Genomic DNA, 57,671 nt, shown 5'->3' with positions numbered 1-57,671 from the left:
ACCTGAAGCTCGCGCCTCACTTTGAGCGGCGGCTGATCACGTGATTGCCCGGGCCACGGGCACTCGCGTCACCTCAGCAGGCAAGTGGGTGTGGTGGGGCTGCGCCTGGCCGCCCTCCCTCGTCGAGAGCGGCGAACTCATCCTCGATGACACCGACCTCGGTATTTGGGAGTCGTGCGCCCACATCGACGACTAGGGCGTCCTCCTCCGCTACCGCTGGCGTGTACTGCGGAGCGTGCGCCGACCTCGATGGATGGGCGTGCGACTGCGAGTCCTGTCAAGACGGTCGGGAGAAGGACCTGGGGGAGTAGTGCCGTTTGGTCAGGCCGCCGCAGGCGGCTCTTCAAGTCGGGCCGATGCGGGTCAGCCATCCGGCGCTCAGGCCACAGCCGGCACACTCACGTCAGTCATCGTCCTCGGCCTGTTGGGTCGCCGCTGCCTCCCGCCGCTCGCTGCCCCGCCGGGCGCGCACCTCGAGTTCAGTCCGGCTGATCGCCCGGTCCAGCACCGCCAGCATGTCATCAAGGTCTGAGCCCTCATCCCACTCCTCCTCGACGATGCTGCGCGCCCGCTGCATCCCTTCAACGACCCCATCCTCGAATGCGGCGAGCCCACTCATGCGCCTGAGTCTGCGAGCCGGCTCCGGCGGTCGGAAGCTGACGCGCCGGGCTCCCGCCTCATGTGAGCGACTCCGCAAGGGTGCTCCGCTGGAGTTCCAGTACCTCGCAGACCACGCCGACTGGTGCACGATGGCGTCAGAGGGCTTCGGCGCCGCCACCCGACGCCGCCGGCTGGCCGTGGTAGGACGGCATTCGGTCATCGGGAAGCACGGGGGCAGGCGCACATGGCGGTCAGCTGTCGGCACGGGTCTGGGCATGCTCGCTGAGCTCCACGGCAAGTTCGATCCCGACCGGCCCGAGACGGCCGACCGCAGCGAAGACCTGCTCACTTCCGCCGTGTTCGGTGCCGTGCGGCACCTGCCACGGGCGGCGCTCGCGGCGCTCTGTGCGGCGATCGGCCTGCCCGCCGATGCGAAGGCGGCTCGGGCAGCACGCATCCTGCTGTGGCCACAGGTGCCAATGCCGAAGTGGCCCGGAAAGGTCATCGAGCCCGATGTGATCGTCGTCGTTGGGCGTCAGCCGGTGGTCTTCGAGGCGAAGCTGCACTCGCCGTTCGGGCTGTACTTGGATCCGAACGAGCCGAGCGGGCAGCCGTTGCACCAGCTTGCGGTCCAGTACGCCGCGGTCAGCGCGTGGGCCGCCGGTGAGCGCCTGCTGCCGCCGGTGGTCGCCGCAGTCACCGCACCTCCACAGCGGCCGTCGATCGACTTGGCGCGCGCTTCGCACGACGTGACCCGTCTGTCTCGGGGCACGAGCGCGGATGTGTTCCGTTGGCTGCCGTGGTGGCGGATCGCCGAGGTACTCGACGGTCTGCCCGAGTTGCGCGTCCATGAGCGCACGCTCGTCGACGACCTGCTCAGATACATGGAGAAGAAGGGGGTACGCCGGGTGTTCACCGGATTCCAGGCCGAGGACTACTGGCTCATCTCGGCAGCGCAGCGCGTCGCCGGCGACCGGGTCTATCCGCAGGTCCGCACGTTCGTCGAGGACCTCGCCGCAGTCCTGGACAGCGACCAAATCGGCTGGTCCCAGCCGGGCTGCCGATCCATGTGGCTGCCCCTGGGCGCCTCCACCAGCAAGCCGACCGACTGCACGCGTGGCTGGCTGGGCGCGCAGTTCTGGCCGAAGGCGTGGCCGCAGCGGCATGGTCGGCTCGGCAGCAACCTCGCCCTCTACGTGCTTTTCGACTTCCTGAATCCCGCTTTGGAGGTCGGTTTGTCCATCCCGGGTCCGGGTGTCGCCGCCGTGCAGCCCGGATGGCCCGACCACCTCCCGAACCTCGTAAATGCCATCCACTAGGTGAAGCGGGACTACGAGCTCGTCATCGACTCCGGCGACGTCGCCCGACCGACGCGAGCCCACGATGCAGCGACCGTCGAAGAGGACTGGTTCAACGGCGCGATGGCGGCGCTGACCACCACCGCCCACCTGCGCGTACGGCGCCGGGTTGACCCGCTGCAGGCGACGGTGCAGCAGGCGCGTGAACTGCTGCTCGCCGTGCGCGACGACCTCGAAGGGATGGGGGAGTCGTGGTGGAACTTGGCGCGCGCGGTCGGGTACCTCACCCCTGACGACGCCCCCGCGACGTGACGGTGGCCGCGGCGCTGCCCGGGACACCGGTCCCGGACGCCGAGCTGTGCGCACTCGGGTTCGTCCCGCTCGAGCTGCGGTTCGCGGTCGACCCGGTTCCACTCGCGACCGGCATGGGGTGCTCCTGGACGACGCTCAGCGACGTCCCGGACGATCCAGGGCTGTACGCCTTCACGATGTCTGACGGTGCTGTCCAGCACGTCGCCTACGTCGGGCTCACCAGCCACCTGTGGATGGTGACGAAGGGGTACCTGCCTCGCTCGGGCGGCGCCCGCGGCGGCCAGCGATACGGCCGCCCGAAGCACGCTGGTGTCACCCGCCAGCGCGTCAACATCTCATCGCGGCCGAGCATGCGCTCGGCCGCCGGGTCCGTCATTGGGTCCGCCCACTGCCCCAGGCGGAGCTCGTCACCGCGGAGGAGGCGCTCATCACTAGCTGGCGCCTGCGTACTACCGGATGGAACCGCGGATAGTCCCGTTCTGGCCTACAGCCGCGGCACGTCCATCGACGCGGTGCCGCTGTCGACCGCCGCACTGGACCTCGGTCCGGAGTCGCGGAAGCGATGCCAGCGCTTCGGGTCTCCGGCCCACCAGGCCACGACGTCGACCGCCCGGAGCAGCGAGATCGGCGGATCGACTGCGAGCGCGGCGACGTCCTCGAAGAACCCCGGGTCCGCCTCGATGTCTGCCCGGACAGCGTCGGAGAAGACGAGGTGGAACTCACCCCAGGAGCGGCCATTCACCGGCGGGATCCGTGGCGTCTCGCCGTACTGGTAGACCTTCTCGACGTTGCCGTCCCACAGCGGGATGAGGTCCGGCCGCTTGCGATGCAGAACCTTCGACAGGATCGTACCCTTCGCGCCGGGGATCCCGCGGCGGTCGATCAGCGCGAACATGCGGCGCACGTGCTCGCGCTCGTTGTCAGTCGCATCGAAGACCGACGCCGCAGGCCGGATCTGGTCGAGCGACTCCTGTAGTTGCGGCCGGACCGCCTGCAGGCTCTCGTAGACGCCCAGGTCGAAGGGCTGGACGTTGAGCAGAGGTGGCGCCAGCAGGTCGGCGTCCGTCAGCGGCCCGAGCGCCCGACGGGCCTCGTACCGCTCATAGGCCGGGTGCCCCCATCCGGACCCGTCCGTGAGGTACTGCCGGGTGTGGTCGCAAGCCTCGACCCGAGGCACCCGGATCCCGCCCACACGCACTGCCTCCACGGCCCCGCAGGCTACTTGCGCTGCGCTGGCTCGCCCGCACAGTCCCAGGGGCAGGGGCGGGCGGTTGGGCTCCGACCGCTCGAAGGGCCCCCGGGGTGGTAGCCGGGGGCTCTTCCCTGGCGCTGATCACTCCTTCGGGTGGGCCCCATGCGTTCCCGCGGATTGTTCGAACGGTCTCGGTCGCCGCCTGCTGGCTACCACTTGGACCGGCTCTTCTGGTCCCCCGGTTCGCGGCAGAACTGGAGCTGCTGTGAGCACCCCTGACGACATGTGGGCCGGCTGGGATGCCCGCGACAAGGACGGCGGGCTCACTCAACTCCATCAGACACGCGCTGCTCAGCACGTTGAGCCGCGCCGACTGGCCCGTGACCCACTGGACTTCGACTGGATGCTCGCCGAGGCGCTCGTCCGGGAGAAGGCGAATCGTGAGGCTCGCCGTCTGCTCGACCAGGAGGAGACCGCAGCCGGTAGCGACCCGTACGCCCGGATGGTCGAGACCGAGGAGCGGAGGCTAAAGGCACGCCTGGAGGCCCAGGCACGAGTCGCCGAGCAGACGCAGGCTCGCCGGGAAGGCGGCGGCCTGGACGGGTTGGACCTCAGCCGGGCTGTGCAGGGGGGCGAGTTCCTGTTCGGCGCGGACGCGGAGCTCGAGCCCATCTGGGGTTCGACCGACCAGACGCTGTGGGCGGCGGGCGAGGCCGTGATGATTCACGGCCCGCAGGGCACCGGGAAGACGACGCTGGCGCAGCAGCTGGTGAAGGCGCTCCTCGGCCTGCAGCCCGAGGTGCTCGGGTTCGCGGTCGCGCCGACCCGCAAGAAGGTGCTGTATCTCGCTATGGACCGTCCGCGGCAGGCGGCGCGGGCCATGAAGCGGCTCTACGCGACCTGCACCGAGAAGGAGCGCGCCGTCGTCGACGAGCGTTTGGTCGTCTGGAAGGGGCCTCTACCGGCGCCACTCCTGAGCCATCCCGCATTGCTGCGGGACCTGGCACGCCACTTCAGCTGCGACGTCATCGTCGTCGACTCGCTGAAGGACGCCGTCGCGAAGCTGTCTGATGACGAGCACGGGTCGAACTACAACACCGCCATCCAGATGTGCCTGGTCGCCGGTATCCAGGTCTGCGACCTGCACCATCCGCGGAAAGCGAATGCGGACAACGCGAACAAGGCCAAGAGCGTCGACGACATCTACGGGTCGACGTGGCTGACCGCCGGCCACGGCAGCATCGTCAACCTCTGGGGCAAGACCGGTGACCTTGTCGTCGAACTGTCCATGCTCAAGCTCGTGAACGACGACGTCGGTCTGCTGAATGTCGTGCATGACCACGAGGCGGGTGTCTCTCAGGTGCAGGAGCAGTTCGACATGCTCGAAGCGCTTGTGCAGAAGGGAGCGCTGACGGCGGCGGCCGCGGCGGCTTTGACGGTGGACGCTCCGAAGGCGAATGACGTGGAGAAGGCGCGGCGGAGGCTTCGCCAGCTGGTGAAGGCCGGCCTCGCCGACGAAGAGGCCGGCACGCGTGGCGGCGCTCCCGGGGTGGGCGCCGCGGTCTGGCGCCCCACAGAGGACGGCCGCAAGGTCGCCGGTACGCAGAAGCCAACGACAACAATGAGTTCGGGTCGCGGGTTCGGGGGCGGTGCAGCCGCGGGCAGTTGGGCCTCGACAGACCCGTTCTGAGGCCCGGATGCCGGGGGCGCCGGAAGCTGCGCCCGGGTTGGAAGCCTCGCGAGTGTCCGTTAGGACGGGCCATCTCGCTGACCAACCTGGGCGCGCCCTGGTCCGCCGCTGCGGGCGTACGCGTCGAGTCAGCCGCGGTGGGGATGAAGAGGGCCTTCGCGACGAGGGGCGAGGCAGCGACGCGGGAACGCAAGGAGACCACGCTGCAACGTCGCGTGACGATGACGGGTGAAGATGGTTCTTCAGCTCATCCGCCTGCGAGGCCAGGCGCAACCGTTGGGAGGGCCCGTGGAGGGGTTTGCGGACAAGGTCGGCTTCATCTGGTCGATCGCTGATCTGCTCCGCGGCGACTACAAGCAGTCCGAGTACGGCAAGGTGATCCTGCCGCTGACCGTGCTGCGCCGGCTCGACTGCGTGCTGGAGCCGACGAAGGACGCCGTCGTCGCGAAGGCTGCCGCGCTCGCCGGAAGGATTGACAACGTCGACCCGGTACTGCGGCGGACGTCCGGGCAGAGCTTCTACAACGTCTCCCCGCTCACCTTCGGCAAGCTCCGCGACGACTCGGAGAACGTCGCCGCGAACCTCACGGCCTACATCGCCGGGTTCTCCCTGGGCTCCCTCGAGGCGATCACCCGCTTCGGCTTCGACGACCAGATCAAGCGCTTGGACGAGGCTGGCCTGCTGTACCAGGTCGTCGCCCGGTTCGCCGACGTCGACCTGCACCCGGACGCAGTCAGCAACCTGGCGATGGGCTACCTCTTCGAGGAGCTCATCCGGCGGTTCTCAGAGCAGTCGAACGAGACCGCCGGTGAGCACTTCACCCCCCGCGAGGTCATCCGGCTCATGGTCAACCTCGTCTTCGCCGAGGACTCAGATGCCCTTGCCGTGCCCGGGGCCGTGCGCACCCTCTACGACCCAGCGTGCGGCACCGGCGGCATGCTCTCGGTCGCCGAGGCATACCTGCGGGAACTGAATCCGGACGCCCGCCTGGAGGTGTTCGGTCAGGAGCTCAACGCCGAGACCTGGGCGATCTGCCGCTCGGACATGATGCTCAAGGGCCAGGACCCGACCCACATTCACTTCGGCAACAGCTTCACCGCAGACGGCGAGCCCGACGGCCGGTTCGACTACATGCTCGCCAACCCGCCCTTCGGTGTGGAGTGGAAGAAGATCGAGAAGGCCGTCCGCGACGAGCACGAGACCAAGATGTTGCGCGGTCGATTCGGCGCTGGCCTTCCGCGCATCAACGACGGCTCGCTGCTGTTCTTGCAGCACATGATCAGCAAGATGAAGCCGGTCGAGGCCGGCGGCTCGCGGCTGGCCATCGTCTTCAACGGCAGCCCGCTGTTCACCGGCGCCGCCGGCTCCGGCGAGAGCGACATTCGCCGCTGGATCCTCGAGAACGACTGGCTGGAGGCCATCGTCGGCCTGCCCGACCAGCTGTTCTACAACACCCCCATCACCACTTACGTGTGGGTGCTGAGCAATCGCAAACCCGACGACCGTGTCGGCAAGGTCGTCCTCATCGACGCCCGTGACCAGTGGGTGAAGATGCCCAAGAGCCTCGGCGAGAAGCGCAAGGCAATCAGCGAGGAACAGGTCGCCACCATCACCCGCTGGTTCACCGACGCGCTGCCGCTCGCTGACGGCGACCCGCACGTCAAGGTCTTCGAAGCCACCGACTTCGGCTACCAGCGCATCACCGTCGACCAGCCACTCCGACTGCGCTACGAGGTGAGCGAGGTCACCGTCGCTGCGGCACTGGCGAGCCGACCGGTCACGAAGCTCCCTGTCGACGACGCCAACGCGCCGGTCGACCAGACGCGGTTGCAGCGTGCTCTCGAGTCCCTCAGCGGGCTCGCCGGTATCGACAGGGCCGACGTGGAGAAGCAGCTGAAGAAGGCAGCTGCCGCCCAGGCTGTCGGCCTGAGTCCAGCGCTGACGAAGACGGTCGTGGACTCCCTCGCGGTCAGCGATCCCGACGCCCCAATCGTCACCGACCGCAAGGGCAACCCGCTGGCGGATCCAGACGCCCGTGACTACGAGAACGTGCCGCTATCCGACTCCATCGCCGGCTACCTGCAGCGCGAGGTCACCCCTCACGCACCCGACGCCTGGGCTGACCTCAGCAAGACCAAGATCGGCTATGAGATCCCGTTCACGCGCCACTTCTTCAGGTACGTGGAGCCGCGTCCTGTGACCGAGATCGACGCCGACCTTCGCCTGGCCGAGGAGAAAATCCAGCGCCTACTCAGCAGAGTCGCTCGATGACAGCCGTACGGCTCAAGGACATCGTCGCCATCAACCAGCGAGCGCTGCCTGACAGCTCTGCGTCGGACTTTGCGTTCCGCTACATCGACATCTCCTGCGTCAACCCGGACGGCAAGATCAGCCTGCCGGACAACAAGGTCACCTTCGACGCGGCTCCAAGCCGGGCGCGTCGCCTCGCTGCGCCCGGTGACGTCATCGTCTCGACGGTGCGCACGTATCTGCGCGCCATCGCCCGCGTGCCGACTGTGGAGGACCCCGTCGTCTTCTCTACCGGCTTCGCCGTGCTGACGCCGACCGCTCGCGTGGATCCCGGCTACCTGTTCTACCTCTGCCGCTCTGAACCGTTCGTGCAGGAGGTAGTGGCGCGTTCAGTGGGGGTCAGCTACCCCGCGATCAACGCCTCCGAGCTGGGTGACTTCCACGTCGATCTGCCGCAGCTGCCGCAGCAGCGCGCGATCGCGGCTGCGCTCGACGCGGAGACTGCGGTGCTTGACGAGATGCGAGACCAGCTGCTGGGGCTGGCCCGGCTGATCGGCGAGCGCAGGCAGGCGACGGTCACCGAGGCCCTGGAACGTCTGCACCCGACTGCCACCATGCGCCCGCTGAAGTACCTCGCCCGGGTGACCGTCGGGATCGTCGTGACCCCCAGCGCCTACTACGTGCAGAGCGGGGGCGTGCCCGCGCTCCGCAGCGCGAACGTCCGGCCGGGACGACTCGTCGATGACGAGGTGATCCAGATCAGTACCGAGGGACACGGGCTGCACGCCAAGTCCGCGCTGCGGGAGGGCGACGTCGTTGTGGTGCGCACGGGCGCGGGAACTGGTGCTGCGGCGGTCGTCCCCGAGCGATACGACGGAGCCAACTGCATCGACCTTGTCCTCATCCGGCCCGGTCGTCAGCTCTCGCCGGACTACTTGCAGCTCGTCATCAACGCAGACATCACGCGCCAGCACATCGCCAGGCACTCGGTCGGGTCAGGGCAGGCCCACTTCAACGTTGAGGCGATGAAGCAGATCGTCATCCCTATGCCGCCGCGCGCTGAGCAGGAGGCGGCGGTGCGGGCCGTGCAGCAGCAGCACGCCCTGCTCGACGAACTCCGCGAAGCCGTCAATGACCAACTGCAGCTGCTAGAAGAGCGTCGGCAAGCACTGATCACCACGGCCGTGACCGGCCGGATGGATGTCACGAGGGAGGCAGCATGAGTGCCGGGGTGCACACCGAGCGTCGGTTCGAGGACGCCGTCGAGGACCATCTCCTCAAAGTCGGCTGGGGCCGCGGGGATGTCGGCAACTACGACCGCAAGCTCGCGCTGGACACCGCGGAGCTGTTCGTGTTCATCGGGGCCACCCAAGTCAAGACCTGGAACGCGGTGGTGGCCCGCTATGGCGGCGACCCGAACCTGGCGCAGCGCGAGTTCGCCCGGCTGGTCGCCGACGAGCTGGACCACCGCGGCACCGTCGACGTGCTGCGCCGCGGGGTCAAGGTCAAGGGGCAGACCATCTGGTTAGCGTTCTTCGCGCCGGCGCACGCGCTGACCGAGGCCACGACCACGGCCTACGCCGCCAACCGGCTCACCGTCACCCGCCAGCTGCCCTACAGTCCCGACCATCACAACACCCTCGACGTGACGCTGTTCGTCAACGGCGTCCCCACCGCGACCGCGGAGCTGAAGAACCCACTGACCGGGCAGGACGTCGAGGACGCGAAGGAGCAGTACCGCCGCGACCGAGACCCGCACGATCGGCTGCTTAGCAGGCGGGCGGTCGCGCACTTCGCCGTCGACCCGGACCTGGTCTTCCTCACCACTCGGCTGGCCGGACCGAAAACCCGGTTCCTGCCGTTCAACCAGGGCAGCGGCGGGCCGGCCCTGCCCGGCGGCGCCGGCAACCCTCAGCCGGCCGACGGGTACGCCACGGCTTACCTGTGGGAGCGGGTGTGGGCCCGCGCCGCATGGATGGACCTGCTGGCCCGGTTCGTGCACGCCGCACCCGCAAAGGGCGGGGCCAAGCGCGCGGCGAAGGCCAAGCCGTCCCAGCGGGAGATCATCTTCCCCCGCTACCACCAGTGGGACGCCGTCCTGGCACTGATCGCGCACGCCCGCGAGCACGGCGCCGGGCACAACTACTTGGTCGAGCACTCCGCCGGGTCGGGCAAGTCGAACACCATTGCCTGGCTGGCGCACCGGCTGATGAGCCTGCACACCGCGGATAATCGCAAGGTGTTCAGCAAGGTCATCGTCATCACCGACCGGGTGGTGCTGGACAAGCAGCTGCAGGACACGATCTTCCAGTTCGACCACACCCCCGGCGTGGTTGCCCGGATCGACAAGCGCTCTTCGCAGCTGGCCGAGGCGCTGGCTGGTGGCACCGCGCAGATCATCATCACCACGCTGCAGAAGTTCCCGTTCGTCCTCGACCAGGTCGCCGGACTCACCGACGCAAACTACGCGATCCTCGTCGACGAGGCCCACTCCTCGCAGACCGGCGAGACGGCGAAGGCGCTCAAGGCCGTCCTCGGCGCCGGCGCGGTTGGCGCCGCCGACGACGAGCTGAGCGACGTGGTCCTGTCGGCGGCGGAGGCATTCGACGCCGCACTCGAGAAGGCTAACGACCCGCAGGAGGCCCTGGTTGCGTCGCTGAGCGCCCGCGGCCGGCAAGCCAATCTGTCGTACTTCGCGTTCACCGCCACCCCGAAGGGCAAGACGCTGGAGTTGTTCGGCACCCGCGTCGACGGCCCCGGCGGTGCGCAGCTGCGGCCGTTCCACCTGTACTCGATGCGCCAGGCGATCGAGGAGGGCTTCATCCTCGACGTTCTCCGCAACTACATGACCTACAAGACATACTGGAAGCTGGCCAACGCCGCGGTCGACGACCCCGAGGTCGACAAGGGGAAGGCCGCCGCCGCGCTGGCGAGGTTCGTCTCGCTACACCCGACGAACCTCGCGCAGAAGGCCGAGATCATCGTCGAGCACTTCCGCCGGCACACCGCGGCCAAGATCGGTGGCAAGGCGAAGGCGATGGTCGTCACCCGCTCCCGGTTGCACGCCGTTCGGTACAAGCAGGCGATCGACGCCTACCTGGCTCGTAAGGGCTACGCCGACCTGCACGCGCTGGTCGCGTTCTCCGGAAAGGTCATAGACGCGGAGACCGTCGGCGCCGACGTCGTCTACACCGAGGCCGGGATGAATGGCTTCTCCGAGAGGGAGCTGCCCGAGCGGTTAGACTCCGACGACTATCAAGTGCTCGTCGTGGCCGAGAAGTACCAGACGGGCTATGACCAGCCACTTCTGCACACGATGTACGTCGACCGCAAGCTCGATGGCGTCAAGGCGGTGCAGACGCTGTCCCGGCTCAACCGCACCGCGCCGGGCAAGGTCGACACGTTCGTGCTCGACTTCGTCAACACTGCCGAGGACATCGGTGAGCAGTTCAAGCCGTTCTACGAGACGACCATCGCCGAGCCCACCGACGACCACCTGCTGTACGCCTACGCCGATGAGATCGACGGCTACGCCGTAATCGCCGAGGCCGACGCCGACGCGTTCGTCGCGGCGCTGACCGGGACCGGCACCGGCACCGGCACCGGCACGCACGCATCCCTGTATGCCCACCTGGGCCCAGCCGTGGCGCGGTTCAAGGAGCTGTCGGTCGACGACCAGGACGAGTTCCGGCGACTGCTGACCGGCTACACGCGTGCCTACGCCTTCTTGGCCCAGGTGCTGTCCTACGGCGACCCGGACCTCGAACGGCTCTACCTCTACGCCCGCTACCTGCTGCTGCGCCTGCCCGGCCGACCGGAACCCACCGTCGACCTCGGCGACGACGTCCGCCTGTCTCACCTGCGGATCGAGGCCACCGGCCTGCATGACGTGTCCCTCGGCGGGGGCAGCGGCGACCAGATGCTCCCCGGGTTCACCGGTGAGGGCACCGGCCGGCAGCACGAGGCCGAGAAGGCGCGCCTGTCCAAGATCATTGACACCCTGAACGAGCGGTTCGGCACCAACCTGACCCAGGCTGACCAGCTGTACTTCGACCAACTGGAGCAGGCCCTCACCGAAGACAGCGAGCTGGCGGCGCAGGCCCAAGCCAACACGGAGGAGAACTTCTCCTACGGCTTCGAGAAGACCTTCGAGGGCGCAATCATCGATCGACAGACCGCCAACGAAGACCTCTTCCGTCGCCTGATGGACGATCAGGATTTCAACGGGCTGATCAAGAACTACCTGCGTCGACGCGTCTACCGACGCCTCACCGGGGAGGCAGAAACCGCCTGATGCACGCGGGCGCGCACCAGCGGCACCGCGGATAACCGTTGCAGTTCGAGCGAGAAGACAGTCGGTGGCTCGTCTACTTCGAAAGCCTCCGGGAACCGGTAGAGCCCGGGGGCTGAGCAGGTCGGTGGCCGCCAGCCGTGGGCGCCTCGGGGAGTGTGAAACCGGTTGTGCCCGCGAGGCTGGTTGGGGCGGGTCGTGCCACCGACGTCTGTGAACGTCCGGAGTCCCGAGTCCTCAACGACCGTCAAGGGGCTGTCGGTCGAGAGTCGGACGTCGGTGGAGGGCGTGAGGAGTGTCAGTCCAGGAAGGCCCAGGACTGTTCGCTGGTCACCACGGACTGGGTATGCCGCTGTAGCCGACGAGCGAACGCTCGATGACCGAAGCCCGCACGGGGGAGTCGGCCTGCAGCATGACTGCGCCCTCGAATCCGGAGCGGCGCAGGGTCTTCACGACGGCGCAGTCGATGTGTGCCCGTGCCTCTTCGTCGGACAGACGGAACGAATCGGCCGGCGGCAGGTCGGCCTGAGCCATGAGCGCATCCACCGGTGGCTCGTTCATGAAGTCGACCAGGTGGTCGACGACCAGGCCGCCCCATTCGGCCTCCTGCGCCAGGTCCGGCTGCTGACCCCACTCGAGGCCGTAGGAGGTGATGTCCAGCGCAGACACCCGCGGGTCGACCCGGTAGGGGAGGACCGCGCCGAGCACGTCGCCGGCGCGATTGACGACGTTGGTCGTCAGGGCCTCGGTAATCCAGCCGGCCTCGAGCGCGCCTTCTTCCTCGACTGCGCGCTGCATCTCCCCGGGTCCCCAGAGCTTCCCGGTTGTCGGGTTGCGCTCAGGGTCGGCGGCCTGCCAGCCCTCGACGGTGAACGACAGGATGTCGCAACCGAAGCCGACGGCGGCCAGTCGCGCGGCGTACAGAGCGTCGTCGCGGTTCACCCGTGCCGGCGCCAGCAGGACGACGGGCTGCGCCCCCCGCCAGCCCTGAATCACCGGCGAGATGTCGGTAGCCCCACGCGTGGGGTCGTGGGTGTCTCGAACTTGCGCCTCCTTCAGGCGCCGGGCTCCACGGACGGCGTGCTCGAGGGCGGCGGACAGGGCACTCACTGGACGGCCGCCTCATCGCCGGTGGTGACTTCGGCGACCGCGGGCAGGGGGCCCCGGTCCGTTTCACGCATCTTCATGTGTCCTCCACTCGTGGGTTGGGCTTGACGAGCGGGGACCGTGCGAGGCCCGGCAGGGGCGACATGGGGATTGCCCACGTCCTGACCCGAACGAGTGAAGGTCGCGTTGACACAGCTGCAGATGGGCTGGGGGGAGGAGCGTGATGCTCCTCCCCCCAGCGGTGTTCATGCCTCGGTCGTTCCGGGTCGCAGCGCCCGGGTCGCCTCCTGCATTTGGGTCAGGAGGGAGGCCCGGAGGCCATCGGCCGTGCTCCTCACCTTCGCGAGGGCGCCTTCCGCGGTTGACACGTGCTTGGTGACGTCATCGAACCGGGACAACAGGTCGAGCGCGTGACCAACTGCGGTCTTCGCCTGGCCAGCGTTCACGGCGCTCTCGCCGTCGTCAGCCGCAGCCGAGAGGAGCGCCAGCTCCCGGACGACCGCCAGCACGAGGTTGAGCAGGCCGTAGTCGTCGGCGGCCACCACCCACGAGTTCGCGTCGACGCGGGCCCAGCGCCCAGGCCCCGGTACGCCCTCCGGCGTAGGGACGACGGCCAAGGCCGCATGGGCACGGCGGATCCGTCGTGCTTCGGCGAGCTCGTCGCGGTACTGCCGCATCGTCAGGGCCTTCTGCCGCCGTTTGGCCTCCACGATCACTACCGGGTGGGTGCCGGTCATGACGCGAATGAGGACGTCCCCGGTCTTGCGGGTGCTGGACCCGGGAGCAGGCCGGGTCCCGACATGCTCGACGACGTCGCCGCTGGCCTGGCTCCATCCGGCCACCGCCTCGGCGACGGCGTCCTCCCAGTCCTTGCCGACGGTGTTCGAGTTCTTCTGGGCGGCGGCGTGTCCGGCCTGTTGGGCCTGGACGAGAGCGCGCACCGTGGCGAGTCCCTCGGTGAGTTCGCGTCTTGTGCCCTCCATCGTGGCGGTGAGGTCACGGCGAAGGGCGGCGATCGGTGAACCGGGGTTCTCCGTGGAGACGACCGCGCGCACCTGCTCGCTGTGCAGGGCCACCACCCGTTCCAGGGCGGTGACGGCCTCGGCCTGAGCCGTGGCGGCGGCCTTACGGACGGCCTCTTGGACGTCGTTCGCCCCGCCAGCCAGTGCGGTGGTCAACCCGCGTTCGATCTGGAGGGGGAGCCCGGCCAGAGCTGCGGTGGCCGCCTCACGGGTGGCCTGCTCGGTGGTGTCGATCCGCCCGAGCAGCCCGTCCAGCTGGGCAACGGTGCTCGCCGCGCGCGCCTGCATAGCCTCGTCGAAGCCGGCGAGGACTCGCTGCATTGCGGCGGTGGTGTCACCGGTGCTGCGCTGCAGTCCGGTGGCGACCATGCCGACGACGACGGCGGTGGCGACGGTGTCGGCCAGTGCGGACGGCCCGTGCTCGGCGAGTTCGCGCCGGGCGATCGCGACCGTTTCCGGGTGGGTGACCCGGATCCGCGAGATCTCGACAGCGTCATCGGTGACGCTGACGGGGTCGACCCGATGGTCGCGCTGTGCGGGGATGGCGGTCATCGCGCCATCCCCAGGCCGACCAGCTGCCTGATCGAGTTCGGCAGGCCGTCGGCGAGCCGCCGGCAGACCAGGCAGTCGGCTGTCGGTGTGGACCGGTCACCGGGGTGCTCGGCGTCCAGCAGCGCCAGATGCAGATCCGCCTCGATGGCGTGCCACATCAGCGGATGCCTGGAGTCCAGAGCGTCCTCGAGGGCGGCGACAGTGTCGGCCAGCTCGGCGTGGTCGTCGGCCCCGCCGTGCGCCTGTGCGGTGATCAGCCGACCGCCCAGTGCCCACCGAAGGGTGAGCAGGCGGTGCAGGTCACGGCGGCGGTGCGCCAGATCGGCGGTGCGCCGCCCAGGCAGCGGGCGCAGGTTGATGGGTTGTGATGACACGTGACCCCCATGGGTCGCGCGGCGCGGAGGACAGCCCCCCGCAAGTCCCGCGGGGTGGCTCTCGTCCACCACGGGGCACAGTTGCGGCGCCGATGGCTGACGCAAGGGCAGTCACTGACCCGCGTCAGGCTGGTGTTCGCGCGCCCACAGCAGGCCCACCAGGCCGCCGTTCCACACCTCCTCGGCCCAACCGAGCAGCTGCTGCCAGTCGGCATCGGTGAGGGTCGTCGGGCCGCAGGTTTCGTAAATCGTGTCCAACGCAGTCCGGGCCTGGGTGCAGAGCAGCCACGACGGCCTCGAGCAACTGACCTCCAGCCGGCTGCACGGACAGTGGGTGCCCTCGACGGTGAGCGAGCAGGCGAGGCAAGTCGCACACACCACGGTCGTCGTCAGTGCCAGCGGGCCCTCGGCGGGCAGCTGATCACGCACGGCGTTCAGGCACACGTCGTCGCAGACCATGACGTGCGCGCCCCGGGCGTCGATGGGAATGAAGAGCACAGGGAGCCCCCACGGGCGCGGCCGACGACCCGCCGGCGGGGACGGGGCTCACCAGCACCGCGGGAGGACACTGCCGTCGCGGTCCCTTGCTGCATTCGTCATGGGGATTGCGTATGCGGGTGGTTCCCGAAGCCGAGAGCCTCCACAGGCGGCAGCGCCAGCGGAGGCTTCGGGAAGCGACATACCTCAGTGCACGTGCCAGCCCTCGAGAGTCTCGAGGCCGCACTCCGTGCCGGGGATGGGGTTGTCCTCGTCGTCCAACTCGAGCAGGTCGATGACGATGCGCCCGTTGCGGGCGTTCAGGTACAGGCCGCCCACGTGGAAAACAGCACCGTTATCGTTGACGACGGTTCGGTGCAGCAGTTCGAGGGCGTTCATCCTCTGGATGCGCACGCCTCGCGGCCGGCCGAGGATGTCCTCGGCGATGCGGCGTAGCTCGGAACCCATCGTCCAAGCGTCACTGTGGGCAGTCACCCGGGACTGGCCGTCCCCATCGCGAGAGATGACGGCGAAGAGGGCCCGACCTCCCTCGAGTCGCTCGTGTCGGCTCTCCACCCAGCGGTTTCCGCGGCGGATGGTCTCGGGGTCGGGGGCCATGCTCGTGAGCACGCCGACCCAGAGCGGGTCGTCGACGACGAGTGTGCCGCCGAGAGCGGCGTCGGCCAGCCGCGTGTGGATGGCCTCGAGGATGGTGATTCGGTCTGTCACGGGTCTCTCCTGGGGTGTGGGGTGCGGACGGCCCGGACAGTGCGCTCGTCGGAGGACGACGCCAGTAGGTCTCGAGTGACGTAGAACACCGCCTTCCGCGGGGCGCTGCCCCGGAGGATGCCGTCCGCTGCCGTGGCATTGACGCCCACGACGGCCCGGCGACGTCCGCTGGCGGCTACCCCTTCAGAGGGACCCGTGGTTTACCTGCTTGACGGGAGTCCGCACGGCCGGACCGGTCCCCGCATGACGCAAACCACCGTGACCTCGCGCCCACCCCGTTCGCCTCGCCCGGGGCGCATTCACTCCGTCCGAGCAGGCTCGGCCACTCTGGTCAACACACTGACCGCCCAAGCGGCGCGCTATGAGGGGCAGCGGTCCCCGCGCCAGCGATTCGCCAGTCTCGAATCGGTGGTCCTGGCCTACGGCCGCCGCTTCACCAAGGTGCGCATTCCCGTCGGCCACGAGCTCGGCCCGATGAGGCAGTGCTACAACAACGCGTTCCACGCGGTCGTGGAGAGCCTGGGAACAGCGGACCAGCTGACCTACTGCGAGGGATTCGCTCTCCCAGCGTCCCTGGAACTCGCAGTCGAGCACGCCTGGGCGGTCGACGCTGCCGGACGGGTGATTGACCCGACGTGGGATGACGCTCCGCGGTGCGGCTACGTCGGCGTACCCCTCACCCTGGCCCACCTGATGAACCGAGACCAGTTGGACTTTCGCGACCCGCTCGGAGTGACGTTGGCCGACCTCAAGCGCGACGGACTTCCAGCGTCCGCGCTGGCCTGACCTCATCGCCCTCCTGCCCACCGCCCTGTCCTGGTGCAGCCTGGACTGGGCGCGACGGGTTTCAGCCTGCGGTCGAGGCGATCGCCAGGGGAACCGCCGGTGCCGCCAGCACCGTCTGCGCGACCGACCGGAGCGACCCCCTCGCCGCCACCCGGGTGACCGGGGCGGCGTAGGCCGGCGGGAAGACGATCGCCGCCCACTTCGTGTCGGTGACGTTGGGAGCGCGCCAGCAGGTGCTGCAGAGGACGCCGTAGCCGCTGGTGGCGACCTCGGGCAGCAGGACGACGACGTCGCACCGGCCGCGCCGGCACCCGTGGGGACAGGCGATGATCCGGACGCGCTTCTTGCGACGGTCCGCGTAGGCCAGGTACTGCGGCCGGTCGAAGCTGAGCCCCTGGCGCTTGGTGGGCACGACGAACTCGCGGATGGCGTCGGGGGAGACGGCGCAGTGCCGCGTGATCGCCGCGATGTCCAGCCCCATGCCGCAGGTGTAGGGGGCCGGCTGCCCGAGGGTGGCGACGAGCTGCCGGACGAGGGTGGTGTCGTCGGGACAGGCAGCGTTGTGCCACTGCAGCCCGGCGTCGAGGTAGGTCGCCGCCACGTGGGCCCGCCAGCCGGCGGAGTAGGCAGCCAGCTGGGGGAGGGTTGTCCCGGTCAGCTGGGCGTACAGCACCTGGCGGACCGCGGGGAGCGGGTGATCGACGAGCGAGCACTTGGCGCCGCGGGCAGTCACGCCGTGCTCGGTCAGCCAGGGCATGACGTGCTTGGTGAACAACGTCTTGCGACTGAGGTCGTCGGTGACCAGGTCATCGACCGGCATTCCCTTCGCGAAGACGGCCTCGGCGGTGCCGGCCCGACCGCCGGACTTGCCGGCGCGACGATTGCCGGCGCTGTCGCCACGGGGCCGCACGTCGCGTACCCGCCCGCGGACCGGCAACTCGACGTGCCCCTGGGGTAGCACCGGCACCCGGAGCGTCACCTCGTAGTCGATCCAGCGGCCCTGGTTGTCCTGCTCGGGCCACGCACGCCAGCCGTGAAGCTGCTTGTCGGCGAGCTCGCCGAGGACGGCGAGGCCGATGCCGTTGTTGGTGGCCGCGCGCCGCAGACCCGCGACGAGATAGGCGATTGTGGACAGGTTTGTCTCGACGTTCCGCTCGTCGTCGGGCAGCTGCTCGTGGAGGGCGGCCGCCTGCTCCCGCAGCCTCTCGGCCTCCTGGCGAGACCTGCGTGCCCGCTCGGTGTGGCGGGCCGCGTCCCGGCGGTACGCCCGGGCCTCCTCCATGTCACCGTCCTCCGCCGCAAGCGAAGCGGTGGTCCGGGCACCGCGGGCGGCCTTCTCCGCCTTCTCCGCCGCGTCGTCGGCCGCCTGCGCCCGGGCCAGCAGTCCAGACCGCAGCCGCTGGGTCTGCTCGGCCAGGTCGACGTGCAGCACAGCACGCACCGGGGCGAGGATCGCCGGGTCGATCTGCGCGGCAACGGCCTCGGTGATGCGATGTGCGACGTCGCCGCACAGGATGTCGAGGTTCAGGGTCCCGGCGACGGACTTCTTTGGGTCGCTGAGCTGCTCGGTCCACCCACGCCGGTGCGTCGCGCCGGGCCGGGGCCGTCCGTCCCCCTCGGCCCGGACGAGGAGCACGAGGTTGGCGCGGCCGTTGTTGTTCGCTCGGGCGATGAGAGTCGCCTCCGCATCGTCCGACAGCAGCCAGGCGCCGAAGCCCTGCAGTACCCGCCGCTCCGGGCGACTGACGTGTGCCTGGCCACCGGTGCGCTTCCGGGGCGCACGCAGCGAGCGCAGCAGCCGCCCTCCGGCCAGACGCAACGTCTCGTCCGGGATACCGAAGCGGATCAGCTCCGCGCCGGTGCTCGGGTCGACCGGCCAGGGCCAGCGAGCCTCGACGTAGAAGACGCCGGTCTCGTCGTAGTCATCGGCGTAGCGAGGGGTCAGTCCGGCGAGTTCGAGCCCCCGTTCGCGTATGTCGTTGACGATCGCGCGCAGCAGCACGCCGGTGCGCACCAGCTCCGGCCGGGCGATGACCAGCCGCTGCTCGTAGGTGAACAGCTGCGCCGGGTCGGTACCGGCCTCGTACGCCAGCACCTGCTCCTCGCTCGGTGCCGTCGGCCGTGGCACGCCGGTGGGCCAGTGGCCCTGGAAGACGGTGAGTGCCGCGTCGTACATCCGGATGCGATCGCCCAGGGCGTCGGTGAAGGTCAGGTCGTAGCGCTGGCCGCTGCGCCGGCGGATGCCGCCGTCCTTCTCGAGCTCCGCGAGCTTGGTGCAGATCGACTCATAGGTAGCCCCCTCGGCGTGCAGGCTGTAGACCTCGGCCAGCGCCGTCGCATCGGCGACCGCCGCGACCGGGACCAGGCCCTGCCCCTTGACCCGGCGGGGACGGCCGCGGCCGTCTTTGTCGAGGGTCCAGCCATAGGGCATCTGGTCCTCCGCCAGCGCCGCGCCGCCGGCCAGCATGGCCGTCAACCGGGCGCCGAGCAGTTTCTTGCGGCGCTCGGGGTCGTCCTCAGAACCCACCGCGCCCAGCAGCTTGAGGCTGGTCCGGTCGCCCTTCTTCGCGAGGTTGTAGACGACCCCACCCAGGCGCATGGAGATTCCGCGCTCGTGGTGTCGGCGCATGATGAGACCCCAGTTGACGTTCTCGCGCGCCGCTCGCGTGACGTCGTCGGCCCACCGGCTCACCCGCAGCCCGCGCAGGTGGTTGGTCACCGCCAGGACCAGCGCCGTGAAAGCATTTTCCGAGTCGCCGTCGGCACGCTGGATCTGTCGCTCCACCGCCGACAGCTCGACCCGGAAGAACACCGTCCTGCCGATCACCACGACGGCGACGACCGGCCGACGGTCGGTCAGGCTGTGATGGATGTCGGCCAGGCTCAGCCAGCGGATGCCGTAGGCGATCCCGGCGGAGGGGCTGTCGAATGCCGTGGAAGGCAGTTCGCGGTAGGCGGCGACGTCCGGGTCGTCCGGGTACAGGGCGCAGTGTCGCGCGACCTGGCTCTCGATCCCGCTGCCGTCCTGCACGCTGTACCGGTCGTAGTGCACTTCCTCAGCGTCACGCGCGACGTCCAGTACATCGGCCAACGGCCGGTAGACCTTCTGCGGCGTGTACAGCGACTCCAGTCCTGCCATCGTTCCTCCTTCGTCGAGACGGCGGGCTGCACAGTGCGCGCGAGGTCCAGCAAGGCAATCGGTTTGCTGAAGAAGTTGGCGATGGTCGAAACCAGCGCCGAGTCCTACGAGAGGGAGACTTCACTGGGGGTCGCCCGGACTTTCGCGACGAGCGGCGTCAGAGCGTCTGGGGACAGCACGGCGAAGGCTTCCTCACTCAGGGACATCAGGTGGGCAAGCTCGGCGTGAAAGGCAGAGAGCGCATCGTCGTCGTTGGCGGGAAGTCGAGTCGGGCAGCCAGCAGTCATGCCCGGCAACCGTGAAAGCGCCGTGAGACAGCGCAATGCCGGTTAGGGGAAGGGACGTCTGACCAGGACTGTCGGACCCATGTGATCGGCTGACTGCGCACCGCCACCGACCTGTAGTCGCCATCGGAACCAAGGAGAGCCATGCTTCCGCCGGTGCAGGCTCGCCAGCCCGGCACGTCCGCACAGCTGCGCGTTCAGCTGGCGCGACTGCGCACGGTGTTCGCCGGCCGAGAGACTGGAGCCGTCCGGACTCATCTGACGCCGATCACCGACGGGCAGGTCATGGTCACCGGCACGACCCTGCCGCCACTCCGGACCCCGTTCGTCCGCCTGACGAGCGGACTCTTCGTCCCCGCCGCCGCGGCCCCCCAGCCACTGGATGACACGTTGTGCTGGATCAGCGCCGACGAGCTGTTCGGGGCCGCCCCGTCAGAGGCTCTCACCCGCGACTGGCTGCAACAGCTGTCGTTCACCGACGTGCTGGGGTTCATCGCCGCCACACTCGCGGGGTACCGGAATCCACGGATCGACGTGCGTCAGACGGACCGGGACTTCGCCGAGAAGCAACTGGCCAACGAGGCGCTGCTGCGCGCCCGGAACCTGCTGCGAGACCCTTCCCGACGGCTGGTCGTGCCGCAGGCGCTGTACTCCCTGGCGAAGCTGGCCGCCCGAGACAGCGGAACCACGACGTCGCCCGACGCGGAACCCCAGATGCTCGTCCTGACGTACTTCGGCGCGCTGCAGGTGCTGGACGACGCCACCGACCATCTCGACGAGGGCGACGAGGAGGTGGTCGTCGACACCGCCGTCGGAGAGCTGTCCCAGTTCGCCTTGATCAGCCAGTACTTCAACCGGCCCGGCGACGAGGTCCACTTGATGGCACGGCTGGTCCGTCAGTGGCTCGAGCTGCCGCGGGAGCGAGCCGACGCCGCAGGGGTGGTCGACCTGGAGCGCGAGTTCGCCGCCGTGACAGGGTCGTCAGTGCGGGACGTCACCATCACCGCAATCCTGCTGTGGACGGCGACGCTGCAGGGCCTTCCACAGGTGCGCCTGGACTACTTCACTGCGCTCGGATGGACGGACCAGCGCCTGCAGGCGGCGCTGGGGGTGTACACCGCCGACCTACCGACCTTGCGTCGTGCGCTGCGGACGGAACTGGACGCGCACGGCCCGGTGTGGGGTTTCAGCTCACTGGAGCGGTACCCGGTCGCCCGCCTCGACGACGGGTCGCTGCTCGTCCTGGACGTCCAGCTGCTAGTCCGCCGCATTTTCGGGGGGCTCCTGGGCTTCGACGTCATCGACGCGCTCAAGGCCCGCGGGGACACGGCCGGCGCGAAGCGCGCTGCTCAGATCCAGGCCTACCTCCAGCACCTGGGCGAGGCCTACGCCCTGGAGGTGCTGCACTCGCTGGTTGGAAGCGGCGAAGCGTGCCCGCGGGTGTTCGACGAAGCCACGCTGCTGACCGCCTACCGACAGCGGGGACGCCGGATCGCAGATGCGGCCGTTGACTACGGAGATGCGTGGGTCGTCGTGGAGATCACCACCAGCCGGCTCACGCGCGACACCGTGGCTGGGGCTGACATGGAGGCGCTTAGCCGGGATCTGGACAAGCTGGTCGACAAGGTGGAACAGCTCGACCACACAATCGCCGCACTGCGCGCCGATCCCAGCCGGCTCACCGGGGCCCCGAGCGGCCCGACGCGGCGGTTCTTCCCGCTGCTGGTCGTCGCCGAAGGGTTCCCGGTCAATCCGGTCTCGGTCGAGTTGCTGCGCAACCGGGTCCGACAGCGGGGTCTGTTGACCGAAGCCAACATCGGCCCGCTTGAAGTGGTCGACACCGTGGAACTGGAGTTGCTCGAAGGTCTGGCCGAGTCGGGCGGCCCAGGCCTACGTGACGTGCTGGCCGGCAAGGAGCACGCCACCCTGTTCAGGGACAGCCTGCGCGGCTACGTGATGCGCGAGTGCCGCTACGACTTCGCCCGATCCCGGCGGCTCGCCGGACTGGTGGACAAGGCGTGGAAGCCCGCGCGTGAGGCGTTGCCGCCCCAGGCCTTGAGTCCGTAGGCGGGTGTCACCGTTGACGGAATCGCCGTGGATCGCGCCCCCGGTCATGCGTAGGCGACTTGCGCCGTCCGGCGGCGCCACGGTGCAGCGTTGTGACGTCCTCTGGTTGAGCACCGCACACCCGGAGTCCCCGCGGGCGTGCTGGAGGAGGCTTCATGCCGGCGAGCCTCGACGGTGGGTGCGAGCCATTGGGGTCGCCGCTGCGAGACGCTGCCGGCAGCGCGGGCCGTCCGGCTGGGCATGAAATGGCGGCGACCCCGGAACCCGCTCACCTGCTTGTGCTCCGCGAAGCGGCCGGGACGTTCCCTGGTAGCCGGGCACGACCCGGGGCGATGAGGCGGAGAGCCATGCCGGCCCACGAGCTGATGATGGTCAAGACCCGCAAGCAGTTGCTCAGCGCTGCCACTGGGCGGGAGCGGGTACGCATCCAGGGGACGGTCGCCGAGTGCGGCGACGGCTACAGCGGGACGTACCGGAACGTCTGGCTGCGGATCGAGACTCGGACGGGCAGCGTCCGGGTGACTGCGTCGACCAAGAGCAGGCTCGGGACGATGCCCGAGGGCAGCGACGTCGAGCTGGCGGCGACCATGACGGGACTGGTCAATGTGGCGGAGAACGTCTACTACGCCGAGCGGGCACAGCTGCTCCGTTGGTCTCCGACGGCAGTCCCGGGGGACGGCTGAACCGGCGAACTCCTCGAAGTCTCGGACCCCAGAGGTTCGTGGGCTCCACTCAGGTCCGGCCCCCGCCGGTGGCGACGGTGTTGATGGCGCTCGCCGAAGTTCCCCAGGGGTGCTCATCGAAAGTCCCCACCCGGGTGCGCGGTCAGGTTAGCGGTCGTCGGGTGCCGGTGGCGGCGCGGCGGAGGGTGTCGGTGCGGGCGTGGTGGTCGCGGAGCCGGTAGCTGTCGCCGTCGAGGTTGAGCACGACCGAGCGGTGCAGGAGCCGGTCGAGCATGGCGGCGGCAACGGTGGTGTCGCCGAGGACCTCACCCCAGGAGGCGACTCCCCGGTTGGTGGTGAGCACGATCGAGGTCTTGCCGTAGCGCTGGGAGACGACCTGGAACAGGGCGGAGGCGGCCTCGGCGGGCAACGGGAGGTAGCCCAGTTCGTCGATGACTAGCAGGGTGGGGCCGGCGAAGAAGCGCATGGTGGTGGCCCAGCGGCCCTCGATCGCAGCGCGGTGGCAGCGGGCGGCCAGGTCGGCGGCGGTGGTGAAGTAGGTGCGGTAGCCGGCCTGCGCGGAGGCCCGCGCGAGGCCGACCGCGAGATGGGTCTTGCCAACTCCCGGTGGGCCGATGAGCAGCACGTTCGTCGCTGACTCCAGGTAGCGGCAGGTCGCCAACTCCTGGATGAGCGCCCGGTCGATGCCGGGGGCGGCGTCGTAGTCGAAGTCCTCGAGTGAGGCAGGACTGGGCAGGGAGGCGAACCGCAGCCGGCCGGCCAGCCGGCGGGCCTCGGTGTCGTTCACCTCGAGGGCCAGCAGGCGTTCGAGGGCGGCGGTCAGGCTCAGGTTCTCGGCGCGGGCGGCGTCGAGCACCCCAGGCAGGGCCTCGGCGGCGGCGTGCAGCTTCAGGGTGGCCAGGTGCCCGCGCAGTTGCTGGTAGACGCTGGCCTGCAGGTTCGTGCTCGGCTCGGGCGGTGGTGTGGTGTGTGGGGTGCTCATCGGAGGGTGTTCCTTCCTCGGGCGGCGCGGTCGTAGGCGGCCAGGTCGATGACGACCCGGCCCGGATCTGGGGCGGTCGCGGTGGTCTTGTCGCGGAAATGGTCGGCGGCGGCTTGGGCCGCGGGGCCGGGTGGGATGCGCTGCTTGCGGCGGTGCGGGGCGGCGGTGGTGAACGCGGCCAGCGCGGCGGTCTCCAGCGCGGTGATGTGGATCGAGTCGCGGACCATGACCCCGGCCCCGTCGGCGGCCAGCCGGTGCCGGGCGATGACCGTCGGCAGCCGGCCGGTGGTCTGCCCGGTGGTGATGTCGATGCTGGTGGCGCCGAGACGGTGGGCCACGGTCACCGTCGTGCCGGTCAGCTCCGGCGGGACGGAGTAGAAGTTGCCGCGGTAGGCGACCAAGGACTGCGCGGAGACCCTCCGCTCCGCGGTGAGCACGGCGGGGAACGGGGCCGGCAGCGGTGCGAGCCGCTCGTCGGCGAGGAAGCTGGAGACGGTGCCCCGCCGGCCGCCGAGTGTGCGGAGCCGGGCATCGCCCCGGGTGGCGCAGAACTCGTCGAGTGCGGCCTGCGCCTGCTCCGGCGTGACGTCGTCGCCCAGGGTGCGCCACCAGCGCTGGGCGGCGGTGTGGTTGGCCTTCTCCACCACGCCCTTGCGGTTTCCGCGCCGCGGCGGGCAGATCGCCACGGTGACCCCGTAGTGCTTGGCGACCGCGGCGAACGACGCGCTCACCTTCCCCGAGCCGGGGTGGCAGACCGTCGCCATCCGGTCGAACCGCCAGCTACGGGTCAGCCCACCCAGGGCGACGGTGACCCGGTGCAGGGCGTCGATCAGCTGTGGCTGCTCCATCGAGGAACAGAGCACCCCGCGCCAGCGGCCGGAGTGCGCCAGCGCCCCGACCAGCAGGAACGCCCGGCCGGTGTAGCCGGCGGCGACCCAGGAGCCCGGCGGGTCGGGCAGCTCCACCCAGTCCCACTGGGTCTCCTCACCGGCCGGGTGGTCGATCACCGCCGCCGGGCGGCCCTTCGCCGGCGCGCACGGCTCACAGGCCGGGCGCAGGCCCCGGACCCGCAGCTGGCGGGTGAACGTGGAGTACGCCCGGTCGTAGCCCAGCCCGGTGACCTCGTCGAACAGGGTCATGGCCCACAGGTGCGGGTCCTCGGTCAGCCGGGCCCGGCAGTAGTCGACGAACGGATCGAACAGGTCCGGGCCGGCCGGGGTACGGACCCCGGCCTGGCGGCCGTTGAGATAGGCGCGGATGGTCTTGCGGTCGCGACCCAGGTGCCGGGCGATCGCCGAGATCGTCCAGCCCTGGCGACGTAGCGCGTGCACGTCGATGTCGTCCTCCCGTGTGAGCATGAGAGGCAGGGCTCCTTCGAGGTGGTGCGGTGGTCAGAGACCGCCATCCTCGGAGGAGCCCCCGCCGTCTCGGCGGAGCTCCACAGGTGGGGACTTTCAGTGAGCAGGACTGAGGACTTTCAACTGAGCGCCATCAGTGTCGCGGAACCTGCCCTGGGGCACGCCGCTCTACGTGCCTCATCCTCGGGCGGCGAGGCGTCTTCCGGTCGGCCGAGCAAGGGAGCGGGGTGCCAAGACTGGCTGAAGAGGACGATGGCCCCGCTCTAAGGCGGGGCCATCGGGGGTGCCTTCCCTAGTCGCGACGCAGGGGCGAGAGGCTGGTTCGCTCGGGAGCGTTTCCGATCTGCAGCTGGCAGAAGCGGCAGTTCAGTGGATCGTCTTCGTGCGGCTCGCTCCACCAGCGGGCCTGTTCCAGCAGGAGATTGGGCCGTCGGCGTGCCCAGCGGAGCGCGAAGAGACGCTCCAGTTCCTCCTCGACCGCTGTCGCCTGCCGAGCGTAGTCGTCCGCCTCGTCGACCAGGTGGTGCTTGCTGCGCTCCACTATGAGGCGGGACAGCAGGCGGTACGTTCCGACCATCGTCCGCCATTCCTGCTCACGCAGGTGACGGAGGAGCGGCGGCCGTGACTGGTTCCGCTGGCGGGGCACCGGCCGAGCGGCGCTCGAGGCGGTGCGGGTGATCGGTTGGGGCATGCGGCCCTCCGATGAGAGGCGCGTGCCAGGACACGCTGTCCCGGCGGATCCGCGCGGGACACGTCAGATGTCCGACTTGGACCGTCGGGGCGAGAACTGCAGCCGCAAGACTGTCGACCGGCAGATGTTCGTCAGCAGACACCGACCTGCTGCGCAGGGCGGGCGCACACAGGACGGGTGTAGTGCTCGACGTTGAAGCGCTGGCCGGTCGGGCTGCCTCTCAACGTCGAGCGGCCGCGGCACGCGGATCCGGTCAATGCATCGGTCGTCCATGGATGGATGCGACCATCCGGCCTATGCCTCCACGGCCGGCCCCGGAGCCTCCACGTCCGCCGCTGACGCCGGAACTGCTTTCCGGGCTGAACCTAGCGAAGCTGGATGAGTACGTTGCGCTCCTGTTGACCGGCCGACCCGGCGCGCCTCTGCCGGGAGAGACCGCTAGGGCGGCGCTGATCAGGTACTTGGCTGCCGCCGATCCGGCTGACACGGTGCGCGCCATCAGCCCAGTCAAAGTCAACGGCCGCTCCGGCTCGCCGCTCTTGAGCCCGGCGATTCTGCTGGTCACGAGCACAGCGCTGGTATTCCTCGCGCGGCCACCAAAGTCGCGACAGTGGGTTCCCGGGCCGGTAATCGCGGCAACTGACATACACGACACTGCCATCAACGACTTCGCCCATGGCGAGTTCGCGTTGGTGCTCGCCCCGCAGCGCGGCACCCGGTGGCGCAGGCTGGGGGTGCACAGCTCCGTCGGCGGGGACCGCACGCTCCGGCTCGCCGTCTCCTACGCGGCCGCCAGCAAGGAGCAGGGCTCGGTCGCTCTCCGAGTGGTCGATGCGATCCGCACGATGATCATCGCCCCCGACCGGCCCATGGGTGGGCTCGCCGCAACCGAGCCGTGGCTGGCCGAGGCGATCAACAGCTACCAGGTGCCCATTCCGATCACGCGCGTCGACTACGACCCGGTCCCGCGCCGCTACCTCAACCAGCTGTGGGGCGAGCCGTGGCCGCGGGGGCTGTGGGCCCGCATGCAGGCGGCATGGACGGACGAGGGGCAGGCGCTCACCGACGAGCTCGCCGAACGCTACGGTGGCTTCTGGGACCGTTTCGCCGTCCGGGCCCTGTCCACACGTCTACCGGAGCTGCACGCCCGGCTGATCGACATCCTTGGCCCGGCTGCGGCGCGCAAGTTCCCGTATCACGTCCGTAGGCACGGCGACACGTTCGTGGGCGTCACCCTGCTCCACCAAGCGGTGTTCCGCCTAGCCAGCACCCGCGGCGGGATCGTCGAATCCCGCGGCCGGGGGCAGTGCCCGATCTGCGGATCGGCGTTAGAGACGCCGACCTCACTGACACGATCGCCCTCCGGTTGCCTGGCCTGCGCTACTGCTACGGATGTTCGATCCGTGCGCTGACCGCGCAATCCGGCTACCGCAGGCCCGATGACGGCCGGCCTCAATGGCAAGGTGAACCGAACACCCGCGAGCAGCGGGCTCGTGCGATGCTGCGATTGGTCGAGCAGCTCGGCGCCATTCCTGACTTGCGTCTGATCGATGGCGGCGCCGGCTACCGTCGGCTGGCCGCACTGCCGGCCGACCTCCAGCGGCGGGACCGAATCGTCGCCGCCCTGGCCGCCGTCCCCGGCATCGAAGAGCTGTACGCCGACTACGGCCGCCCCTGGACCGCGGTCTTGCGCGGCCTCGGCATCATCGGCGACACGTGGCGCCCCGCGCGCGGCACCCACTGCTTGGCCGAGGACGGACAGTGGATGCGTTCTCTGGCGGAGAAGACCGTCGACGACTTCCTCACAGCCCACGGCATTACCCACGTGCACGAACCGGCCTGGCCGGTTCATCCGCAGGTCAACCCGAACGGTCGGCTGCGCGCGGACTGGCGACTGCTCGACGGCACGATGATCGAGTACGCCGGGATGCTCGACTACCCCGCCTACTTCGGCAAGATCCAGGCAAAGAGGCAGATGGCCACCGACCTGGGCATCGAGCTACTCGTGCTCACCGCCGACGACCTGTACTCCCTGCCCGCCCGCTTCACCACCACCGGCACCGGACGAACGCCGGTTCGGCGGTCTCGGCCCCGGCCGGCCAGCGCAACACCGGTGCGGTTCGGCCTGGAGGGGCAGACCTACGAGATCGACCTAACCCCCGCCGAAGAGCAGCAGTTCCGACGAATCGTCGGCAAGTACGTCGCCGCCGGTCGGAGGAGTCGCAACCCGGCCGCCGCAACGGAGCCCCCGGCGTCAGTCGGTGACGGCGGCTGATCTGACCAGGTACTGCGCTGGCCCCATGCTCCTTTCGAACCCTGCGATACGGCAGCGCCGCCTTCCAAGCCCCGCACCCAGATTAGTGGTGCGGGGCCCGGCGGCATGGCGTGGCTTCGTCAGACGTCGAGCAGCTGGACGTAGGCAGACGCCGGTCAATACCCGACGGCCGTACCCAAGGCCTGGAAACCCTGGTACTGCAATCGCACCACGGCGACTGCCTGCCATGACCTGTCAAGCCGCCTCGCGGTCGCCCCGAGCGGGCTTCGCATGCTCCCAGAACCAGCCGGGGAGCGCCTCGAGCCGAGTGACCAGTTCGGACGTCATCCGAGGGTTGCCTGCTCGGTAGTCGGACTTCTGGCGAATCATCCAGCGCTGCAACACCGGGTCCATTCCAGCGTTGCGCCACTTCAGCGCCCCCACAACTTCGGTCCATTCCCTAAGCGCGGCGTACCGGCGCTCCCAGCGCTCGTCTCGACTACTGGCGATGGCCGTGCGTTCCTCGTTAGTGGTGAGCATGCTTCTGATGGCGGAACTCTTCCAGGTGATTGGACCGGAGGCGCTTTCGACGCCCTCGGTCGCGAAGTGATTGGCGATGTCGTTGAGGGACAGGCCGGCGTCGCGCATGGCCCTCGCGCGGGACCTGAGCTCTTCGCTGATGCGCGGTGCCTGCCAGAGCCAACCTGGAAGCGCTTCCAGAGCCGCTAGTTCCTCCGAACCCATGTAGCCGTGGCGACGGCGATTGCGCTGAGTCTTCACGAACTGGTGCAGCTCCGGCGCCGTGCTCGGCCCAGGGAGGTCGCCGCGCGCGCTGATGTAATCGGCGAGCTGCTGCAGCCGTTCCCAGAAGGGCTTCGTGGTCTGCATCAGTAGGCGCGTGCAAAGGGCTGTATGAAAGTCGCCATCGAGTCGGTCCGGGAGGTCCGCGATGACCTTGCCTGGAAGCGACGGCGTCATCCTTCGTGTGCCGACTTGCCCTCGAGCGGCGTCCAGCGCGGCACCAAACGCTGGGTCGTGGTCGCGCAGCGCGTGCAACACGGTGCACACGTCGTCGAAGGCCGACGAGGACAGGACTGTCTCGGGGTCTTCGTCGGCGCTGAGGTAGACGGGCAGCAGGATGGTGCCGATGGTCTTGCCGGGTGCGGTTCGCCCGGCCAACGGCCTGGACGATGTCGACGTAGGAACTGCGCGGGTCGATGAAGGCGATGCCGTCGATGGCCGGTACGTCGACGCCTTCGGTGAGGCAGCGGGCGTTGGTCAGTACGCGCCGATGTCCCGGGGCCAGCGTGCGCAGGCTGTTCAGCAGTTCGGTTCGCTCGCCGGCTGACATCCCGCCGTTGACATGTCCTGCGGACAGCTGGAACGCCTCGCCCGGGGCGAGCAGCGATGCGGCGACGTCTGGCAGCGCGGTCGCGAAACGCTGTGCGCGGTCGACGTTTCCGTGGAAAGTGATCATGCGGGTGATGCCGTAGTCCTCCATCGCCTTGAGGACAGCGACGGCTGCGGCACCCTCGTGGCCAGTCAGCACGTGCTCTCCGACGACGAGCTCCGCGCCCTCCTCGAGCTGCTCCCGGATGGAGTCGTCCGTGACGCCGACGACGACGACCTGGTAGTCGCACAGGAGTTCAGCCTCGATGGCCTCCGCGAAGCCGAAGCGGTACATGACTGGCCCGTAGAGGGTCTCGTCGTCCATCGACGTGGCAGACGCGCCCTTCGTCAGCCGTGGGGTGGCGGTCATGAAGACCCGCTTCGTGGCGTGGATGCGGTCGCCATTCAGGATGAGCCGGAACGCTGTTGCCGCCTGTCCGGCGGTGCGATGAGCCTCGTCGGCCAGCGCCAGGTCGAAGGCAGGTGCGCCCATCGTCTGGGCAGCGGCGACCACGAGCGCGGAGTGGTACGTGGCGAACACCACCGTCCGGCCAGCGCGCCGGCCGATGAGGTGTGCGGCGAGGACGTCCGGGTGAGTGGTGACCGGTGCCGGGATGTCGGCGGCCGCGGCTGACGCCTCGGCGTCGGTGACGGTGTCGTCGGAACAGACGGCGATGGCGTCGAACGGGCTGAGGCAATGCTGACGCCACTCCCGCAGGGTCTGCGCAAGCAGAGACAGGCTCGGGACCAGCACCAGGACCAGGTCGGCCTCCAGCCGCTCGGCCAGCCGGAGCGCGGTCAGGGTCTTGCCGGTGCCACAGGCCATGTGCAGTTGCCCGCGGTCGTGATGGACAAGGGCCTCCGTGGCGGCGAAAAGGGCCGCGAGCTGATGCGGACGAAGCTGAATGCCTGCGCCGGGGACGGAGGCAGCATCAGCGAGTTGGACGTGGACGTGCGTGGGTATCGCGGTGTGGGTCAACGGGTCTCCAGGGGCTCGTGGTCTTGGCCACCTGGACGGTGCGGAGGAGCGCGGACAGCGCAGTCGGATACGAGTGATGTATGCCACGTGCGGCTTCGCTTGTTCGCCGCGACTTCGGGGGCGAGGACGGGGACATCTCTCGCGCGAGTGCGAGGCACACCCCGGCAGATTCATCCCTTGGCCGCACCAGCCCGATCCGAGCTTCAGACGAGCGGCCGGCAGAGTCGACACGCGTCCGCGGGCTGTGGCCGTCATGCCACGCAGACTCACCGACGTTGCCGTCAGGGCGTGTGCGATGTCTGCCCTCGCGTCATGAGTCCGGGTCAGCCAACCTGGGGGACCGAGTCACGGTCGTAAGGCTCGTTGTCGGGGGCGTTCCACCCAAAGTCACAGCCGAGACTGTCGAGAAAAGCCCACACCGCGGGATAGCCGACCACATTGACGTTGAGCCAGTTGTCCGCTGTTCCGTTCTCGTTCGAGATCCACAGTCCGGCGTAGCCCTCGCCCTCTTCGGCGTAGAGCAATGACATCCGGAGATCCGGGTACTTCTCGGCGACGCATTCCGCCCACGCCAGCGGAGGTTCCCATCCCGTCTGGAAATAAAAGACGAGTCTCGCGGGGGTGTGCTCGGTGAGTTCGGTGGCACATGCGTTGAAGCCCCACCAGGACTGTTCGTGACCCTCGTCATCGACCGGGGCCTGCGGTAGGTGAGTCGCGAAGTCGACGACGCCGTTCTCGCCATTTACCGCAGCCAGGAACTCGTTGAGACGATCAGCGGACCCTGTGACGGTGAGCAGATTGTCGGTCCAGTTGGGCATGTGATTCCTATCGGCCCTCGCCGACTCGGACTGAACCCGGCGGCGCAAGCGCGCTCCACCGCTCACCCGCTGGGGGCACTCGGTCGGCGAGCACGTCGACGCAGCAGTGCTGTTCGGCTGTCACGTCGGCGTACCTATGGGCCGGCGACCCGGCCGTCGACCGTGGCGCGCCAGGGTCGGAGCACCTCGGGGAGGCCACAGTGCGCCGCCGGCCAGGCGGTCGTCCCGCGCTCTGCCGCACCTGCCTCCAGCGTTCCAGCCGGGGGAAGGGGACTCGGCAAGCGATTCCCCTGCAGCTTGCAGGCCATCAGGCCTCTGGGTTCTCCGTGGCAGCGCCGGGTGGGGAGAACAGGGCGCGCTTGAGCTGCCCGAGCGTGTCCATGTGCTCCTTGTAGTAATGCTCGCTGGTGGAGCCGCCGTCGTGCCCGAGCTGGAACTTCGCGGCCGCTTCGCCACCGGCCTCGTAGAAGAGGCGGCCGCTGGTGTGGCGGATGTCGTGTGGCCGCAGGCCGCGGGCATCGAAACCGGGGTGGTGACGGCGGATGCGGCCGAACAGCGTCTCGAAGCGCTTGCGGGTCAGCGGGCGCGCCTCACGGGCGACGAGGAACCCGTCGACATCGAGGACGTCCTTCGGCTGGTAGTAGAAGACCGCGTTGTTGGGCGACAGGTCCGGGATGCCTGTTCGCCGCAGTTCGTCGGGCGCGTCCGCCGGCGCTGGTACGCGCGGACCCCGCTCGAGCGCGTGCGCGACCAGCGCGTCGAGGTGGTCGGGCGTCGAGGGACGGGTGCGGTAGGTGTCCCGCTTCTCGTCCCAGTAGGTGATGGTGCAGTCGTCGCGATTGATGCCGCGGCAGCGCAGGGCCAGGACACCGCCGCGGCGGGTGGCCTGGATGACCATGTGCCGCAGGATGAGGCCGTCGAGAGCCGGGTCGTCCCCGGTGGTGGTGGCCAGGCTGTGCACGGTGAGGAAGTCGGGAACGTCGAGGCTGCGCGCCCCGCGTTCCTGACGCGTGGGCAGACGGACGTCGCGGGCGACGTTGGCCGGTACGACGTCGTCGCGGCGCATCTCATTCCACAGCCAGCGGCAGGCCTGCACCATGGCCTCCTGGGCGCCGCGGCCGTCGTGGTCGTGCAGCACCCGGCCGGCGGCCTCTCGCTTGGCGTTGCGCACGACGGTGCGCTGCATGGCGTGCCGGCGGGCCCACCACGCCGCGTCGGCGATGTGGTGGCGGGTGACGACGCGCACGGAATCGTCGCCCCGGGCACCCATCCGGTCCCCGCAGTCGACATCCGCATCGGGGGAGCAGCCCTCGGAGTGGGTTCCGGCGGAGCAGGGGCAGGTTCCCGAGGCGCAGGGCAGGCACACGCACGGGCAGAAGTCGGGCAGCCCATTGGCCAGGCGACGCAGGTACAGCGCCCAGGTGCCGTAGGTGCCCTTGTGGTCCCGGCGCAAGACCGGGAGCCGCAGGTCCAGTTGCTCGCGCAGCGAAGTCCCGTCCGCAGCAGCGAGCACGCTGCTCAGGTCCACGCCGCGGCTGCGGGCCTCGGTGACCATCTCGGCCATCCGGGCGGCGAAGTCGTCCCCGTCGCCGGGCTGGCCGGCGATGGTCTGGTCGGTCATGTCGTCTCCTCAGTTCGCGTCGTCGGCGGCGGGGGCCACCGTCGACGGAGACGGTGCGGCGCCGGGGGAGAGGTGCATTCGCCCGCCGGGCAGAGCGGTGAGTCGCGGCACGGGCTGCTCCTCCGCGCCGGGCGGCGTGCCCCGCCGAGGGGCGCGGTGGCTGTCGAACAGCTCGTCGAGCTGCGGCTCGAGGCGGCTGGCGGGCATCAGCTCCAGCACGCCACGCTCGGTGTCGGTGCGGGCGACGACGGTGGCGTTGGCGGCCAGGCCGAGCTGCGCACGCAGCGCCGGGCCGAGCAGCAGCCGGCGGCGGCCGTCGACGCGCAGCGGCGCGGTGCCGTAGCCGGGCCGCGGAGCCGCGGAGCCACCGGGCAGGAAGACGACCAGCACACCGCCGTCACGTTCGGCCGGCAACTGCGCGTCGAGCACCGGGCACAGGGGCAGCGGAAGCCGGCCCTTGGTATCCAGCTTGGTCAAGGTCAGTTCCGTGCGCGCAGGCGCCGGGTCGGCGGCGCGGGCGTGCAACGGGGTGAAGTCGACGGCGGCCGGCGGCCGCTGGGCACGCTCCTGGAGCAGGTCGGTGTTCAGCCACAGCTCGGTGAGTTCCGCCGCGGACGGTGCGCCGCCGCCGAACGCCCAGCCGCCGGCCGGGGCCGGGCCGACTGCCGGGCTGGTGACGGCGGGCACGGTGGCCGCCTGAAGCGCGGAGCTGTGCGTGCGTGCGGACTGGCCGCCGCGGCGCCGGGCGTGCAGCGGGGCCGGTGGTGCTGTTCGGGGCATGGCCGCAGCTGTGCCGGGCGTTTCGCCAGCGGGGCTCGGATTGGGCCGAACCGGGTGCAGTTCACCCGAAGGAGGGTGGGACGGCTCCCACGATCTTGTGTCCGAGGGGGGACTTGAACCCCCACGCCCGATAAAGGGCACTAGCACCTCAAGCTAGCGCGTCTGCCATTCCGCCACCCGGACAAGGTGGGCACTCCGCGGAGCGCCTCGATGAGCATAACCGAGGCCACCGCCGGTCTGGGACAGGGGCCGGTGGCACCATCGACCGCATGTCGCAGCCCACGCCCCTGGCCGGTGCCCAGTCCGAGGTCGCGGACCTGCTCTCCGACCTCATCCGCATCGACACCACGAACACCGGTGACTCAGCGACCAGCGCGGGGGAGCGGAAGGCCGCCGAGTGGGTCGCCGCCAAGCTCGACGAGGTCGGGATCGACAGCGTCATCCACGAGTCCGAGCCGGGCCGGGCCAACCTGGTCGCCCGGATCGAGGGCACGAACCGCGACCGCCCGGCGCTGCTGGTGCACGGCCACCTGGACGTCGTCCCGGCCGACCCGGCCGAGTGGAGCGTCCACCCGTTCAGCGGTGAGCAGCGCGATGGCTACGTGTGGGGCCGCGGCGCGGTCGACATGAAGGACATGGACGCGATGACCCTGGCGCTGGTGCGCGACTGGGCCCGCACCGGGGTGAAGCCCGACCGCGACATCGTGCTGGCCTTCGTCGCCGACGAGGAGGCCGGCGGCCGCAAGGGCGCGCACTTCATGGTCGACCACCACGCCGACCTCTTCGAGGGCTGCACCGAGGCGATCAGCGAGGTCGGCGGGTTCAGCATCACCGTCCGCGACGACCTCCGCCTCTACCTCGTGCAGACCGCCGAGAAGGGGCTGGCCTGGATGAAGCTGACCGCCCAGGGGCGGCCCGGCCACGGCTCCTTCGTGCACGAGGACAACGCCGTCACCCGGCTGGCCGAGGCGATCGCCCGGATCGGCTCCACCCGGCTGCCCACCGTGCTCACCCCGCCGATGCGCGAGTTCCTGGACGCGGTCAGCGACGCGTACGGGGTCGAGATCGACCCCAACGACCCGGACGAGGCGCTGGCCCGGCTCGGCAGCATCAGCCGGATGATCGGCGCGGCGCTGCGCAACACCGCCAACCCGACGATGCTCGACGCCGGCTACAAGACCAACGTCATCCCCGGCTCCGCGAGCGCCACCGTCGACGGCCGCTTCCTGTACGGGCAGGAGGCGGAGTTCGAGAAGCAGCTCGACGAGCTCCTGGGCGAGGGCGTCAGCCGCGAGTGGATCACCTACGACCAGGCCGTGGAGACGACGTTCGACGGTCCGTCGGTCGACCTGATGGTCCAGGCGCTGCAGGCCGAGGACCCGGGCGCCCGCGCCGTCCCGTTCACCATGAGCGGCGGCACCGACGCCAAGAGCTTCGAAACCCTGGGCATGCGCTGCTTCGGCTTCTCTCCGCTCAAGCTCCCCGCCGACCTCGACTTCGCGTCGCTGTTCCACGGCATTGACGAGCGCATCTCCATCGACTCCATGCAGTTCGGCATCCGGGTGCTCGACCGGTTCCTGCGCCAGGCGTGATGTGATGCCGGGCGTGACCGACACCACTCCCGCGCCCGGTTCGCCCGCCCAGGGCGACGTCGCCCTCGTCACCGGAGGGACCGGCGGTTTCGGCCGCGCCCTCGCTGCGCTGCTCCGCGAGCGCGGGGTGACCGTCGTCCTCGCCGACCTCGACAGCCCGGCCAACCGCGAGGTCGCCGCCGGCCTCGGCGCACACTTCGCTGCCCTGGACGTCACCGACCGGGCGGCCAACGCCGCCGTGGTCGCCGCGGTGGAGGCCGAGCACGGCCGGTTGGACGCCGTCTTCCTCAACGCCGGCATCGCCGGGCAGTCCCGGCACGGCCTGGACGTCGACGAGTTCCTCAAGGTGGTCGACGTCGACCTCTTCGGCGTCGTCTACGGCACCGAGGCCGCGCTGCCGGCCCTGCGCCGCGCCGGTGGCGGGTCGATCGTGGTGACCGCCTCGCTGGCCGGACTCTCGCCGATGGCGACCGACCCCGGCTACAGCGTGGCCAAGGGCGGGGCGGTGGCGTTCGTCCGGTCGATGTCCTCCCGCCTGGTGGACGACGGCATCACCATCTCCGCCATCTGCCCCGGGTTCGCCGACACCGCCATCATCGACCCGCTCCGCGACGAGTTCGCCGCCGCCGACTTCCCGGTGCTCTCGGCCGGCGAGGTCGCCGAGGCGATGGTCGCCGCCTGGGCCGGCGCCGAGCCGGGCGCGGCCTACGTCGTCCAGCCGGGCGTGGGCGCCGTGCCCTACAAGTTCAAGGGCGTGCCGGCCGCCCGGACGGCGAGCGGGGAGACCGCCGTCGTCCCGACTGCGCTGCGCCCGCCGTCCATGCGCTGACGTCTGCACGGGCACAGCCCGGGTGATCGGCGTCACGGTCGCTCTGGCAAGGTGCCGGGCATGCGTGCATGGCGAGTCCACAGCCTCGGGAACCCGGCCGAGGTCATGTCCCTCGACGAGGTCGAGCAGCCCATCCCCGCCGACGGCCAGGTGCTGGTCAAGGTGCGGGCGGCCGGGCTGAACTTCCCCGACGTGCTGATGGCGATGGGCCAGTACCAGGAGCGGCCGCCGCTGCCCTACACCCCCGGCGTGGAGCTGTGCGGTGAGATCGTGGAGACCGGCCAGCGGGTGCTCGGGTCGCCGTCCGGCGGTCCCGGGGCGTTCGCCGAGTACGCGCTGATGGACGCCGCCGCGGCCTGGCCGGTGCCCGATGCGATGTCGGACGAGCAGGCCGCCTCGCTGTACCTGACCTACCAGACCGGCTACGTCGGCCTGCACCGGCGCGCAGCCCTGCAGGCGGGGGAGTGGCTGCTGGTGCACGCCGGCGCCGGCGGCGTCGGGACGGCGGCGATCCAGCTCGGCAAGGCCGCCGGCGCGAAGGTGATCGCCACCGCCGGCGGGGAGCGCAAGACCGAGGTCTGCCGCTCACTCGGCGCCGACCACGTCATCGACTACACCGCGGAGGACTTCGTCCCGCTGGTCAAGGAGATCACCGGCGGCCACGGTGCGGACGTCGTCTACGACCCGGTCGGCGGGGAGGTGTTCGACAAGTCCCGCAAGTGCATCGCCTTCGAGGGGCGGCTCGTGGTCGTGGGCTTCACCAGCGGCACGATCCCGCAGGCGCCGGTCAACCACGCCCTGGTCAAGAACTACAGCATCGTCGGGCTGCACTGGGGCCTCTACCGCAAGCACGACCCGGCCCGGATCGGGCTGGTGCACGAGGCGCTGTGCGACCTGTTCGCCGACGGGGCGATCGACCCGCTGGTCGGTCAGTCGCTGCCGCTGACCGACCTGCCGCAGGCGATGGCCGCCATCGCCGACCGCAGCACCGTCGGCAAGGTCGTCCTCACCCCCTGAGAGAGGACCCCGTCCTCCTCAGCGCTCGCAAGCTCGGGCCGAGCCGCTGGACGGGGCCATCAGCAGGGCCGCACCGCGAGCTCGCGAGTGGTGGGGGCAACAGGGTCCTCACACCATGGGGCGGGGGAGGTAGGACAGCCGCATCCGGCGCCGCATGATCACCTTGCGGGTGCCGTCGGCGTGCAGCTGGAGCCGGGCGAGTTCCCAGCCGCCGGTGTCGGACTGCATGCTCATCAGCTGCGCCGCCGCGGAGCGGGAGATGCCCGCCGGGATGCGCAGCGGGGCGTACTCGTACTCGCCGGGTGCTGACACCTCGTCGATTGTGCCTGCCGGACGCCTGCGGGTCATGTGGTGGTCACCACGGAGCCACCCGGTCCGGGTGTCGCCCCGGCGGAGTGCGGGCAGGGGAGGACGGCGCGGCCCGGCACCCGGCCGGGCCCCCGACCGGCGAGGAGCCCTCATGACCGACCCCGAAGCCAACGACGCCGACCGCCTGGAGCAGCAGCGCACCACCGCCTCGACCGGCCCGGAACTCGCCGACGAGGTGCCGCCGCTGGGCGCCGAGGTCCCCGAGGCCGACGCCATCGAGCAGCAGCTCAGCGCGACCCCGGGCACCTACTCGACGATGCGGGACGCCGACCCGGAGGCCGACGAGTACGACGTCCTCGAGCAGCGGGCGGCCGTGCCGGACGACGACGAGGACGAGCAGCGCGGCTGACCCCGTCCGGGGCCACGGGCTGCCGGGTGTCGGGCATCGCCTGATCGGGTGGTCCGGGCGCCGGTCGTCCGCACCGCCCGTCACGGCGGGTGAGGATCGCGCCCGTGACCGCCGCGCTGACGACCGTGCTGCTCATCCTCGTGGGGCTGCCGCTGCTGGCCTGGTGGGTCGGTGGCCGTTCGCTGTGGGGCCGACTGCAGCCCCGCCGGGACCCGGACCCTTGGGGTGACCTGGTCCGCAGGCACCGCCTGACCCCCGCCGAGCAGTCCCGGGTGGGAGCAGCGGTCAACCGCGGCCACGCGCTGGACGACGATCGGCTCCGTGCCGCCGCGGTCGACGTGGCCCGCAGCCAGGTGGTGCAGCTCGACGTCCTGTGGAGCGGTGGCTCCCGTGCCCAGCGGATCGTGTGCCCGGTGGCCGTGGTGTGGTTCGTCGGCCTGGTGTCGAACGTCGTCCACGACCTGGTCGTCGGTGGTCTGTCCGACATCCCGTGGTTCGGCCTCGTGAGCATCGCCGCCATCGTCGGCATCCCCCTGGTACAGCGGCGGAAGATGCAGCGCGCGATCCGGGTCAACAGCGGACCGGTGACCGGGGCCGGGGCCTGACGGGCCCCGGCCCGGCTCAGCGGGAGTAGTACTCCACGACCAGCTGCTCCTCGCACACCACGGGGACCTCGGAGCGCTGCGGCCGGCGGACGACCACGCAGCGGAGCTCGGAGAGCTGGACCTCCAGGTAGGCCGGGGCGGCGGCGTGCGCGCCGGAGGCGGCGACCTGGAACGGCAGCTTGGACTTGCTGCGCTCGGCGATCTCGACGACGTCGTAGGGCTGCACCTGGTAGCTGGGCCGGTCGACCCGCTTGCCGTTCACCGTGACGTGCTGGTGGCTGACCGTCTGCCGGGCCTGGTAGATCGTGCGGGCGAACCCGGCGCGCAGCACGGTCGCGTCCAGCCGTGCCTCGAGCTGGTGGGTGATCAGCTCCTCGCCGGTCTTGCCGCCGGTGCGCTTGGCCCGGTCGAACGCCGAGCGGAGCTGGGTCTCGCTGATGTCGTACTGCGCGCGCAGCCGCTGCTTCTCCAGCAGTCGCGTCTTGTAGTCGCTGGTGTTCTTGCGCTTGCGGCCGTGCTCACCGGGCGGGTACGGGCGCCGCTCGAAGTAGCGCACGTCCTTGGGGGTGAGCGGGATGCCCAGCGCACGTGAGCGCCGGACCTTGGGGCGGGAGCTGTTCACACGATCCTCCGGTTCGGTTAGGCTCACCTTACCGCGATGTCGAGTCGTCCTGAACCCGGAGTGCCGCATGACACGATCGACCCGCCCCGCCGCCCCCGGGCCCTCGTCCGACGCCCTCCGGCCCACCGGAGCCGAACGGGCGCGCACCGTGGCGGCCCGGCCGGCGGCCGCCGTCTGTGCTGCCGGCATCGACGGCAGTCGTGTGCTCGGGCACGCCCTCACCGCCGAGGGGCAGGTGCTCGTGGTGGTGCCGACCGACGGTGAGGTCTGCCGCACGGTCCAGGCGTCTGCCGACGGCGACCTCGCGGCGCTGTTGATGGTCACCGACCACGCCCCGGTGCCCCTGCGCGAGCCCGTGCGCGCCCAGGTCTGGTTGTCCGGGTGGCTCACGCCGCTGCTCGAGACCGACCAGCGGGACGCTGCGCTGGCGTTCGCCGACGTCGCCCCGGTGGGCGCGCTGCTGGACGTCGGGCGCAGCGCCACCCTGCTGCGCCTGGACCTGGCCGAGGTGGTGCTGGGGGAGTGCGGCTCGGTCACCGAGATCGACCCCGACGACTTCCTCGCCGCGGCGCCCGACCCGTTGATCGCGGTGGAGGGGCCGGCGCTGCAGCACCTCGACGTCGCCCACCCCGAGGAGCTGGACCTGCTGTGTTCCCGGGTGCCGGCCGCCTGGGTGGGGAGGGGCGACGTCGTCCGCCCGCTGGGCCTGGACCGGTACGGGTTCCGGCTGCGGATCGAGCAGCGCACGGGCCACCGGGACGTGCGCGTGCCCTTCACCGCGCCCGTCACCTGTGCCGACGACCTCGGCCCGGCGGTGCACCGGTTGCTCTGCGCCGCGAGACGCGCTTGCCCGGGACGCTGACCGCGAGGTCAGCGCCCCGGGCAGGGGAGTGGTGCGTCGAGCGGGGGCGAGGTCAGTGGACCTTGCGCCGACCGCCGCTCATGCCCTCGGCCACGCCGATCAACAGCACGGCGGCGACGATCGCGACGATCCCGCCGATGATGTTGAGCTCGCCGAAGTCACCGGTGCCCAGGAGGGTGGCCACGACGCCACCGATCAGGGAGCCGACGACGCCGAGGGCCAGGGTGGCCAGGATGCTGAGGTTCTGCTTGCCCGGCTTGATCAGCCGAGCGAGCGCACCGACGATGAGACCGAAGACGAGAAAACCGATGATGCCCATGTCCTCGTGGGTGCCCTCAAGATCAACCTGTGAAACGTGGTCCACCTGACAGGTGGGTCACTCCGCCAGTTCGGCGAGCAGCGTCGCCAACCGGGTCCGCCGCGGCCGGACGTCGACCTCCCGGACCGCCCGGGCCAGCGCAGCGCCGCTGGCGTGCACGATCGACAGGTGCTGCTGCGCCCGCGTGAGGGCGGTGTAGACCAGCGGCCGGGACAGCATCCCGCCGGCCTCCGGCGGCAACACCACGACGACACCGGGCCACTCCGAGCCCTGCGCCCGGTGCACGGTGATCGCCCAGCCGTGCCGGAGGTCCGACAGCGCCTTGCCGTTCACCTTGACCGGCCCGGAGGCGAACGCGATGTCCAGCGAGCCCTCACCGGTGCCGGTCACGACACCGACCTCACCGTTGGCGAACCCGATCGGCTCCAGGTCGAGGTGGTTCGCCGTCGCGACCACCCGGTCGCCGACGTCGAACCCGAACACCGTGCCCTCGCCGGGGTTGAGCTGCGCCTTCAGCGCCTTGTTCAACTCGATGGTGCCGGCCGGCCCACGGTGCACCGGGGTGACCACCTGCACCGTCGACGGGTCGATGCCCAGCGCGCGCGGGATGGAGTCGGTGACCAGCTGCACGACCCGCTTGGCCGCCTCGGCGCTCCCGGTGGCCGGCACGATCACCACCTCCCGGTCGGGGGAGTCGACGTGCACCAGCTCACCGCCGCGCACCCCGGTGGCCAGCCGCGCGATCGCCCCACCCTCGGCCTGGCGGTGCAGCGTGGTCAGCTCGGTCACCGGCACCACGCCGGAGTCGATCAGGTCACCGAGGACGTGACCGGGGCCGATCGAGGGCAGCTGTGCCGGGTCGCCCACCAGCAGCAGGTGGGTGCCGTCCGGGCAGGCCTCCAGCAGCGCCGCGGTCAGCTCGACGTCCAGCATCGAGGCCTCGTCGACCACCACGACGTCGGCGTCCAGCGGCCACTCCTCGTTGCGGGCGAACCCACCGGTCATGCCCTGCGCGCCGAGCAGCCGGTGCACGGTCACCGCCGGGTGGTCGGTCAGCTCCTCCAGCCGCTTCGCCGCCCGGCCGGTCGGCGCCGCCAGGGCCACCTCGGTGCCCTTGGCCTGCAGCAGCTTCACCAGCGAGGCGACGGTCCGGCTCTTCCCGGTGCCCGGCCCGCCGGTCAGCAGCGAGATGCCGGCGCCGAGCACCTGGGCCACCGCAGCCTGCTGCGCCGGGTCCAGGCCCTTGGCCACCGACCGGACCGAGGCAGGGTCGGCGATCCGTCCGCTGGTGGCCGACAGGCGGTGCACGTTCTCCGCCACCGCCTCCTCCGCCATCCCGTACCGGGCCAGCGACAGGCTCAGTGACTGCGGTTCGTCCTCGTGATCGGGGTCCTCGTCCTCGGCCTCGGTCAGGGTTCCCTCGCGAGCTTGCGAGTGGAGGGGGGACCGAGGTCCTTCCGCGTGCTCGAGCACCTCACCGGACTCCACCGCGGCCACCACCGCGGCCGCCGGGTCGTCGATCTGCTCCGCGCGCAGCGCCGCTACCACGAGGTCGGCGGGGAGCACGGTGTGCCCGTCCCGGGTCGCGGTGCGCAAGGTCAGCGCCACGATCGCCCGGCCGCGGCGGGTGTCCTGCCGGTCGGCACCGGAGAGGACGGCGATCGCCAGCCGGTCGGCGTCGGCCAGCGTCACCCCGGTCAGGCCGAGCAGCGCCCACGGGTCGTCCCGGAGCCGGCGGGCGGCGTCGGGGCCGAGGGCGTCCGCGGAGTTCACCGCCAGCCGGGCGTTCAGCCCCGCGCCGACCAGCAGCTCGACGACCTCGTAGGTCGACCTGGCGGCCAGGAACGAGCTGAACAAGCGCTCGGCGCGCTGCCGGCCCACCCGGGGCAGCTTGAGCAGCCGGTCGGCGGTGACGTCGTCCGGGCCGGTGATGCCGGCGGCCGGCAGGTCGGCCGCCGTCCGCTTGCCCAGGCCCGGCCACAGGCCGGCGGCGCAGAAGGCGGTGAAGACGGGGTCGCCCGCAGGCGTCGGGGTGCTCACGGCTCGGTGCTCACAACTCGGTGCTCACGGTTCGGGTGCTCACTGTTCAGTGCTCCCGACGCTGCTCGGGATAGGAGAAGTGCGGCGCGGACACGTCGTCCAGCGCCGTGGTGATCGCCGGCGGCAGCCGGACCCCCTGGGCATCGAGGGCGGCCTGCAGCTGCTGGGCGGTCCGGGCGCCCACGATCGGGGCGACCACGCAGGGCCGGTCGTGCAGCCAGGCGAGGGCGACCCCCAGCGGCGTGGTGCCCAGCCCCTGCGCGGCGGTGACGACCGCCTCCACCACCCGGTCCGCGGTCGCCGACCGCAGCCCGTCGATGAACCCCAGCCACTGGGCGGACGCGCCACGCGAGTCGGCGGGTGTGCCGTCCCGGTACTTGCCGGTGAGCAGCCCCCGGCCCAGCGGCGACCACGGCAGGATGCCCAGCCCCAGCGCCTCCGCGGCCGGCTGCACCTCCCGCTCGACGCCGCGCTGCAGCAGCGAGTACTCGACCTGGGTGCTCACGATCGGGGTGCGCCCGGGCCAGGCGCGCTGCCAGGTGGCGGCCTGGGCGGTCTGCCAGCCGGAGAAGTTGCTCACCCCGACGTAGCGGGCCCGGCCGGAGGAGACGGCCAGGTCGCAGGCGGCCAGCGTCTCCTCCAGGGGCGTCGCGTCGTCCCAGGCGTGCAGCTGCCACAGGTCGACGTGGTCGATCCCCAGCCGCTCCAGGGACGCGTCCAGCGCCGAGAGCAGGTGCCCGCGGGAGGCGCCCCGGCCCATCGGCCCGGGCCCGGTGCGGCCCGCCGCCTTCGTGGCGACCAGCACGTCGTCGCGCGGGACGACGTCGGCCAGCAGTCGCCCGAGCGTGCGCTCGCTCTCCCCGTCGGCGTAGACGTCGGCGGTGTCGACCAGCGTGCCGCCGGCGTCGACGAACGCCGTGAGCTGCATCGCGGCCTCGTCCTCGTCGGTGTCCCGGCCCCACGTGAGGGTGCCCAGCCCCAGCCGGGAGACCACGAGCCCACTGCGCCCGAGCGCCCGCTGTTCCACGACGGGTCAACCTACCGTTGCCCACCGACGCTCCCCGGCAGCGACGAACGTCTCCTGCCGAGGTGCCGGGCCCCGGTGTCCCGGCCACCTAGGGTGCCTGTCGTGCGCGAGCCCCCGACCTGCCCTGACCACCGCCCGGCCGAGCAGCGGAGGCGCTGACCGTGGGCTGGTTCGAAGCTCTCGTCCTCGGGGTGGTCCAGGGCCTCACCGAGTTCCTGCCGATCTCCTCCAGCGCCCACCTGCGGGTGGTCGGCGAGGCGTTCGGCTGGGGCGACCCCGGGGCGGCGTTCACCGCGATCACCCAGATCGGCACGGAGCTCGCCGTGCTCATCTACTTCCGGCACGACATCTGGCGGATCATCACGGCCTGGGTCCGGGGGCTGTTCGACCGCTCGGCCCGCAGCGACCCCGACGCCAGGATGGGCTGGCTGATCATCATCGGCAGCCTGCCGATCGTCGTCCTCGGGCTGCTGTTCCAGGACTCGATCGAGACGACGTTCCGGGACCTGCGGATCATCGCCGTCGCCCTGATCGTCTTCTCGCTGGTCCTCTACTGGGCCGACCGGGTGGGCAGCACCGAGCGCGACCTGCCCGACCTGACCGTCAAGCACGGCCTGACCTTCGGGTTCGCCCAGGCGATGGCGCTCATCCCGGGGGTCTCCCGCTCCGGCGGCACCATCACCGCCGGTCGCTTCCTCGGCTACAACCGCGCCGCGGCGGCGCGCTACTCGTTCCTGCTCGCCGTCCCCGCCGTGCTGGGCGCCGGGTTCTTCCAGGCCTACGAGTCCCTGACCGGCGACACCGAGGGCGAGGCGCTCTCGTGGGGCCCGACGATCCTGGCCACCGTCATCGCCTTCGGGATCGGGTACGCCGTCATCGCCTGGCTGCTGCGGTACCTGGCCCACGGCAGCTTCGCCCCGTTCGTGGTCTACCGGATCGTGCTCGGCGGCCTGGTGCTGGTGCTCGTCGGCACCGGCGTCCTCGAGCCGACCTGATGAAGGACCCCGTCCTCCTCGCCCCTCGCGAGCTCGCGGCGAGCCTGTGGGCGGGGCCTTAGAGTCGGCGGAGTGCGGAAGGACCCGCGAGCCCCCCACCGCTCGCAGGCTCGCGCCGGGCCCCTGCTCGCGGGCCGATCGAGGAGGCAAGCCCCATGACGACGGTCATCCTGCTCCGACACGGCCGGACGACGGCCAACACCGCCGGCGTGCTGGCCGGCTGGACCCCCGGGGTGCGGCTGGACGACACCGGCCAGACTCAGGTGCAGGCGGTCGCGCAGCGGCTGTCGGAGGTGCCGCTGGCCGCGGTGGTGAGCAGCCCGCTGGAGCGCTGCCAGCAGACCGCCGGCACGGTCGCCGAGGGGCGTGCGCTGGAGGTGCAGACCGACGACCGGTTCGGCGAGGCCCGCTACGGCGACTGGACCGGCCGCCCGATCAAGGAGCTGACCAAGGACCCGCTCTGGAAGGTCGTGCAGCAGCACCCCTCCGCCGCGGTCTTCCCCGGCCCGGAGGGGGAGGGGCTCGCCCAGACCCAGGCGCGCGCGGTGGCCGCCGTCCGGGAGTGGAACGCGAAGCTCGGGCCGGACGCCGTCTGGCTGGTCTGCAGCCACGGTGACGTGATCAAGGCGGTCCTGGCCGACGCTCTGGGGATGCACCTGGACTCCTTCCAGCGCATCGTCGTCGACCCGGCGTCGCTGTCGGTGGTCACCTACACCGACACCCGGCCGTTCCTGGTGCGGGTCAACGACACCGGCGGCGACGTCTCCGCCCTCATCCCGCCCAAGAAGAAGCGCGGTCGGCGCAAGCCCTCCTCCGACGCGGTCGTCGGCGGCGGCGCGGGCTCCGGCGCCGCGTAACCTGATCGCCGTGCCTCGTCAGGTCTTCCTCTTCGACCGTCCCACCCGGTTCGTCGCCGGCACGGTGGGCCAGCCCGGCGACCGCACCTTCTACCTGCAGGCCTCCGACGAGGCCGGCCGCACGATCAGCGTGGCGCTGGAGAAGACGCAGGTCCAGGTGCTGGCCGACCGGATGAGCGAGCTGCTCGACGAGGTGGCCAACCGCGCCGCCGTCGTCGTCCCGCCCGACGCCGACGTCGACGACCTCGAACCGCTCACCGCGCCCGTCGACGAGGAGTTCCGCGTCGCCGCGATGGGGCTGGCCTGGGACGGCGAGGAGGACGCGGTCGTCGTCGAGGCCGTCGCCGCCGGCGAGGAGCCGATCGAGGAGGACGTGATCCTCTCCGACAGCGACGAGGGCCCCGACGCCCTGCGGGTGACGATCACCCCGGTCGCGGCCCGGGCGTTCGTCGCCCGCGCCCGCCGGGTCATCGCCGCCGGCCGGCCCTCCTGTCCGCTGTGCTCCCTGCCGCTGGACCCGACCGGCCACGTCTGCCCGCGGCAGAACGGTTACCGCCGCTGAGCCGGCGCTGCGATGACCGCGCCTGATCCCCGCGACGACCGGCTGGAGCACCCGCTGACCGACGAGCCCCTCGAGCTGGACGACGACGAGCTGGACGACGACGAGTTCGAGGGGGACGACGGCGACGTCGTCGAGCTCGATGTCGCCGCGTTCGACCACGGTGACCGCCGGCCACCCAGCGGCGCCGACGAGGTCACCGCCCTGCTGCGCGAGGGCGTGCTGGACATGGAGGGCCGCCTCCTCGACGCCAGCAACGTCACCCTCATCGGGGGGATCCGCACCGACCAGCTGGCTGCCACCTGCGTGTACAAGCCGGTGGCGGGGGAGCGGCCGCTGTGGGACTTCCCCGACGGCACCCTCGCCGGCCGCGAGATCAGCGCGCACCTGGTGTCGGAGGCGACCGGCTGGTCGATCGTGCCGCCCACCGTGCTGCGCGAGGGCCCGTTCGGCCCCGGCATGGTCCAGCTGTGGATGGACGCCGACCCCGCCGTCGAGCTCACCGAGTTCGTCCGGCTCGACGTCCCCGAGCTGCGCCGGATGGCGGTCTTCGACGCGGTGGTGAACAACGCCGACCGCAAGGGCGGCCACATCATCCCGATGCGCGGTGGACACGTGTACGGCGTCGACCACGGCATCTGCTTCTCCGTGGAACCCAAGCTGCGCACCCTGCTGTGGCGCTGGGCCGGCAGGCCCCTGCTGGCGGAGCACCTGGCCGTGCTGGAGCAGCTGGCCGAGCAGCTCCGCGGCGACCTGGGTGACCAGCTGCACGAGCACCTCACCCGGCGCGAGGTGCGGCGCACCCAGCAGCGGGTGGCCGAGCTGCTGCGCAGCGGGCTGCACCCCCAGCCCAGCGGTGACTGGCCCGCGCTGCCCTGGCCCCCGTTCTAGAGCACAGCGGCAGTGGCCGGGCCCGGGCGGCTGACTTCCCGGGCGCGGGCTGCCAGGGTGGGTGGGTGCCTCATCGCAGCCGACTCGCGATCCTGTTGATCGACCTCCCTCCCCAGCTGCACGACCGGGGCCAGCAGTTCTGGTCCGCCGCCACCGGTCACGCCGTGGAGCCCGACACCATCGACGACGCGTGGTCCTCGCTCGGTTCCTTCGCCGACGGGTTCCACCTGGAGGTCCAGCGCACCGGGGTGGGCACCCCGCCGCGCTGGCACGTGGACATCGAGACCGACGACGTGCACGCGGAGGTGGCCCGGCTCGAGGCCCTCGGGGCGCTCCGGATGGCCGACATGGGCGGGTTCTGGCAGATGAAGGACCCCGCCGGGCTGCTGTTCTGCGTGGTCGGCGTCCAGACCGGTGAGGAGTTCGACCGGCACGCCACCACCTGGCCCTGACGGACCGCCGGACGGCGGTGGAGCGCGCCGGGGACCGGGTGCATTGCCGCCCTGTCGGTGGCCGGATCTAGGCTCCTGACGTGCTCTCCTGGCCTGCCCCGCTGCTCCCCACCCTGCCCGGGTCCGGCCCCGCTCTGCGGCTGTACGACACCGCCCGCGGCGAGGTGGTCGAGACCTCCCCGGGCCGCACCGCCCGGATGTACGTCTGCGGCATCACGCCCTACGACGCCACGCACCTCGGCCACGCGGCCACCTACCTGGCCTTCGACCTGGTCAACCGGGTGTGGCGCGACGCCCGGCACGCCGTGCACTACGTGCAGAACGTCACCGACGTCGACGATCCGCTGTTCGAGCGGGCCGACCGCGACGGCGAGGACTGGATCGTGCTGGGCATGCGCGAGACGGCGCTGTTCCGCGAGGACATGACCGCGCTGCGGGTGCTGCCGCCGGAGGACTTCGTCGGCGCCGTCGAGTCGATCCCGCGGATCGCCGCGCACGTGGAGAGCCTGTGGGACGCCGGCCTGGCCTACCAGCTGGAGGACGGCACCGGGGACGTCTACCACGACGTCGCCCAGGCACCCGGGTTCGGCTCCGAGTCCGGTTACGACGAGGCGACCATGCTGCGGCTGTCCGCCGAGCGGGGCGGCGACCCCGACCGGGCGGGCAAGCGGCACGCGCTCGACCCGCTGCTGTGGCGAGGGGCTCGCGAGGGCGAGCCGTCCTGGCCCGGTCCGCGCGGCGTCGCGGGCCGCCCGGGCTGGCACGTCGAGTGCGCCACGATCGCACTCGACCGGATCGGCATGGGCTTCGACGTCCAGGGCGGCGGCAGCGACCTCGTCTTCCCGCACCACGAGTACTCCGCCGTCCACGCCGAGGCGCTCACCGGCACCAAGCCCTTCGCCCGGGCCTACGTGCACGCCGCGATGATCGGGCTGGACGGCGAGAAGATGAGCAAGAGCCGGGGCAACCTGGTCTTCGTCTCCCGGCTCCGCGGCGACCGCACCGACCCGATGGCGATCCGGCTGGCCCTGCTGTCCGGGCACTACCGCACCGACCGGGCCTGGGCCCCCGAGCTGCTGGCGCAGGCGCAGCGGCGGCTGGACACCTGGCGGCGGGCCGTGGAGCTGCCGCTGGGCGCGCCGGCCGGCCCCGTGCTGGCCGCCGTCCGGGAGCGGCTGGCCGACGACCTCGACACCCCCGGCGCGATCGCCGCCGTCGACCGCTGGGCCGCCGCCAGCCTCGCCGAGGCCGCCTCCGGTCCGGGCCTGCCCGCCGCCCAGGCCACCGACGACTGGGACGAGCAGTCGCCGGCCGTCGTCCGCGACGTGGTCGACGCACTGCTCGGCGTCGCTCTCACGCCGTGAGCGAGGGCGGGACGGGGTTCGAGTGGCTGGCGTACCCGCCTGCCTTCACCCGGATCGACCGGCAGGCACGGGAGGACGCCGAGGCAGCTCTTGCCCCGGCGGCCGCGCGGTCCTCCCGGAGCCGGGGACGGGCGCGCCCTGAGCCCGACGACGGACTCCGCACCTGCTGGGAGCTCGACCGCGACCGGGTGCTGCACGCCAAGGCCTTCCGCCGGCTCAAGCACAAGACCCAGGTCTTCCTGCACCCCGACGGCGACCACTTCGTCACCCGGCTCACCCACACCCTCCAGGTCACCCAGGTCGCCCGGTCACTGGCCCGGGCCCTGGGCCTGCACGAGACCCTGGCCGAGGCGATCGCGCTGGCCCACGACGTGGGCCACTCGCCGTTCGGGCACATCGGTGAGGAGGCCCTGGAGCCCTACGTCGCAGGAGGCTGGCACCACGCCGCCCAGGGGGTGCGGATCGTCGAGGTGCTCGAGGACCTCAACCTCACCTGGGAGGTGCGCGACGGCGTCCGGGCACACAGCTGGAAGATCACCCCGCCGCCGGCCACCCGGGAGGCGGAGTGCGTGAAGTTCGCCGACCGGATCGGCTACCTCTCCCACGACGCGCTGGACGCCGTCCGGGCCGGGGTGCTGCGCGCCGGTGACCTGCCGGCCCGCACGCTGGCCACCTTCGGCCCGCCCGGCGGGGCGATGGTCGGCGCGATGATCGAGGCGGTCGTCGACGGCACGTACGCCTCGGCGCGCGAGGAGGCCCGACACGCCGTCCCCGGCGGCCCGCCGGCACCGGCCGTGCGGATGGCGCCGGACGCCCTCGAGGCGATGAACGAGCTGCGGGCGTTCATGTTCGAGCGGGTCTACGAGTCCGAGATCGCCGCCGGGCAGAAGCACGTGGCGATCGAGGTGATCCGCCGGCTGGTCGACCACCACCTGGCCCATCCCGAGCTCATGCCGGCCAGCTACCGGGACACCGAGGCCGGCCTGGTCACCCAGGTCGTCGACTACGTGACCGGGATGACCGACCGGTTCGCCCTCGCCACGTACGACCGGCTCTTCGACGACACGGCCACCGTCCGGATGCGCCCGCTGCTCGTCACACCCTGAGAAAGGGCTGGCGACGAGAACGGGCTGAGGGTCGTCATCCCGTCGAGATGACGACCTTCAGCCCGTTCTGATCTTGAAGCGACCGGGGTCAGCTCGTGCCGCCGCGGGGGCGCAGCGGAAGGACCCCGCCGCCCCCCACCACTCGCGGGCTCGCGGCGGGCCCCTGCGACGGGGCCGCAGGTCAGCTCGTGCCGCCGCGGCGGCGCAAGTACCTCTCGAACTCGCGGGCGATCTGGTCGCCGTTGGCCTGGGACAGGTCGCTGGCCGTCTGCCGCTCCTCCAGGGAGCGCACGTACTCGACGACCTCCTCGTCCTCCTGGGCCATCTCGTCGACGGTCTTCACCCACTCGTCGGCCTGGTCGGGCAGGGTGCCCAGCGGCACGGTGACCTCGAGGACCTCCTCGACCCGGGTCAGCAGCGCCATCGTCGCCCTGGGGGAGGGGGGCTGGGAGACGTAGTGCGGCACGGCCGCCCAGAAGCTCACCGCCGGCAGCCCGGCCTGCACGCAGGCATCGGCGAAGACGCCGAGGATGCCGGTCGGACCCTGATAGGTGGACGTCTCCACACCCCACTGCCGCGCCGACTCGGCGTCGTAGGCCGAGCCGGTCACCGGCGTGGGCCGGGTGTGCGGCGTGTCGGCCAGCAACGCGCCGAGCGCGACCACCGTCTGGGCGCCGAGCTCCTGGATCAGCTCGATCAGCTCGTCGCAGAAGCTGCGCCAGCGCATGTTCGGCTCGATGCCGCGGATGAGGACGACGTGCCGCTCACTGCCCGGCGGCTTGACCACCGACAGCCGGGTGGTGGGCCACTCGACCCGGCGGGTGACGCCGTCGATCAGGGAGACGGTCGGCCGGTTGACCTGGAAGTCGTAGTAGTCCTCGGGGTCCAGCGCAGCGAGCGGGGTGGCGTTCCAGGTCAGCTCCAGGTGCTCCACGGCACCGGTGGCGGCGTCCCCGGCGTCGTTCCATCCCTCGAACGCGACCACGACCACGGGGTCGTCCAGCTCGGGCAGGTCGTCAGCGTCGGACTTCGGATCGATCACCCTTCGAGCCTACGTCGATCTGGCCCGCCGCCCCGGTTGCTCGTGGGGCGTCCGGGACCGCCCGGGCCACGGGGTGCACCCGGGCAGGGGAGGGAAGTGCGACGATGGGGGCGCTGTTCGAGGACGACGAGGCCGCTCGCCCGTCGGAGTTGCCAGGGCCCTGGCGCCGGACGCCTCCGTGACCGTGCCCGATCGACCACCGAGGACTGCCCGTGCCTGCATCCCCGCACGTCCGCCCTGACGCCACGACCGCGCTCACCGCGCTGCTGCAGCAGCGGATCCTGGTGCTCGACGGGGCGATGGGCACGGCCATCCAGCGGGACCGGCCGGACGAGGCCGGCTACCGCGGTGAGCGGTTCGCCGACTGGCCCAGCGACGTCCAGGGCAACAACGACCTGCTCAGCATCACCGCCCCGGAGATCATCAGCGGCATCCACCGCGAGTACCTCGACGCCGGCGCGGACCTGATCGAGACCAACACGTTCAACGCGACCCGGATCTCGCTGCTCGACTACGGGATGTCCGACCTGGCGTACGAGCTGAACGTCGCCTCCGCCCGGCTCGCCCGCGCCGCCTGCGACGCGGTCAGCACACCGGAGAAGCCGCGCTACGTCGTCGGTGCGCTCGGCCCGACCAGCCGGACGGCGTCCATCTCACCCGACGTGAACGACCCCGGCGCCCGCAACGTCAGCTTCGACGAGCTCGTCGAGGCCTACCTGGAGCAGGCCGACGGGCTGGTCGACGGCGGCTCGGACGTGCTGCTGATCGAGACGATCTTCGACACCCTGAACGCCAAGGCGGCCATCTTCGCGCTGGAGACGCTGTTCGCCGACCGCGGGCGCCGCTGGCCGGTGATGATCTCCGGCACGATCACCGACGCCTCCGGGCGCACCCTCTCCGGGCAGGTCACCGAGGCGTTCTGGCACTCGGTACGGCACGTCGAGCCGCTGCTGGTGGGGCTGAACTGCGCGCTGGGTGCCAAGGAGATGCGGCCCTACATCGCCGAGATCTCCCGGATCGCGGACACCTTCGTCTCCTGCTATCCCAACGCCGGGCTGCCCAACGCCTTCGGTGAGTACGACGAGTCGCCCGAGGAGACCGCGGCGATCGTCGGGGAGTTCGCCGAGAGCGGCTTCGTGAACCTGGTCGGCGGCTGCTGCGGCACCACGCCGGCCCACATCGCCGCCATCGCCGGCTCGGTCGCCGGCCGGGCCCCGCGGACGCCGGTCGAGGTCGCCCCGGCGCTGCGGCTGTCCGGGCTGGAGCCGCTGACGGTCACCGAGGACAGCCTGTTCGTCAACGTCGGCGAGCGGACCAACATCACCGGCTCGGCCCGTTTCCGCAACCTCATCAAGGCCGGCGACTACCCGACCGCCCTCGCCGTCGCCCGCCAGCAGGTCGAGGCCGGCGCGCAGGTCATCGACGTCAACATGGACGAGGGGATGATCGACGGCGTCGCGGCGATGGACCGGTTCCTGAAGCTGGTCGCCACCGAGCCCGACATCTGCCGGGTGCCCACGATGATCGACTCCTCGAAGTGGGAGGTCATCGAGGCCGGGCTCAAGTGCGTCCAGGGCAAGGCGATCGTCAACTCCATCTCGCTGAAGAACGGCGAGGAGGAGTTCGTCACCCAGGCCCGGCTCTGCCGCAAGTACGGCGCCGCGGTCGTGGTGATGGCCTTCGACGAGGACGGCCAGGCCGACAGCCTGCAGCGCCGCCAGGAGATCTGCCGGCGGGCCTACGACGTCCTCACCCAGCAGGTGGGCTTCCCGGCCGAGGACATCATCTTCGACCCCAACGTCTTCGCCGTGGCCACCGGCATCGAGGAGCACGCCACCTACGGGGTCGACTTCATCGAGGCCACGAGGTGGATCAAGCAGAACCTGCCCGGCGCGCTGGTCTCCGGCGGCGTCTCCAACGTGTCGTTCTCCTTCCGCGGCAACAACCCGGTGCGGGAGGCGATCCACGCCGTCTTCCTGTTCCACGCCATCGCCGCCGGCATGGACATGGGGATCGTCAACGCCGGCGCCCTGGAGGTCTACGACGAGGTGCCGGCGCTGCTGCGCGAGCGGATCGAGGACGTCGTCCTCAACCGCCGCCCGGACAGCACCGAGCGGCTGCTGGAGATCGCCGCGGACTTCGCCGGCGACGGGGCGGCCAAGGAGGTCGCCACCGAGGAGTGGCGGTCGCTGCCGGTGGGGGAGCGGATCACCCACGCCCTGGTGAAGGGGATCGACGCGTTCGTCGAGACCGACACCGAGGAACTGCGCCAGGAGATCAGCGCCCGCGGCGGCCGGCCCATCGAGGTGATCGAGGGGCCGCTGATGGCCGGCATGAACGTCGTCGGCGACCTGTTCGGCGCCGGGAAGATGTTCCTGCCCCAGGTGGTGAAGTCGGCACGGGTGATGAAGAAGGCCGTCGCGCACCTGATCCCGTTCATCGAGGCGGAGAAGCAGCCCGGGGACGCCGAGCGCAGCAACGGCAAGGTCGTGATGGCCACCGTGAAGGGCGACGTCCACGACATCGGGAAGAACATCGTCGGCGTCGTCCTGCAGTGCAACAACTACGACGTGGTCGACCTCGGCGTGATGGTGCCCGCCCAGCGGATCCTGGACGCCGCCAAGGAGGAGGGCGCCGACATCATCGGGCTCTCCGGGCTGATCACCCCCTCCCTCGACGAGATGGTCAACCTGGCCACCGAGATGGAGCGGCAGGGGTTCACCATCCCGCTGCTGGTCGGCGGGGCCACCACCTCCCGCGCGCACACCGCGGTGAAGGTCGCGCAGAAGTACTCCGGGCCGGTCATCTGGGTGAAGGACGCCTCGCGGTCGGTGCCGGTCGTCGCCGCGCTGCTGTCCGATGAGCAGCGCCCGGCCCTGCTCGCCGAGACCGACGCCGACTACGCCGCGCTGCGGGAACGGCACGCGGCCCGGCAGGACACCCGCTCGCTCCTCCCGCTGGCCGCTGCCCGCGCGGCGGCGACCCCGATCGACTGGTCCGACCACCACCCGCCGCGGCCCCGGATGCTGCTGCAGCAGACGAAGGACGTCTGCGCCGGGCCCAGCTGCGACCACCGGCACGGGGTGGCCACCCAGTTCGTGCGCAGCTTCGCCGACTACCCGCTGGACGAGCTGCGGGAGTACATCGACTGGCAGCCGTTCTTCAACGCCTGGGAGATGCGCGGCCGGTTCCCCGACATCCTGCACAACCCGACCACCGGGGAGGCGGCCCGCCGGCTGTACGAGGACGCGCAGGCGATGCTCGACCAGCTGATCGCCGAGCGGTGGCTGCGGGCCAGCGGCGTCTTCGGGTTGTTCCCGGCCAGCCAGGTGGACGGCGACTCCATCGAGGTCTACACTGACGAGTCCCGCACCGCCGTCCGGGCGACGCTGCACCAGCTGCGGCAGCAGACCGAGGGCCGGGACGGCTCGCCGCGCAAGTCGCTGGCCGACTTCGTCGCACCCAAGGCGACCGGGCTCCGGGACCACGTGGGGGCGTTCGCCGTCACCGCCGGCCTGGGCTCGGCGGAGAAGGTGGCCGAGTTCAAGAAGGCCAACGACGACTACAGCGCGATCCTGCTGGAGTCGCTGGCCGACCGGCTGGCCGAGGCGTTCGCCGAGCGGCTGCACGAGCGGGTGCGCACCGAGTTCTGGGCCTACGCCCCCGACGAGCACCTGGACGCCGACGGGCTGCTCGCGGAGAAGTACGCCGGCATCCGCCCCGCACCGGGCTACCCGGCCTGCCCCGAGCACACCGAGAAGCAGACGATCTGGGAGCTGCTCGACGTGGAGGCCGCCACCGGCATCCAGCTCACCGAGAGCATGGCCATGTGGCCGGGGGCGGCGGTCAGCGGTCTGTACTTCGCCCACCCGGAGTCGCGGTACTTCGTGCTGGGCCGGATCGGCCGCGACCAGGTCGAGGACTACGCCCGGCGCAAGGGCTGGACGGTCGCCGAGGCGGAGCGCTGGCTCTCACCCAACCTGGGCTACCGCACCGAGGACGAGTGAGCCGGGCTCACTCCACGACGAGGACGTCGGTGTAGGTCGCCGAGTGGCGGCTGCTGAAGGCGTACTGACCCGGCTGGTCGGGCGCCGCGAAGGTCAGCAGCGTCCCGGCGGCGACATCGACGTCGAACGAGGCGTCGTCCGCGGTGATCGTCACCGGCTGACCGCTGGCGTTGTGCACGGTCACCCGCGACCCTGCGGCGACCGGGCCGGCCACGTGGAAGCGGTCCTCGTCGACCAGGACGCCGACCGAGAGCTCGCCGTGGTCGTGCCCGGCCATGGGGTCCGCAGCCGCCGCGGGAGCTGCCGGCGCGGCCGTCGCTGACCCCACCCCGGCCGCGACCGGGGGCGGGGATGCCGCCAGTGCCACGGCCAGGGCGACCGTCGCCAGCAGCACGGCCGTCTCCACGACGGCCAGCCGCCGGAAGGCGCCCGGCTGCCCCGCCCGCAGCTGCGGCAGGGTGCGGCGCCGGTGCTGCCAGCCCAGCAGGCCCACGACGGTCAGCCCCAGCGTCTTGCCGAGCAGCAGCACGCCGTAGCCGGTGCCCAGCGCGGCGACCACGGCCCCGGCGCCGCCCAGGACGACCCCCGCCGCCAGCACCCCGGACACCGCGGTGGCCCCGAAGCACCACAGCGCGACCGCGCTGTACCGCCCGGCGGCCGCCGGCGTGGCCCGGCCGTACCGCAGCAGGGCGCCCAGCCCGCCGACCCACAGGCTCGCCGCGACGACGTGCACGGCGAGGGTGGTCACCGCGACCAGGTGGTCCTCCGCGGCCGACGAGTGCCCGCTGAGCACCACCGGGACGACCAGGGCGGCCAGCGCACCGGCCAGCAGCAGCCGCGCACCCCCGCGGCCGGTGCCGGGCCGGGCCGCCACCGCGAGCCCTGCGGTGATCGCGGTGACCAGCAGCACGGCACGGCCGGCGCCGGTGTCGAGGAGGAACACCCGGACCGAGGACCCGTCCAGCGCGGTCGGGGCCACGCCCACCAGCCGGCTGACGGTGAGCAGGCCGCCGAGCGAGGTCGCCAGCGCCCAGGCCAGCGCCCACGCCGACGCCGTCGACACGGCGCGCCTGGCCTGTGGGGCCAGCTGCCCGGCGCCTGCGGGGAGCAGGACGGCGGCGAACAGCAGGGTCCCCACCGTGCCCACCGCGGCGATCCGGGCGGCCAGTGTGATCACCGGCCCACCCCACTCCACCAGCAGGCCTGCCTCGCGCAGCCCGACGGCGGCGGGAGTCGTCGGGCCGCTGCCCACGGCGATCGCCCAGCCCAGGACCGCGAGCAGGCCGGCCACCGCGGCCGTGGCCGTCGGCACCCGCCACCGGGCCCGCTGCGGCGCACGCTGCTCCTGGTCCGGGCGGACCACGGTGCTGGTCACCGCCGGCTGCGCAGCCGGCCGAGGACCAGCGCAGCCGCCGCCCCGAGGGCCAGGACGCCACCGACCAGCCAGCCGACCGGGAGGGCGGGGTCGGCCGCCGCGGCCGCCACCGACGGGGGCGCCGCGTCCGGGGTCGCCGCGTCCGGGGCCGGCGTGCTCCCCGCGGCGACCGTGAAGTCCCAGGAGCCGGTGAGCGGGTGCCCGTCCGAGGAGGTGCTGCGCCACTGCACGGTGTAGCTCCCTGCGGAGAGCTCGGCGGTCAGTGACTGGACGACGGTCGTGTCCCGTATCTCGGCGGCGCCGGTGGACACCACGGCGCCGTCCGGGCCGAGCACCAGCACCTCGGTGCCCAGCGGCAGCGGCGTCGCGCTGAACTCCAGCTCCACCGAGGACGGAGCTGTCGGCACGGCGGCGCCGGCTACCGGGCTGCTGCTCACGAGCGCGTCATGGGCCCGGGCGGGAGGCGCCCCGATGCCGAGGAGCAGCACGGTCAGCAACCCCACCAGCAGCACCGGCCCGGGGCGCGGACCGGCGATCGGGAGGGCGCGCAGAACAGTCATGCCCGTTCTTCGTCCGCGACCGCCCTTCCGGTTGGTCCGGCCCTCGCCGAACGCCATGTGCTGATCGTCGTCTCCGCCCGTACGAGGCCGGACTCCCACCCGCTGCACAGCCCGGCATCAGGAAATTCCTGGGCGGCAGTGAACCGATCCCGCACCACCTCCCGAATGTCGGGTGGTCAGCGCGGCAGTGGGGAGATCCCCGCTGGGGGATCCGTCGGCTGTCCGGGGTCGTCAGACCTGTTCCGCGGTGGGGGCAACGGTGCACCCGCCGACCGACCGGACGAGCGGTGTCAGCCGCCGTCCGCTGCTCCCACCTCACGGTGGGTGCGGCACTCCGATCACGAGGAGCACACCTTGCGCAAGGCACACGCATTCCCGGCCATCGCCATCGCCGCTGCAGCGTTCCCGCTGCTCACCATGAGCACCGCTTTCGCCCACGAGGGGGCCACCAGCTACCAGGCCGACCTCGGTGCGCTCAACCAGTCGGGCGTCGACGGCACCGGGATGGTCACGCTGGACGGCAACACGGCGACCGTCATGATCGAGGCGTCCGGGCTGCTGGCGGGTTCGCCGCACGCCCAGCACTTCCACATCGGCGCCCTGGGCGAGTGCCCGACCGACGCCGACGACACGGACGGCGACGGCTTCCTCAGCACCACCGAGGGTGCACCGGCCTACGGCGCCATCGGCACGTCGCTGACCACCACCGGCGACACCAGCCCGGACAGCGGCCTGGCCATCGACCGCTTCCCGACCGCGGACGACGGCACGCTCAGCTACGAGCGCACCTTCGAGGTCACCGACGACGTCCACGCGGCGTTCGAGGCGGGCACGGCCGTCCTGGTCGTGCACGGCGTCGACAAGAACGACTCCGGTGCCTACGACGGTGACGTCATGAGCGACCTCGACCCGTCGCTGCCGATGGAGGCCACCGCCCCCGCCGCCTGTGGTGCGCTCGAGGTCGCGCAGATGGGTGCCGCGCCGGCCGGCGGCGCCGAGACCGGTGCCGGCAGCACCTCCGGTACCGAGAACACCGCCGTGATCGGCGTCGGCGTCCTGGCCGCCGCCGGTGCTGCGGGTGCCGGTGCGATCGCCTACCGCCGTCGT

General features: G+C 71.2%; 49 protein-coding genes, 1 tRNA gene and 1 pseudogene. 26 read left to right on the top strand and 25 right to left on the bottom strand.

Features of this window, described 5'->3' with window-relative positions; all coding sequences use genetic code 11:
• Window positions 1-403 precede the first annotated feature (403 nt).
• Window positions 404-619 (bottom strand): hypothetical protein, encoded by a 216-nt coding sequence (locus IN07_RS01335; protein ID WP_036332772.1) that lies wholly within the window; start codon window positions 617-619, stop codon window positions 404-406.
• A 256-nt stretch (window positions 620-875) separates the two neighbouring features.
• Between IN07_RS01335 and IN07_RS01330 the strand changes: the two genes are divergently transcribed.
• Together IN07_RS01330 and IN07_RS01325 are read left to right on the top strand one after the other, a co-directional pair.
• Window positions 876-1,919: a hypothetical protein gene (locus tag IN07_RS01330; RefSeq protein ID WP_036332770.1), complete on the top strand. Its 1,044-nt coding sequence runs from the start codon at window positions 876-878 to the stop codon at window positions 1,917-1,919.
• Window positions 1,920-2,210, top strand: coding sequence for a hypothetical protein (locus tag IN07_RS01325; RefSeq protein WP_036332768.1), 291 nt, complete (start codon window positions 1,920-1,922; stop codon window positions 2,208-2,210).
• A 484-nt stretch (window positions 2,211-2,694) separates the two neighbouring features.
• On the opposite strand, the gene IN07_RS01320 is transcribed toward IN07_RS01325, so the two are convergent.
• Complete coding sequence (locus IN07_RS01320; protein ID WP_036332766.1) at window positions 2,695-3,402, bottom strand: DUF6308 family protein; 708 nt, start codon at window positions 3,400-3,402, stop codon at window positions 2,695-2,697.
• Window positions 3,403-3,667: 265 nt separating this feature from the next.
• Here IN07_RS01320 and IN07_RS01315 point away from each other — a divergent pair, with 265 nt between their 5' ends.
• From IN07_RS01315 to IN07_RS01300, 4 genes are all read left to right on the top strand, one after another.
• Window positions 3,668-5,092 (top strand): AAA family ATPase, encoded by a 1,425-nt coding sequence (locus IN07_RS01315; RefSeq protein ID WP_052090476.1) that lies wholly within the window; start codon window positions 3,668-3,670, stop codon window positions 5,090-5,092.
• A 288-nt stretch (window positions 5,093-5,380) separates the two neighbouring features.
• Complete coding sequence (locus IN07_RS01310; protein ID WP_036332763.1) at window positions 5,381-7,363, top strand: type I restriction-modification system subunit M; 1,983 nt, start codon at window positions 5,381-5,383, stop codon at window positions 7,361-7,363.
• Window positions 7,360-8,565 (top strand): restriction endonuclease subunit S, encoded by a 1,206-nt coding sequence (locus IN07_RS01305; RefSeq protein WP_036332761.1) that lies wholly within the window; start codon window positions 7,360-7,362, stop codon window positions 8,563-8,565. The genes IN07_RS01310 and IN07_RS01305 overlap by 4 nt, the downstream gene beginning before the upstream one ends.
• Window positions 8,562-11,636: a type I restriction endonuclease subunit R gene (locus IN07_RS01300; protein WP_036332759.1), complete on the top strand. Its 3,075-nt coding sequence runs from the start codon at window positions 8,562-8,564 to the stop codon at window positions 11,634-11,636. The genes IN07_RS01305 and IN07_RS01300 overlap by 4 nt, the downstream gene beginning before the upstream one ends.
• A gap of 327 nt (window positions 11,637-11,963) precedes the next feature.
• Here the strand turns inward: IN07_RS01300 and IN07_RS01295 are convergent, their stop codons facing one another.
• From IN07_RS01295 to IN07_RS25040, 5 genes are all read right to left on the bottom strand, one after another.
• Window positions 11,964-12,743, bottom strand: coding sequence for a hypothetical protein (locus IN07_RS01295; RefSeq protein ID WP_036332757.1), 780 nt, complete (start codon window positions 12,741-12,743; stop codon window positions 11,964-11,966).
• A 242-nt stretch (window positions 12,744-12,985) separates the two neighbouring features.
• Window positions 12,986-14,314 carry a hypothetical protein gene (locus IN07_RS23685; protein ID WP_052090474.1) on the bottom strand — a complete coding sequence of 443 codons (1,329 nt, stop codon included), beginning with the start codon at window positions 14,312-14,314 and terminating at the stop codon, window positions 12,986-12,988.
• Window positions 14,311-14,688, bottom strand: a complete 378-nt coding sequence (locus IN07_RS23680; RefSeq protein ID WP_052090472.1) for a hypothetical protein — start codon at window positions 14,686-14,688, stop codon at window positions 14,311-14,313. Before IN07_RS23680 ends, IN07_RS23685 begins: the two co-directional genes overlap by 4 nt.
• Window positions 14,689-14,799: 111 nt before the next feature.
• Window positions 14,800-15,186, bottom strand: coding sequence for a hypothetical protein (locus IN07_RS01280; RefSeq protein WP_036332752.1), 387 nt, complete (start codon window positions 15,184-15,186; stop codon window positions 14,800-14,802).
• 186 nt (window positions 15,187-15,372) lie between these two features.
• Window positions 15,373-15,894 (bottom strand): hypothetical protein, encoded by a 522-nt coding sequence (locus IN07_RS25040; protein ID WP_036332751.1) that lies wholly within the window; start codon window positions 15,892-15,894, stop codon window positions 15,373-15,375.
• Between the two features lie 408 nt (window positions 15,895-16,302).
• Between IN07_RS25040 and IN07_RS01270 the strand changes: the two genes are divergently transcribed.
• Window positions 16,303-16,680: a hypothetical protein gene (locus tag IN07_RS01270; RefSeq protein ID WP_036332749.1), complete on the top strand. Its 378-nt coding sequence runs from the start codon at window positions 16,303-16,305 to the stop codon at window positions 16,678-16,680.
• 61 nt (window positions 16,681-16,741) lie between these two features.
• Here IN07_RS01270 and IN07_RS01265 read toward each other — a convergent pair whose 3' ends face one another.
• Window positions 16,742-19,819, bottom strand: coding sequence for a hypothetical protein (locus IN07_RS01265; protein ID WP_156118989.1), 3,078 nt, complete (start codon window positions 19,817-19,819; stop codon window positions 16,742-16,744).
• Window positions 19,820-20,259: 440 nt separating this feature from the next.
• Between IN07_RS01265 and IN07_RS01255 the strand changes: the two genes are divergently transcribed.
• Both IN07_RS01255 and IN07_RS01250 read left to right on the top strand, forming a co-directional pair.
• Entirely contained in the window at window positions 20,260-22,170 is a 1,911-nt protein-coding gene (locus tag IN07_RS01255; RefSeq protein WP_156118988.1) for a hypothetical protein, read from the top strand.
• Window positions 22,171-22,517: 347 nt separating this feature from the next.
• Complete coding sequence (locus tag IN07_RS01250; RefSeq protein ID WP_036332741.1) at window positions 22,518-22,853, top strand: hypothetical protein; 336 nt, start codon at window positions 22,518-22,520, stop codon at window positions 22,851-22,853.
• 142 nt (window positions 22,854-22,995) lie between these two features.
• Here the strand turns inward: IN07_RS01250 and istB are convergent, their stop codons facing one another.
• The 3 genes from istB to IN07_RS25035 all read right to left on the bottom strand — a co-directional run bounded on the left by istB (window position 22,996) and on the right by IN07_RS25035 (window position 25,884).
• Window positions 22,996-23,835 carry an IS21-like element helper ATPase IstB gene (gene istB / locus IN07_RS01245; protein WP_036332739.1) on the bottom strand — a complete coding sequence of 280 codons (840 nt, stop codon included), beginning with the start codon at window positions 23,833-23,835 and terminating at the stop codon, window positions 22,996-22,998.
• Window positions 23,832-25,193, bottom strand: coding sequence for a Mu transposase domain-containing protein (locus IN07_RS01240; protein WP_036332737.1), 1,362 nt, complete (start codon window positions 25,191-25,193; stop codon window positions 23,832-23,834). Before IN07_RS01240 ends, istB begins: the two co-directional genes overlap by 4 nt.
• 292 nt (window positions 25,194-25,485) lie before the next feature.
• Complete coding sequence (locus IN07_RS25035) at window positions 25,486-25,884, bottom strand: hypothetical protein (RefSeq protein WP_156118987.1); 399 nt, start codon at window positions 25,882-25,884, stop codon at window positions 25,486-25,488.
• A 488-nt stretch (window positions 25,885-26,372) separates the two neighbouring features.
• On the opposite strand from IN07_RS25035, the gene IN07_RS01225 reads away from it, so the two are divergent.
• Window positions 26,373-27,296, top strand: coding sequence for a hypothetical protein (locus IN07_RS01225; protein WP_156118986.1), 924 nt, complete (start codon window positions 26,373-26,375; stop codon window positions 27,294-27,296).
• Window positions 27,191-28,159, top strand: coding sequence for an Lsr2 dimerization domain-containing protein (locus IN07_RS01220; RefSeq protein ID WP_156118985.1), 969 nt, complete (start codon window positions 27,191-27,193; stop codon window positions 28,157-28,159). The genes IN07_RS01225 and IN07_RS01220 overlap by 106 nt, the downstream gene beginning before the upstream one ends.
• Before the next feature lie 234 nt (window positions 28,160-28,393).
• Here IN07_RS01220 and IN07_RS26130 read toward each other — a convergent pair whose 3' ends face one another.
• The 6 genes and pseudogenes from IN07_RS26130 to IN07_RS01195 form a co-directional block, all read right to left on the bottom strand.
• Entirely contained in the window at window positions 28,394-29,317 is a 924-nt protein-coding gene (locus IN07_RS26130; RefSeq protein WP_052090470.1) for a helicase associated domain-containing protein, read from the bottom strand.
• Between the two features lie 40 nt (window positions 29,318-29,357).
• Window positions 29,358-30,680, bottom strand: a pseudogene (locus IN07_RS26890) (DEAD/DEAH box helicase family protein); the annotation flags it as partial.
• Between the two features lie 149 nt (window positions 30,681-30,829).
• Window positions 30,830-31,324, bottom strand: coding sequence for a DUF1281 family ferredoxin-like fold protein (locus tag IN07_RS01210; protein ID WP_156118984.1), 495 nt, complete (start codon window positions 31,322-31,324; stop codon window positions 30,830-30,832).
• A gap of 307 nt (window positions 31,325-31,631) precedes the next feature.
• Complete coding sequence (locus IN07_RS01205; RefSeq protein ID WP_036332725.1) at window positions 31,632-32,945, bottom strand: site-specific integrase; 1,314 nt, start codon at window positions 32,943-32,945, stop codon at window positions 31,632-31,634.
• Window positions 32,946-32,954: 9 nt separating this feature from the next.
• Entirely contained in the window at window positions 32,955-33,725 is a 771-nt protein-coding gene (locus IN07_RS01200; protein ID WP_156118983.1) for a hypothetical protein, read from the bottom strand.
• A gap of 98 nt (window positions 33,726-33,823) precedes the next feature.
• Window positions 33,824-33,908: transfer RNA gene (locus IN07_RS01195), tRNA-Leu, on the bottom strand.
• Window positions 33,909-33,994: 86 nt separating this feature from the next.
• Here IN07_RS01195 and IN07_RS01190 point away from each other — a divergent pair.
• Genes IN07_RS01190 through IN07_RS01180 form a run of 3 tightly spaced genes read left to right on the top strand, consistent with a single transcriptional unit; the run spans window position 33,995 to window position 37,163 of the window.
• Window positions 33,995-35,317, top strand: a complete 1,323-nt coding sequence (locus tag IN07_RS01190) for a M20/M25/M40 family metallo-hydrolase (RefSeq protein WP_036332720.1) — start codon at window positions 33,995-33,997, stop codon at window positions 35,315-35,317.
• Window positions 35,318-35,330: 13 nt separating this feature from the next.
• Entirely contained in the window at window positions 35,331-36,146 is an 816-nt protein-coding gene (locus IN07_RS01185; protein WP_036332833.1) for an SDR family oxidoreductase, read from the top strand.
• 60 nt (window positions 36,147-36,206) lie between these two features.
• Complete coding sequence (locus tag IN07_RS01180; RefSeq protein ID WP_036332718.1) at window positions 36,207-37,163, top strand: NADPH:quinone oxidoreductase family protein; 957 nt, start codon at window positions 36,207-36,209, stop codon at window positions 37,161-37,163.
• 108 nt (window positions 37,164-37,271) lie between these two features.
• Here IN07_RS01180 and IN07_RS01175 read toward each other — a convergent pair whose 3' ends face one another.
• Window positions 37,272-37,475, bottom strand: coding sequence for a DUF5703 family protein (locus IN07_RS01175; protein WP_036332716.1), 204 nt, complete (start codon window positions 37,473-37,475; stop codon window positions 37,272-37,274).
• A gap of 148 nt (window positions 37,476-37,623) precedes the next feature.
• On the opposite strand from IN07_RS01175, the gene IN07_RS01170 reads away from it, so the two are divergent.
• Together IN07_RS01170 and IN07_RS01165 are read left to right on the top strand one after the other, a co-directional pair.
• Entirely contained in the window at window positions 37,624-37,881 is a 258-nt protein-coding gene (locus IN07_RS01170; RefSeq protein WP_036332714.1) for a hypothetical protein, read from the top strand.
• A gap of 104 nt (window positions 37,882-37,985) precedes the next feature.
• Window positions 37,986-38,486: a hypothetical protein gene (locus IN07_RS01165; RefSeq protein WP_036332712.1), complete on the top strand. Its 501-nt coding sequence runs from the start codon at window positions 37,986-37,988 to the stop codon at window positions 38,484-38,486.
• Window positions 38,487-38,502: 16 nt separating this feature from the next.
• Here IN07_RS01165 and rpsD read toward each other — a convergent pair whose 3' ends face one another.
• A complete protein-coding gene (rpsD, locus tag IN07_RS01160; RefSeq protein WP_036332711.1) occupies window positions 38,503-39,108 on the bottom strand; it encodes a 30S ribosomal protein S4 in 606 nt (201 codons plus the stop codon).
• A gap of 67 nt (window positions 39,109-39,175) precedes the next feature.
• On the opposite strand from rpsD, the gene IN07_RS01155 reads away from it, so the two are divergent.
• Window positions 39,176-39,970, top strand: coding sequence for a DUF2470 domain-containing protein (locus IN07_RS01155; protein WP_036332708.1), 795 nt, complete (start codon window positions 39,176-39,178; stop codon window positions 39,968-39,970).
• A 52-nt stretch (window positions 39,971-40,022) separates the two neighbouring features.
• Here IN07_RS01155 and IN07_RS01150 read toward each other — a convergent pair whose 3' ends face one another.
• Genes IN07_RS01150 through IN07_RS01140 form a run of 3 tightly spaced genes read right to left on the bottom strand, consistent with a single transcriptional unit; the run spans window position 40,023 to window position 43,356 of the window.
• Window positions 40,023-40,289, bottom strand: coding sequence for a GlsB/YeaQ/YmgE family stress response membrane protein (locus IN07_RS01150; RefSeq protein ID WP_197058299.1), 267 nt, complete (start codon window positions 40,287-40,289; stop codon window positions 40,023-40,025).
• Window positions 40,290-40,346: 57 nt separating this feature from the next.
• A complete protein-coding gene (locus tag IN07_RS01145) occupies window positions 40,347-42,329 on the bottom strand; it encodes an AAA family ATPase (RefSeq protein ID WP_036332706.1) in 1,983 nt (660 codons plus the stop codon).
• Window positions 42,330-42,375: 46 nt separating this feature from the next.
• Complete coding sequence (locus IN07_RS01140; protein ID WP_036332704.1) at window positions 42,376-43,356, bottom strand: aldo/keto reductase; 981 nt, start codon at window positions 43,354-43,356, stop codon at window positions 42,376-42,378.
• Window positions 43,357-43,517: 161 nt separating this feature from the next.
• Here IN07_RS01140 and IN07_RS01135 point away from each other — a divergent pair, with 161 nt between their 5' ends.
• The 7 genes from IN07_RS01135 to IN07_RS01105 all read left to right on the top strand — a co-directional run bounded on the left by IN07_RS01135 (window position 43,518) and on the right by IN07_RS01105 (window position 49,580).
• Window positions 43,518-44,351: an undecaprenyl-diphosphate phosphatase gene (locus tag IN07_RS01135; RefSeq protein WP_036332702.1), complete on the top strand. Its 834-nt coding sequence runs from the start codon at window positions 43,518-43,520 to the stop codon at window positions 44,349-44,351.
• Between the two features lie 155 nt (window positions 44,352-44,506).
• Window positions 44,507-45,208 carry a histidine phosphatase family protein gene (locus IN07_RS01130; RefSeq protein ID WP_036332700.1) on the top strand — a complete coding sequence of 234 codons (702 nt, stop codon included), beginning with the start codon at window positions 44,507-44,509 and terminating at the stop codon, window positions 45,206-45,208.
• 10 nt (window positions 45,209-45,218) lie between these two features.
• The gene (locus IN07_RS01125; protein ID WP_036332698.1) at window positions 45,219-45,770 is read left to right on the top strand and encodes a DUF3090 family protein; all 552 of its coding nucleotides are present in this window, start codon (window positions 45,219-45,221) and stop codon (window positions 45,768-45,770) included.
• Window positions 45,771-45,782: 12 nt separating this feature from the next.
• The gene (locus IN07_RS01120) at window positions 45,783-46,658 is read left to right on the top strand and encodes an SCO1664 family protein (RefSeq protein ID WP_036332696.1); all 876 of its coding nucleotides are present in this window, start codon (window positions 45,783-45,785) and stop codon (window positions 46,656-46,658) included.
• A gap of 65 nt (window positions 46,659-46,723) precedes the next feature.
• On the top strand, window positions 46,724-47,110 hold the full coding sequence (locus tag IN07_RS01115) for a VOC family protein (protein WP_036332694.1): 387 nt from the start codon (window positions 46,724-46,726) through the stop codon (window positions 47,108-47,110).
• 80 nt (window positions 47,111-47,190) lie between these two features.
• Entirely contained in the window at window positions 47,191-48,474 is a 1,284-nt protein-coding gene (gene mshC / locus IN07_RS01110; protein WP_036332692.1) for a cysteine--1-D-myo-inosityl 2-amino-2-deoxy-alpha-D-glucopyranoside ligase, read from the top strand.
• Window positions 48,471-49,580, top strand: coding sequence for an HD domain-containing protein (locus IN07_RS01105; protein WP_231557929.1), 1,110 nt, complete (start codon window positions 48,471-48,473; stop codon window positions 49,578-49,580). The genes mshC and IN07_RS01105 overlap by 4 nt, the downstream gene beginning before the upstream one ends.
• Before the next feature lie 181 nt (window positions 49,581-49,761).
• Here IN07_RS01105 and IN07_RS01100 read toward each other — a convergent pair whose 3' ends face one another.
• Window positions 49,762-50,622 (bottom strand): PAC2 family protein, encoded by an 861-nt coding sequence (locus tag IN07_RS01100; protein ID WP_036332690.1) that lies wholly within the window; start codon window positions 50,620-50,622, stop codon window positions 49,762-49,764.
• 212 nt (window positions 50,623-50,834) lie between these two features.
• Here IN07_RS01100 and metH point away from each other — a divergent pair, with 212 nt between their 5' ends.
• The gene (gene metH, locus IN07_RS01095) at window positions 50,835-54,629 is read left to right on the top strand and encodes a methionine synthase (protein WP_052090464.1); all 3,795 of its coding nucleotides are present in this window, start codon (window positions 50,835-50,837) and stop codon (window positions 54,627-54,629) included.
• Window positions 54,630-54,636: 7 nt separating this feature from the next.
• On the opposite strand, the gene IN07_RS01090 is transcribed toward metH, so the two are convergent.
• Both IN07_RS01090 and IN07_RS01085 read right to left on the bottom strand, forming a co-directional pair.
• Complete coding sequence (locus IN07_RS01090; RefSeq protein ID WP_052090462.1) at window positions 54,637-56,004, bottom strand: copper resistance D family protein; 1,368 nt, start codon at window positions 56,002-56,004, stop codon at window positions 54,637-54,639.
• Complete coding sequence (locus IN07_RS01085) at window positions 56,001-56,564, bottom strand: copper resistance CopC family protein (protein ID WP_052090461.1); 564 nt, start codon at window positions 56,562-56,564, stop codon at window positions 56,001-56,003. Before IN07_RS01085 ends, IN07_RS01090 begins: the two co-directional genes overlap by 4 nt.
• 354 nt (window positions 56,565-56,918) lie before the next feature.
• Here IN07_RS01085 and IN07_RS01080 point away from each other — a divergent pair.
• Window positions 56,919-57,671: hypothetical protein (locus tag IN07_RS01080; protein WP_036332823.1), on the top strand; the 753-nt coding region annotated here is incomplete at its 3' end.

This window comes from Modestobacter caceresii (genome assembly GCF_000761485.1).
GTDB classification, from domain to species: Bacteria; Actinomycetota; Actinomycetes; order Mycobacteriales; family Geodermatophilaceae; genus Modestobacter; species Modestobacter caceresii.
The sequence above is the reverse complement of the archived record's forward strand: the minus strand, read 5'-3'. Positions and strand labels throughout refer to the sequence as shown.

What these genes read in the sequence shown, in the direction of transcription:
- IN07_RS01180 (WP_036332718.1), top strand. Translation starts at nt 36,207, where the DNA reads ATGCGTGCATGGCGAGTCCACAGCCTCGGGAACCCGGCCGAGGTCATG.
- IN07_RS01190 (WP_036332720.1), top strand. Translation starts at nt 33,995, where the DNA reads ATGTCGCAGCCCACGCCCCTGGCCGGTGCCCAGTCCGAGGTCGCGGAC.
- IN07_RS01210 (WP_156118984.1), bottom strand. Translation starts at nt 31,324, where the DNA reads ATGCCCAACTGGACCGACAATCTGCTCACCGTCACAGGGTCCGCTGAT.
- IN07_RS01205 (WP_036332725.1), bottom strand. Translation starts at nt 32,945, where the DNA reads ATGACCGACCAGACCATCGCCGGCCAGCCCGGCGACGGGGACGACTTC.
- IN07_RS01120 (WP_036332696.1), top strand. Translation starts at nt 45,783, where the DNA reads ATGACCGCGCCTGATCCCCGCGACGACCGGCTGGAGCACCCGCTGACC.
- IN07_RS01330 (WP_036332770.1), top strand. Translation starts at nt 876, where the DNA reads ATGCTCGCTGAGCTCCACGGCAAGTTCGATCCCGACCGGCCCGAGACG.
- IN07_RS01300 (WP_036332759.1), top strand. Translation starts at nt 8,562, where the DNA reads ATGAGTGCCGGGGTGCACACCGAGCGTCGGTTCGAGGACGCCGTCGAG.
- IN07_RS01265 (WP_156118989.1), bottom strand. Translation starts at nt 19,819, where the DNA reads ATGGCAGGACTGGAGTCGCTGTACACGCCGCAGAAGGTCTACCGGCCG.
- IN07_RS25035 (WP_156118987.1), bottom strand. Translation starts at nt 25,884, where the DNA reads ATGCCCCAACCGATCACCCGCACCGCCTCGAGCGCCGCTCGGCCGGTG.
- istB (WP_036332739.1), bottom strand. Translation starts at nt 23,835, where the DNA reads ATGAGCACCCCACACACCACACCACCGCCCGAGCCGAGCACGAACCTG.
- IN07_RS01240 (WP_036332737.1), bottom strand. Translation starts at nt 25,193, where the DNA reads ATGCTCACACGGGAGGACGACATCGACGTGCACGCGCTACGTCGCCAG.
- IN07_RS01150 (WP_197058299.1), bottom strand. Translation starts at nt 40,289, where the DNA reads ATGGGCATCATCGGTTTTCTCGTCTTCGGTCTCATCGTCGGTGCGCTC.
- IN07_RS01305 (WP_036332761.1), top strand. Translation starts at nt 7,360, where the DNA reads ATGACAGCCGTACGGCTCAAGGACATCGTCGCCATCAACCAGCGAGCG.
- IN07_RS01085 (WP_052090461.1), bottom strand. Translation starts at nt 56,564, where the DNA reads ATGACTGTTCTGCGCGCCCTCCCGATCGCCGGTCCGCGCCCCGGGCCG.
- IN07_RS01130 (WP_036332700.1), top strand. Translation starts at nt 44,507, where the DNA reads ATGACGACGGTCATCCTGCTCCGACACGGCCGGACGACGGCCAACACC.
- IN07_RS01250 (WP_036332741.1), top strand. Translation starts at nt 22,518, where the DNA reads ATGCCGGCCCACGAGCTGATGATGGTCAAGACCCGCAAGCAGTTGCTC.
- IN07_RS23685 (WP_052090474.1), bottom strand. Translation starts at nt 14,314, where the DNA reads ATGACCGCCATCCCCGCACAGCGCGACCATCGGGTCGACCCCGTCAGC.
- IN07_RS01335 (WP_036332772.1), bottom strand. Translation starts at nt 619, where the DNA reads ATGAGTGGGCTCGCCGCATTCGAGGATGGGGTCGTTGAAGGGATGCAG.
- IN07_RS01170 (WP_036332714.1), top strand. Translation starts at nt 37,624, where the DNA reads ATGACCGACCCCGAAGCCAACGACGCCGACCGCCTGGAGCAGCAGCGC.
- IN07_RS01200 (WP_156118983.1), bottom strand. Translation starts at nt 33,725, where the DNA reads ATGCCCCGAACAGCACCACCGGCCCCGCTGCACGCCCGGCGCCGCGGC.
- IN07_RS01155 (WP_036332708.1), top strand. Translation starts at nt 39,176, where the DNA reads ATGACACGATCGACCCGCCCCGCCGCCCCCGGGCCCTCGTCCGACGCC.